Source organism: Pseudomonas sp. S2_H10 (assembly GCF_054668285.1).
In genome coordinates, this window is sequence record NZ_CP162754.1 from 6149482 (window position 1) to 6207152 (window position 57671).

The 57671-nt window shown below is 60.6% G+C and carries 52 protein-coding genes (2 of these 52 only partly in view); 12 read left to right on the forward strand and 40 right to left on the reverse strand.

Annotation, left to right across the window (positions count from 1 at the left end; all coding sequences use genetic code 11):
- A protein-coding gene (locus tag AB4O16_RS27890; protein WP_460156374.1) for a hypothetical protein crosses the window boundary here: on the reverse strand, window positions 1-242 show its 5' portion. The gene continues 1324 nt to the left of window position 1, outside the view; the window shows 242 of its 1566 coding nt (coding positions 1-242); it begins with the start codon at window positions 240-242; the stop codon falls past the left edge of the window.
- Window positions 243-457: 215 nt separating this feature from the next.
- Here AB4O16_RS27890 and AB4O16_RS27895 point away from each other — a divergent pair, with 215 nt between their 5' ends.
- Complete coding sequence (locus AB4O16_RS27895; RefSeq protein ID WP_460156375.1) at window positions 458-1549, forward strand: polyamine ABC transporter substrate-binding protein; 1092 nt, start codon at window positions 458-460, stop codon at window positions 1547-1549.
- 113 nt (window positions 1550-1662) lie between these two features.
- Here AB4O16_RS27895 and AB4O16_RS27900 read toward each other — a convergent pair whose 3' ends face one another.
- Entirely contained in the window at window positions 1663-2451 is a 789-nt protein-coding gene (locus AB4O16_RS27900; RefSeq protein WP_160387965.1) for an AraC family transcriptional regulator, read from the reverse strand.
- 85 nt (window positions 2452-2536) lie between these two features.
- Here AB4O16_RS27900 and AB4O16_RS27905 point away from each other — a divergent pair, with 85 nt between their 5' ends.
- Window positions 2537-3535 (forward strand): bile acid:sodium symporter family protein, encoded by a 999-nt coding sequence (locus tag AB4O16_RS27905; RefSeq protein ID WP_460156376.1) that lies wholly within the window; start codon window positions 2537-2539, stop codon window positions 3533-3535.
- Window positions 3536-3669: 134 nt separating this feature from the next.
- Here the strand turns inward: AB4O16_RS27905 and AB4O16_RS27910 are convergent, their stop codons facing one another.
- From AB4O16_RS27910 to ribBA, 6 genes are all read right to left on the reverse strand, one after another.
- Window positions 3670-5373 carry an amidase gene (locus AB4O16_RS27910; RefSeq protein WP_460156377.1) on the reverse strand — a complete coding sequence of 568 codons (1704 nt, stop codon included), beginning with the start codon at window positions 5371-5373 and terminating at the stop codon, window positions 3670-3672.
- 449 nt (window positions 5374-5822) lie between these two features.
- On the reverse strand, window positions 5823-6977 hold the full coding sequence (locus AB4O16_RS27915) for an ABC transporter ATP-binding protein (RefSeq protein WP_160387968.1): 1155 nt from the start codon (window positions 6975-6977) through the stop codon (window positions 5823-5825).
- Between the two features lie 16 nt (window positions 6978-6993).
- Complete coding sequence (locus tag AB4O16_RS27920; RefSeq protein ID WP_007976227.1) at window positions 6994-7803, reverse strand: ABC transporter permease; 810 nt, start codon at window positions 7801-7803, stop codon at window positions 6994-6996.
- Between the two features lie 6 nt (window positions 7804-7809).
- On the reverse strand, window positions 7810-8754 hold the full coding sequence (locus AB4O16_RS27925) for an ABC transporter permease (protein ID WP_460156378.1): 945 nt from the start codon (window positions 8752-8754) through the stop codon (window positions 7810-7812).
- Entirely contained in the window at window positions 8751-9776 is a 1026-nt protein-coding gene (locus AB4O16_RS27930) for an ABC transporter substrate-binding protein (RefSeq protein ID WP_160387970.1), read from the reverse strand. The genes AB4O16_RS27925 and AB4O16_RS27930 overlap by 4 nt, the downstream gene beginning before the upstream one ends.
- A gap of 320 nt (window positions 9777-10096) precedes the next feature.
- On the reverse strand, window positions 10097-11206 hold the full coding sequence (gene ribBA, locus AB4O16_RS27935; RefSeq protein WP_460156379.1) for a bifunctional 3,4-dihydroxy-2-butanone-4-phosphate synthase/GTP cyclohydrolase II: 1110 nt from the start codon (window positions 11204-11206) through the stop codon (window positions 10097-10099).
- A gap of 70 nt (window positions 11207-11276) precedes the next feature.
- On the opposite strand from ribBA, the gene AB4O16_RS27940 reads away from it, so the two are divergent.
- A complete protein-coding gene (locus AB4O16_RS27940) occupies window positions 11277-11573 on the forward strand; it encodes a DUF1330 domain-containing protein (protein WP_460156380.1) in 297 nt (98 codons plus the stop codon).
- A gap of 881 nt (window positions 11574-12454) precedes the next feature.
- On the opposite strand, the gene AB4O16_RS27945 is transcribed toward AB4O16_RS27940, so the two are convergent.
- The 24 genes from AB4O16_RS27945 to AB4O16_RS28060 all read right to left on the reverse strand — a co-directional run bounded on the left by AB4O16_RS27945 (window position 12455) and on the right by AB4O16_RS28060 (window position 41626).
- A complete protein-coding gene (locus tag AB4O16_RS27945) occupies window positions 12455-13018 on the reverse strand; it encodes an NUDIX hydrolase (RefSeq protein WP_160387972.1) in 564 nt (187 codons plus the stop codon).
- Window position 13019: 1 nt separating this feature from the next.
- The gene (locus AB4O16_RS27950; protein ID WP_046042558.1) at window positions 13020-13772 is read right to left on the reverse strand and encodes a GntR family transcriptional regulator; all 753 of its coding nucleotides are present in this window, start codon (window positions 13770-13772) and stop codon (window positions 13020-13022) included.
- Between the two features lie 58 nt (window positions 13773-13830).
- Entirely contained in the window at window positions 13831-14220 is a 390-nt protein-coding gene (locus AB4O16_RS27955) for a carboxymuconolactone decarboxylase family protein (protein ID WP_460156381.1), read from the reverse strand.
- Between the two features lie 117 nt (window positions 14221-14337).
- A complete protein-coding gene (locus AB4O16_RS27960; protein ID WP_460156382.1) occupies window positions 14338-15789 on the reverse strand; it encodes an NAD-dependent succinate-semialdehyde dehydrogenase in 1452 nt (483 codons plus the stop codon).
- A 188-nt stretch (window positions 15790-15977) separates the two neighbouring features.
- Window positions 15978-16463: a flavin reductase family protein gene (locus tag AB4O16_RS27965; RefSeq protein WP_110662724.1), complete on the reverse strand. Its 486-nt coding sequence runs from the start codon at window positions 16461-16463 to the stop codon at window positions 15978-15980.
- Window positions 16464-16475: 12 nt separating this feature from the next.
- Window positions 16476-17957, reverse strand: coding sequence for an aldehyde dehydrogenase (locus tag AB4O16_RS27970; RefSeq protein ID WP_460156383.1), 1482 nt, complete (start codon window positions 17955-17957; stop codon window positions 16476-16478).
- Entirely contained in the window at window positions 17954-18787 is an 834-nt protein-coding gene (locus AB4O16_RS27975; protein ID WP_160389462.1) for an alpha/beta fold hydrolase, read from the reverse strand. Before AB4O16_RS27975 ends, AB4O16_RS27970 begins: the two co-directional genes overlap by 4 nt.
- Window positions 18788-18831: 44 nt before the next feature.
- Window positions 18832-19422 (reverse strand): amino acid synthesis family protein, encoded by a 591-nt coding sequence (locus AB4O16_RS27980; RefSeq protein WP_007978708.1) that lies wholly within the window; start codon window positions 19420-19422, stop codon window positions 18832-18834.
- Between the two features lie 445 nt (window positions 19423-19867).
- Window positions 19868-20176 carry a DUF6124 family protein gene (locus AB4O16_RS27985; RefSeq protein WP_178120766.1) on the reverse strand — a complete coding sequence of 103 codons (309 nt, stop codon included), beginning with the start codon at window positions 20174-20176 and terminating at the stop codon, window positions 19868-19870.
- Window positions 20177-20750: 574 nt separating this feature from the next.
- Window positions 20751-21848 carry a type VI secretion system protein TssA gene (tssA, locus tag AB4O16_RS27990; RefSeq protein WP_460156384.1) on the reverse strand — a complete coding sequence of 366 codons (1098 nt, stop codon included), beginning with the start codon at window positions 21846-21848 and terminating at the stop codon, window positions 20751-20753.
- A gap of 93 nt (window positions 21849-21941) precedes the next feature.
- Complete coding sequence (locus AB4O16_RS27995) at window positions 21942-22460, reverse strand: Hcp family type VI secretion system effector (RefSeq protein ID WP_160389460.1); 519 nt, start codon at window positions 22458-22460, stop codon at window positions 21942-21944.
- Between the two features lie 163 nt (window positions 22461-22623).
- The gene (gene tssM, locus AB4O16_RS28000) at window positions 22624-25098 is read right to left on the reverse strand and encodes a type VI secretion system membrane subunit TssM (protein ID WP_460156385.1); all 2475 of its coding nucleotides are present in this window, start codon (window positions 25096-25098) and stop codon (window positions 22624-22626) included.
- A complete protein-coding gene (tagF, locus tag AB4O16_RS28005; protein WP_460156386.1) occupies window positions 25095-26021 on the reverse strand; it encodes a type VI secretion system-associated protein TagF in 927 nt (308 codons plus the stop codon). Before tagF ends, tssM begins: the two co-directional genes overlap by 4 nt.
- A 31-nt stretch (window positions 26022-26052) precedes the next feature.
- Window positions 26053-29925 carry a type VI secretion protein IcmF/TssM N-terminal domain-containing protein gene (locus AB4O16_RS28010; protein ID WP_460156387.1) on the reverse strand — a complete coding sequence of 1291 codons (3873 nt, stop codon included), beginning with the start codon at window positions 29923-29925 and terminating at the stop codon, window positions 26053-26055.
- A gap of 30 nt (window positions 29926-29955) precedes the next feature.
- Complete coding sequence (icmH, locus tag AB4O16_RS28015; RefSeq protein WP_460156388.1) at window positions 29956-30669, reverse strand: type IVB secretion system protein IcmH/DotU; 714 nt, start codon at window positions 30667-30669, stop codon at window positions 29956-29958.
- Window positions 30666-32009, reverse strand: coding sequence for a type VI secretion system baseplate subunit TssK (tssK, locus tag AB4O16_RS28020; protein WP_460156389.1), 1344 nt, complete (start codon window positions 32007-32009; stop codon window positions 30666-30668). The genes icmH and tssK overlap by 4 nt, the downstream gene beginning before the upstream one ends.
- Window positions 32006-32761, reverse strand: a complete 756-nt coding sequence (tssJ, locus tag AB4O16_RS28025) for a type VI secretion system lipoprotein TssJ (protein WP_460156390.1) — start codon at window positions 32759-32761, stop codon at window positions 32006-32008. The genes tssK and tssJ overlap by 4 nt, the downstream gene beginning before the upstream one ends.
- 23 nt (window positions 32762-32784) lie before the next feature.
- Entirely contained in the window at window positions 32785-35388 is a 2604-nt protein-coding gene (tssH, locus tag AB4O16_RS28030; RefSeq protein ID WP_460156391.1) for a type VI secretion system ATPase TssH, read from the reverse strand.
- The gene (tssG, locus tag AB4O16_RS28035; RefSeq protein WP_460156392.1) at window positions 35385-36455 is read right to left on the reverse strand and encodes a type VI secretion system baseplate subunit TssG; all 1071 of its coding nucleotides are present in this window, start codon (window positions 36453-36455) and stop codon (window positions 35385-35387) included. The genes tssH and tssG overlap by 4 nt, the downstream gene beginning before the upstream one ends.
- Window positions 36419-38251: a type VI secretion system baseplate subunit TssF gene (gene tssF, locus AB4O16_RS28040; RefSeq protein WP_460156393.1), complete on the reverse strand. Its 1833-nt coding sequence runs from the start codon at window positions 38249-38251 to the stop codon at window positions 36419-36421. Before tssF ends, tssG begins: the two co-directional genes overlap by 37 nt.
- The gene (tssE, locus tag AB4O16_RS28045; RefSeq protein ID WP_460156394.1) at window positions 38251-38733 is read right to left on the reverse strand and encodes a type VI secretion system baseplate subunit TssE; all 483 of its coding nucleotides are present in this window, start codon (window positions 38731-38733) and stop codon (window positions 38251-38253) included. Before tssE ends, tssF begins: the two co-directional genes overlap by 1 nt.
- Before the next feature lie 25 nt (window positions 38734-38758).
- Window positions 38759-40261: a type VI secretion system contractile sheath large subunit gene (tssC, locus tag AB4O16_RS28050; RefSeq protein ID WP_150715159.1), complete on the reverse strand. Its 1503-nt coding sequence runs from the start codon at window positions 40259-40261 to the stop codon at window positions 38759-38761.
- 10 nt (window positions 40262-40271) lie between these two features.
- The gene (tssB, locus tag AB4O16_RS28055) at window positions 40272-40805 is read right to left on the reverse strand and encodes a type VI secretion system contractile sheath small subunit (RefSeq protein WP_007978739.1); all 534 of its coding nucleotides are present in this window, start codon (window positions 40803-40805) and stop codon (window positions 40272-40274) included.
- Between the two features lie 68 nt (window positions 40806-40873).
- On the reverse strand, window positions 40874-41626 hold the full coding sequence (locus AB4O16_RS28060) for a hypothetical protein (RefSeq protein ID WP_460156395.1): 753 nt from the start codon (window positions 41624-41626) through the stop codon (window positions 40874-40876).
- Between the two features lie 700 nt (window positions 41627-42326).
- Here AB4O16_RS28060 and AB4O16_RS28065 point away from each other — a divergent pair.
- Complete coding sequence (locus AB4O16_RS28065) at window positions 42327-44492, forward strand: M48 family metalloprotease (RefSeq protein WP_460156396.1); 2166 nt, start codon at window positions 42327-42329, stop codon at window positions 44490-44492.
- A 35-nt stretch (window positions 44493-44527) separates the two neighbouring features.
- Here the strand turns inward: AB4O16_RS28065 and AB4O16_RS28070 are convergent, their stop codons facing one another.
- Entirely contained in the window at window positions 44528-44674 is a 147-nt protein-coding gene (locus AB4O16_RS28070; protein ID WP_460156397.1) for a DUF6966 domain-containing protein, read from the reverse strand.
- Window positions 44675-44783: 109 nt separating this feature from the next.
- On the opposite strand from AB4O16_RS28070, the gene AB4O16_RS28075 reads away from it, so the two are divergent.
- From AB4O16_RS28075 to AB4O16_RS28090, 4 genes are read left to right on the forward strand one after another with little or no spacing between them, the layout of a single operon-like run.
- Window positions 44784-45233, forward strand: a complete 450-nt coding sequence (locus AB4O16_RS28075) for a hypothetical protein (RefSeq protein WP_256678343.1) — start codon at window positions 44784-44786, stop codon at window positions 45231-45233.
- A 28-nt stretch (window positions 45234-45261) separates the two neighbouring features.
- Window positions 45262-45804 carry a CbrC family protein gene (locus tag AB4O16_RS28080; protein WP_160389447.1) on the forward strand — a complete coding sequence of 181 codons (543 nt, stop codon included), beginning with the start codon at window positions 45262-45264 and terminating at the stop codon, window positions 45802-45804.
- Window positions 45805-45850: 46 nt separating this feature from the next.
- Entirely contained in the window at window positions 45851-46591 is a 741-nt protein-coding gene (locus AB4O16_RS28085; protein WP_160389446.1) for a hypothetical protein, read from the forward strand.
- 5 nt (window positions 46592-46596) lie between these two features.
- Complete coding sequence (locus AB4O16_RS28090) at window positions 46597-47070, forward strand: hypothetical protein (protein WP_160389445.1); 474 nt, start codon at window positions 46597-46599, stop codon at window positions 47068-47070.
- A 264-nt stretch (window positions 47071-47334) separates the two neighbouring features.
- Here AB4O16_RS28090 and AB4O16_RS28095 read toward each other — a convergent pair whose 3' ends face one another.
- The 7 genes from AB4O16_RS28095 to AB4O16_RS28125 all read right to left on the reverse strand — a co-directional run bounded on the left by AB4O16_RS28095 (window position 47335) and on the right by AB4O16_RS28125 (window position 52838).
- Window positions 47335-47613 (reverse strand): DUF6966 domain-containing protein, encoded by a 279-nt coding sequence (locus AB4O16_RS28095; protein WP_160389444.1) that lies wholly within the window; start codon window positions 47611-47613, stop codon window positions 47335-47337.
- Between the two features lie 19 nt (window positions 47614-47632).
- Window positions 47633-47980, reverse strand: a complete 348-nt coding sequence (locus AB4O16_RS28100; protein ID WP_160389443.1) for a hypothetical protein — start codon at window positions 47978-47980, stop codon at window positions 47633-47635.
- 39 nt (window positions 47981-48019) lie between these two features.
- Window positions 48020-48928 (reverse strand): immunity protein Tsi6 family protein, encoded by a 909-nt coding sequence (locus AB4O16_RS28105; protein ID WP_460156398.1) that lies wholly within the window; start codon window positions 48926-48928, stop codon window positions 48020-48022.
- 66 nt (window positions 48929-48994) lie between these two features.
- The gene (locus AB4O16_RS28110; protein ID WP_460156399.1) at window positions 48995-49258 is read right to left on the reverse strand and encodes a hypothetical protein; all 264 of its coding nucleotides are present in this window, start codon (window positions 49256-49258) and stop codon (window positions 48995-48997) included.
- Window positions 49259-49300: 42 nt separating this feature from the next.
- Complete coding sequence (tri1, locus tag AB4O16_RS28115; RefSeq protein WP_160389441.1) at window positions 49301-50428, reverse strand: ADP-ribosylarginine hydrolase Tri1; 1128 nt, start codon at window positions 50426-50428, stop codon at window positions 49301-49303.
- A 779-nt stretch (window positions 50429-51207) separates the two neighbouring features.
- The gene (locus AB4O16_RS28120; RefSeq protein ID WP_371926006.1) at window positions 51208-51483 is read right to left on the reverse strand and encodes a DUF6966 domain-containing protein; all 276 of its coding nucleotides are present in this window, start codon (window positions 51481-51483) and stop codon (window positions 51208-51210) included.
- Complete coding sequence (locus AB4O16_RS28125; protein ID WP_460156400.1) at window positions 51480-52838, reverse strand: DUF6861 domain-containing protein; 1359 nt, start codon at window positions 52836-52838, stop codon at window positions 51480-51482. The genes AB4O16_RS28120 and AB4O16_RS28125 overlap by 4 nt, the downstream gene beginning before the upstream one ends.
- Before the next feature lie 718 nt (window positions 52839-53556).
- On the opposite strand from AB4O16_RS28125, the gene AB4O16_RS28130 reads away from it, so the two are divergent.
- The 4 genes in view from AB4O16_RS28130 to AB4O16_RS28145 are tightly spaced (at most 36 nt apart) and all read left to right on the forward strand, a layout consistent with a single transcriptional unit that may run on beyond the window.
- Window positions 53557-55410 (forward strand): type VI secretion system Vgr family protein, encoded by a 1854-nt coding sequence (locus tag AB4O16_RS28130; protein WP_460156401.1) that lies wholly within the window; start codon window positions 53557-53559, stop codon window positions 55408-55410.
- A 12-nt stretch (window positions 55411-55422) separates the two neighbouring features.
- Window positions 55423-56004 carry a DcrB-related protein gene (locus tag AB4O16_RS28135; protein ID WP_160389438.1) on the forward strand — a complete coding sequence of 194 codons (582 nt, stop codon included), beginning with the start codon at window positions 55423-55425 and terminating at the stop codon, window positions 56002-56004.
- Between the two features lie 36 nt (window positions 56005-56040).
- Window positions 56041-56508, forward strand: coding sequence for a DcrB-related protein (locus AB4O16_RS28140; protein WP_160389437.1), 468 nt, complete (start codon window positions 56041-56043; stop codon window positions 56506-56508).
- A 5-nt stretch (window positions 56509-56513) separates the two neighbouring features.
- Window positions 56514-57671, forward strand: partial view of an RHS repeat-associated core domain-containing protein gene (locus AB4O16_RS28145; protein ID WP_460156402.1) — the start only. 3060 nt of this gene lie beyond the right edge of the window; only the first 1158 of its 4218 coding nucleotides appear in the window; the start codon lies at window positions 56514-56516; its stop codon lies off the right edge, out of view.

Sequence of the window (57671 nt, forward strand, 5' to 3'; positions counted from 1 at the left end):
CCCAGCGGACCAGGGCCCGGGTGCGTGTCGGAACTGTAGCCGTCGGAATGCATGTAGCTGCTGCCGTTGCTGGCCATGAAGGGGTTGGCGGGCACGGCGCCGCTCAACGGTTGCGCCACGGCGCTAGCGCCGATCAGGGGCGCGGCAGTGCCGGTGCTGGCCAGCGGTTGCGGGTCATAGGGTTCGGAACAGGCACTGAGCAGGCCGAGCAGGGGCAGGGCAAGCAGAAGTGGAGCACGCATCGAAGCCTCGCAATCTTGTTATTGGTGTGAAGCGCAATAAGCAGCAAACGGGCTGCGCAGGCATCGGCAGTTTGGACTAACCGTCGAATCATTGCCGATCAAAGCGGACAGTTATATTGGCCGTTTCAATCCCCTTTTGGCCTGCCTCACGCTGTGAACCGGCCACGCCGTCAGCAAGAATCAGAGCACTCACGGCACACTTGGGGAAATGATCCATGCACACGATCAAACTGGGCGTCACCGCCTGCGGGCTGTCGCTGCTGGCCAGCGCGGTGCACGCCGAACAGCAGGAATTGCGGGTGTACAACTGGGCGGACTACATCCTGCCGTCCGTCCCCAAGGATTTTGCCGGGGACACCGGGATCAAGGTGACCTGGGACACCTTCGACACCAATGAGTCCCTGGAAGCCAAGCTGCTCACCGGCAACTCGGGCTACGACCTGGTGGTGCCCTCGAACCAGTTCATCGAAACCCAGATCAAGGCGGGGGTGTTCCAGAAACTCGACAAGTCCAAGTTGCCGAACTGGTCGCACCAGGATCCGGCCTTGCTCAAGCTGCTGGACAAGAACGACCCGGGCAACCAGTACGGCGTGCCCTACATGTACGGCACCGTGCTGATCGGCTTCAACCCGGCCAAGGTCAAGGCGGCGCTGGGCGAGAATGCGCCAGTGGACAGCTGGGACCTGGTGTTCAAGCCCGAGAACATGGAGAAGCTCAAGGCCTGTGGCGTGGCCATGCTCGACTCACCGTCGGAGATCCTGCCGCTGGCCCTGCATTACCTGGGGCTCGACCCGAACAGCCAGAACCCCGATGACTACGAAAAAGCCAAGGCGCTGATGCTCAAGGTTCGTCCTTACGTCACCTACTTCAACTCCGCCAAGTACATGACCGACATCGCCAACGGCGATATCTGCGTGGCCATCGGTTACTCCGGCAGCTTCTATCAATTCGGCAATCGCGCCAAAGAGGCGGGCAACGGCGTGGTCGTCGACTGGCGCCTGCCGAAAGAAGGCGCGCCGATCTGGTTCGACACCTTCGCCATCCCGAAAAGCGCGAAGAACGTCACCGAGGCCCACGAATTCCTAAACAACCTGCTGGACCCGAAAGTCATCGCGCCGATCAGCGACTTCCTTGGCTATCCGAATGCCAACAAGGACTCGCTGACGCTGATCAACAAGGACATCACCGGCAACCCGAACCTGACCCCGACCAGCGAAGCGCTGGCGACGCTGTATGTGGTGCAGCCATTGCCGCAAAAGCTCGAGCGGGTGCGCACGCGGGTGTGGACCAGCATCAAGTCCCTGTAGGAGCGAGCTTGCTCGCGATGGACTCAAGAGCGCCGCGTTTAGCCAGTAAATACGCGTTATCGTTAACGACCATCGCGAGCAAGCTCGCTCCTACAGGGTATCCTGTGTCGAAATTAGCGGAAAAACTCCCCCGGCGTTTCGCCGAACTGCTGGCGGAAGGCGGCGATAAACGCCGACGTCGAGTCATAACCACAGGCCAACGCAACGTCGGTCACGCGCTCGCCCTGTTCCAGTGGCGTCAGGGCGCCGAGCAGGCGCAAACGCTGGCGCCAGGCGCGAAACGTCAGGCCGGTGTCGCGCAGGAACAGGCGACTGAGGGTTTTCTCGGTCACGCCGAATTGGTCGCTCCAGTGGCTGAGGGTGGTCTGTTGCTCCGGGTGCGACTCCAGGCTTTGCGCGATCTGCCGCAACCGGCTGTCCTGGGGCAGGGGCAGCATCAAATCAATCTGCGGCGCCTCGGCCAACTGGTCCAGAATCACCTGGGCCAACCGACCGTGCGGCCCGTCCTGATCGTATTCCACCGGAACCTGGCTGAAGGCGCGGATCAACTCGCGCAGCAAATCACTGACCCCCAACACATGGCAGCCCGGCGGCGCCCAGGTCGAGACGCTGCAATCGATGTACAGGCTGCGCATCTCCGTGCGCGGCGAACTGAACACCCGGTGCGGCATGCCCGCCGGAATCCACACCGCACGCTCAGGCGGGGCGACGAAACGCCCGACGCCGGTCTGGATTTCGAGCACGCCCTGGATCGCATAGGAAAGCTGCACCCACGGGTGGCTGTGGCGCCGGGTCAGGGCGCGATTGGGCAGCGATTCGGTACGGCCGTAGAGCGGTCGCGGCAGGCTGGACAGCCCGGGAATACTGCGTCGAACACTCTTGTCATGTCCTTTTGGCGGCATCTGCTGGCTCTTCGGCGTTAGTCGGTAATTTCCAGTCACGTTAGAGTCGCCTGCACGTACTGGCAACCCCCGGATGATCAAACCCATGACTCGCCCCCGCTTGTTACCCGACAACTTCACCCTGACCCTGATCGGCGTGGTCACGCTCGCCAGCCTGCTGCCCGCCAGCGGCCAGGTCGCGGTCGGTTTCGGCTGGCTGACCAACATCGCCATCGCGCTGCTGTTTTTCCTGCATGGCGCCAAGTTGTCCCGCGAATCGATCATCGCCGGCGCCGGGCACTGGCGCCTGCATCTGCTGGTGTTCAGCCTGACCTTCGTGCTGTTCCCGCTGCTCGGCCTGGCGCTCAAGCCCTTGCTGTCGCCGCTGATCGGCAACGACCTGTACATGGGCATGCTTTACCTGTGCGCGCTGCCCGCCACGGTGCAGTCGGCGATTGCCTTCACTTCGCTGGCGCGGGGCAACATCCCGGCGGCGATCTGCAGTGCGGCGGCGTCCAGCCTGTTCGGGATTTTCCTCACGCCGTTGCTGGTGACCCTGCTGCTCAACGTGCACGGCGAAGGCAGCTCGACCCTCGACGCGATCCTCAAGATCAGCGTGCAGTTGCTGCTGCCGTTCATTGCCGGGCAGATCGCGCGGCGCTGGATCGGCAACTGGGTAGGACGCAACAAGAGTTGGTTGAAGTTCGTCGATCAGGGTTCGATTTTGCTGGTGGTCTACGGGGCGTTCAGCGAGGCGGTGAACGAGGGGCTCTGGCAGCAGATTCCATTGCTGGATCTGGTCGGGCTGGTGCTGGTCTGCTGCATCGTTCTGGCGCTGGTGCTGGTGGCCGCGACCGTACTGGGCAAGGCCTTCGGCTTCAATCAGGAGGACCGCATCACCATACTTTTCTGCGGTTCGAAGAAAAGCCTGGCGACCGGCGTGCCAATGGCGCAGGTGTTGTTCGCCGGCAGCACCATTGGTGTGCTGATCCTGCCATTGATGTTGTTCCACCAGATTCAGCTGATGGTCTGTGCGGTGCTGGCGCAGCGTTACGCCAAGCGGCCGGAATCGATCCCGGAACTGATGGCCCAGGTCGATCCTTGATGATTCGGGCCTGGAGTCTGCTGTAGGAGCCAGCTTGCTGGCGATGGACTCAAACGCGCCGCGTTTAACCAGCAAAGGCGCGTTATCGTTAACGACCATCACGAGCGAGCTCGCTCCTACAGTACGCCCAATCTTTACCGCAGCGGCGGGGTACGCGGCGGGATCATGCGTTTGCTGCCGGTCGATTCGAACGCCGATGCCAGGTGCAGCAGCTTCGAGTCGTCATAGGCGCGACCGGCGAAGGTCAGGCCGACCGGCATGCCGATGTCCGGCATCACGCCCATCGGCACGGTGACCGTTGGCACGCCGAGGTGGCGGATGGCGAGGTTGCCGTTGGCGACCCATACACCGTTGCTCCAGGCAATGTCCGCCGATTGCGGATCGACATCGGCATTGGCCGGGCCGACATCGGCAACCGTCGGGAACAGCACCGCATCGAGGCCCAGGCTATCCATCCAGTCTTCCAGGTCGATCTTGCGGGTCTTTTCCAGCCCGCGCAGGCCGTCCGGCACCGTGCTGATCTGGTCCCACGACGTGATGCCGCGCTCGGCCATGCGCACGTATTCGTCCATGCCGGCGGCCAGGTCGCCCTCGCGGTTGGGCAGGGTGCCCGGGTCGTGCGGGAAGATCTGCGGGCCGTCGACATCGACCAGACGATTCAATTTCGGATCGCCGTTGGCCTGCAGGAAATCATCGAACGCCCAGGCGGTCAGGTCCCACAGTTCATGGTGCAGAAACTCCTTGGAGACGATGCCGCGATTGAACACGGTCGGCGCGCCAGGGCGATCGCCTTCGCAGTTGGAGACCAGCGGGAAATCCACGTCGAGCACTTCGGCGCCCGCGGCTTCGAGGGCCCTGCGCGCCTGTTCCCAGAGGCCGATCACCGAAGGGCGGGTGTTGATGCGCTGGCCGGTCGGCCCGCCGATGCCCGGTGCTTCGGACGTTCCGGCTTCAGGGTCGGCGTTGATGTACATGCGCGGAATGCCGAATTTCTTGCCCTTGAGTGCTTCGCTGTTCGCGGCCAGCGCGGCATAGGATTGCGGGCGTATCTCGGACGATTTCGGAATCGGCACCCAGGGCTGCAGGCGCCACAGGTCGCCACGGGTGTCCGGGTCATCGGCCACGACCACGTCGAGCACTTCGAGCAGGTCGGCCATGGTCCGGGCAAACGGCACGACCACGTCCATGGTCGGGGTCAACGGCCAGTTGCCGCGTACCGAGATCACCCCGCGTGAAGGGGTGTAGGCGCACAAGCCGTTGTTCGAGGCCGGCCCGCGTCCGCTCGACCAGGTTTCTTCCGCCAGGCCAAAGGCCGAGAAACTGGCCGCGGTCGCCGTACCGGCACCGTTCGACGAGCCGGAAGCGAAAGGCGCGGTCAGGTATTCGGCGTTGTACGGGCTTTCGGCGCGGCCGTAGACGCCACGCTGCATTCCGCCGTTGGCCATCGGCGGCATGTTGGTCTTGCCCAGGCAGATCGCCCCGCCGGCGCGCAGGCGTTCGACGGTGAATGCATCGCGATAGGCGACCAGGTCCTTGAAGGCCGGGCTGCCGGAAGCGGCGGTCAGGCCCTTGACCAGATAACTGTCCTTGGCGGTGTAAGGGATGCCGTCCAGCGGCCCCAGCACCTGGCCCTTGGCGCGACGGGCGTCGGACGCCCGGGCCTCGGCGAGCGCCTCGGGGTTGCGCACCACGACCGCGTTCAGGGCGGTAGGGGTTTGCGGGCCGTCATAGGCGTCGATCCGCGCGAGATAAGCCTGGACCAGCTCGACCGAAGTGGTCTGGCCGGATTCGAGCGCGGCGCGCAGCTCGGCGATGGAAACTTCGGTGACTTCGATCATGCTGCCACCGCCGATTGCAGGTGGAGGGTCCCAAACACTTCACTTTTCTCGAAATGGACTTTCATATCGTTATTCTCGTTGCACTGTGTGGCACGACAGGGTCGGGTGTTAAAAATACTGAGCACTATTTAGCATTAAACCGGGATTTTAGGAATCCGTTGTCCAATTTATCTTACAGATGACAGAAAAAAGGTTCTCCACTCATTCCCGGAAAACTGTAGGAGCCGGCTTGCCGGCGATGGACTCACGCGCGCCGCGTTTATCCGGTTTATACGCGTTATCGTTAACGATCATCGCTGGCAAGCCAGCTCCTACAGGGGCCGCGTCCGAATCGAAAATGATGTGAATGCCTAACCCGTGAAAAAACCAGAAAAAAGGCCACCACAACCCGACGTTGTGGTGGCCCGAGGGTGACTCATTATAGTGGCCCGCACGCGCAGGCCAATGGATCAGTGAGCGCCGGCAGCCTTGTTCAGGTCGCTTTCGGCCCATTCGGTGTAGACGCAGGCATCGGCGGTGGCCCAGCGCACTCGCACCGGGTCACCGGCCTTGAGCGGCATGCCGGCGGCGGACAGTGCCTTGACCGTCATCGAGGTGCCTCCCGCGGTCACCACGCTGCAGGTCTGGCTTTCGCCGAGAAACAACACTTCCACGACCTTGGCCGAGACTTCGTTCCAGCCGGCGGCCAGCGGTTCGGCAAGGGCTTGCTCGTTGCTCAGGGCCAGGGCTTTCTCCGGACGCACCATCAGCAGCACATCCTGATCGGTTTGCAGGCCGGCAGTCAGGCGGATCGACAGCGCCTGACCTTCAAAGGTCGCCACCGCATTCCCCTGGGCCTTGAGCTTGAGGAAGTTCGAGTTGCCGAGGAACGAGGCGACAAAGGCGTTCGGCGGGTTCTGGTACAGGTCATAACCACTGCCCAGGCCGACTATCTTGCCGTGGCTGAAAATCGCGATGCGCTGGGACAGGCGCATGGCCTCTTCCTGATCGTGGGTCACGTAGACGATGGTGATGCCCAGGCGCCGATGCAGCTGGCGCAGTTCATCCTGCAAGTCTTCGCGCAGTTTTTTGTCCAGCGCGCCCAGCGGTTCGTCCATCAGCAGGATGCGTGGTTCATAGACCAGCGCCCGGGCAATGGCGACGCGTTGCTGCTGGCCGCCCGAGAGTTGCGAAGGGCGGCGGTGGGCAAACTGCTCGAGCTGCACCAGCTTGAGCATCGCATCGACCCGGCGCTCGCGTTCGGCGGCGGGCAGTTTGCGGATGGCCAGCGGGAAGGCGATGTTGTCGCGCACCGACAGGTGCGGGAACAGCGAGTAGCGCTGGAACACCATGCCGATGTCGCGTTTGTGCGGCGGCACGTTGACCAGCGACTGGCCGTTGACCAGGATCTCGCCGCTGCTCGGCGTTTCGAAGCCGGCGAGCATCGACAGCGTGGTGCTTTTGCCCGAGCCGCTGGAGCCGAGGAAGGTGAGGAATTCACCGTCCTTGATGTCCAGCGAGATGTTGTCCACGGCGGCAAAGTCGCCGTAGTGCTTGTTCAGGTTGCGCAAGCTGACCAGGGGTTTGTCATTTTGCTGCGCGGCATCTTTGATCACTGCACTCATGTCGTACTCCTGGCGCTCAAGCGCTGATTTCGTTGCGCCGGCGCAAGGCAGCGGCGATGACCATGACCAACACCGAGAGGCCGATCAGCAGCGTCGAAGCGACGGCGATCACGGGCGTCAGGTCCTGGCGCAGAGTGGTCCACATTTTCACGGGAAGGGTTTGCAGGGTCGGGCTGGCCATCATCACGCTCAGCACCACTTCATCCCACGAGACGAGGAAGGCGAAGAGGGCGCCGGCCACCATGCCCGGACGAATCGCCGGGAAGGTCACCTTGAACACCGCTTGCAGGCGCGAGGCGCCGCAGATCACCGCCGCATCCTCGATCGACTGATCGAACAGCTTCAGCGAGTTGATGATCGAGATGATGGTGAATGGCAAGGCGACTATGACGTGGCTGACCACGAAGGCGAACATGGTCCCGGTGTAGCCGAGTTTGAGGAACAGCGCGTACACCGCCACGGCGATGATCACCAGCGGCACGATCATCGGCAGGGTGAACAGGCCGTAGAGCATTTCCCGGCCGGGGAAGCGGCCACGCACCAGGGCGAACGCGGTCGGCAGGCCCAGCGCGACGGCGAAGAACGTGGTCAGCACCGCGACTTTCAGGCTGGCCATCGCCGCGTTCATCCAGTCGGCATTGGAGAAGAACTGGCCGTACCATTTCAGCGTCCAGCCCGGCGGCGGGAACACCAGCCATTGCGAGGAGCCGAACGACAGCAGCACGATGAACACGATCGGCAGCAGCAGGAACAGACCGATCAACCCGGTGGTGGCGTACAGGCCGAAGCGCATGCGCCGGCTCATGGCATTGGGGGTCAGGAGCATGACGGCTTACCTCGCGTTGCTGGCGCCAACCGGGGATTCCGGCTGGAGCTTCAGGTAGAAGTAGAACAGCACCAGCGTGATCACGATCAGCAACGCGGCGCCGGCACTGGCCAGGCCCCAGTTGAGGAACGACTGCACCTGCTGAATGATGAACTCGGGCAGCATCATGTTCTGCGCCCCGCCCAGCAGGGCCGGGGTCACGTAGTAACCGAGGGACATCACGAACACCATCAAACCGCCGGAGAACAGCCCCGGCCGGCACAGCGGCAGGAACACCCGGAAGAAGTTGGTCCAGGGGCTGGCGCCGCAGATGGAACCGGCCTGCAGGATCATCGGGTCGATGGCCTGCATGGTCGCCTGCAACGGCAGCACGATGAACGGGATCATGATGTAGCTCATGCCGATCACCACGCCGGTGAGGTTGTGCACCATCTCCAGCGGTTGATCGATGATGCCCATGGCCATCAGCGCCTTGTTGATCACGCCCGAGGCCTGCAACAGCACCAACCAGGAGTAAGTGCGGGCGAGCAGGCTGGTCCACATCGACAGCAGTACGATGTTGAGAATCCAGCGACCCCAGCCACGGGGCACCAGGGTAATCGCCCAGGCCAGCGGGAAGCCCAGCAACAGGCTGAACAACGTCACCAGGCCGGCCACCGAGAAGGTATTGAGCAAGACCCGGGCATAAGCCGAGTTGGCGAACAGTTGCTCGTAGTTGCCCAGGCCCGGCACCGGTTCCAGCACGCCACGCAACAGCAGGCCAATCAGCGGCGCAAGAAAGAACAGGCCGAGAAACAGCAGCGCCGGGACCAGGTTACTGGCGCCGCGCCAACGCTGTTTCAGCGACGGCGCGGGCTGCTTCGCAACAGGCTGGGCGGATGCCGCACCGGCAGCGCCAGTGGCGCTCCCGGTGGCCGTGGAAGGACGAGACGCGGTTGCCGTCATTTTCATTTGACCAGCCATTCGTTCCACCGTGTCGCAATGGCCGGACCGTTCTTGGCCCAGTATGCGAAATCAAGAGTGATCTGATCCTTTGCATAGGCGGTCGGCAGGTTCGGGGCCAGCACCGAGTCCAGGCGCTGCACGCTGTCGACGTTGACCGGGGCGTAGGCGGTCAGGTTGGAGAAGTCCGCCTGGCCCTTGGCACTGCTGGCGTTGGCCAGGAACTTCATGGCCGCGTCCTTGTTTTTCGAACCCTTTGGAATGACCAGGATGTCGGCCATGACCAGGTTCTGCTTCCAGCTTACGCCGACCGGGGCGCCGTCTTCCTGCAGGGCGTGAATCCGACCGTTCCAGAACTGGCCCATGCTCGCTTCACCGGAGGCCAGCAGCTGCTGCGACTGCGCGCCGCCGCCCCACCAGACGATGTCCTTCTTGATGGTGTCGAGTTTCTTGAACGCACGGTCCAGGTCCAGCGGGTAGAGCTTGTCGGCAGCCACGCCATCGGCCAGCAGCGCCAGTTCGAGCACGCCAGGGCTTGGCCATTTGTAGAGGGCGCGTTTGCCGGGGAAGGTCTTGGTGTCGAACAGTGCGGACCAGTCCTGAGGCTTGTTGGCGCCGAGCTTGCTTTCGTTGTAGCCGAGGACGAAGGAGAAGAAGAACGAGCCGACGCCGTGATCGCTGACAAAACGCGGGTCGATCTTGTCGCGGTCAATGACGTTGAAATCGAGGGGTTCGAGCAGGCCTTCGGCGGCGGCGCGCAGGGCGAAGTCGGCTTCGACGTCGACCACGTCCCATTGCACGTTGCCGCTCTCGACCATGGCCTTGAGCTTGCCGTAGTCGGTCGGGCCATCCTGCACAACAGTGATGCCGCTGGCCTTGCTGAACGGGTCGGCCCAGGCCTGCTTCTGCGCATCCTGGGTGCTGCCGCCCCAACTCACGAAGTTGACGCTTTCAGCCGCCAGCAATGCCTGGCTGGTCACACTCAGCAGTCCCGCAAAAAGAACCGCGGTCGCACGTTTGTTCAACACCATTTTCACGCCCTCATTGTTGTGTTTATGAGCGGGGCTTTCGAGTGCCCGCCTATCGGGAGCATCAGGACCATCGAGTCAGTGCTGACTGTCCGGTCTATGGAATATCATATTATGGTATTCCAAACTTTGTGCAAGCATTTTGCCGTACCGGCTATCAGCCAAATTGCTTTTTATAAAGGTGATTTATCCCTAACCACATTCCTGTGGGAGCGGGCTTGCCCGCGATTGCGGTACATCTGTGACATTGATCCTGGATGTGCCGCCGTCTTCGCGGGCAAGCCCGCTCCCACAGGTTTTTTCCATGCAGGGATGGCTGCGTATTACTCGGTGAATGGAATACTTTCCACCACCTCCAGGTCGTAACCGGTCAGGCCTGCATATTTCAGCGGCGGGCCGAGGTGGCGCAGCTTGCCCACACCCAGGTTCTGCAGGATCTGCGCGCCAGTACCCACCTCCGAATAAATCCGCGACTGCGAGCGGCTGAACTGCCGTGGCGGCTGGGTCAGTTGCGGCACGCGTTCGAGCAACGCCTGGGAGGATTCGTGGTTGGCCAGCACCACCACCACGCCGTGGCCTTCGGCGGCGACACGTTGCAAGGCGGCCCACAAGGTCCAGTTGCTCGGCCCGCTGTATTCGGCGCCGACCAGGTCGCGCAACGGGTCGATCACATGCACGCGCACCAGCGTCGGCTCTTCGCGGCGCAGATCGCCCATGACCATGGCCATGTGGACACCGCCTTCGATGCGATCCTCAAAGGTGATCAGACGGAAGGTGCCGTGCACGGTCGGCAGGTCACGTTCACCGATGCGCACGATGGTGTGTTCGGTGCTCAGGCGATAGTGAATCAGGTCGGCGATGGTGCCGATCCTGATCCCGTGCTTGCGCGCGAACACTTCCAGGTCCGGGCGGCGGGCCATGGTGCCGTCGTCGTTCATCACTTCGACGATCACCGAGGCGGGTGTATGGCCGGCCAGGCGGGCCAGGTCGCAGCCGGCTTCAGTGTGTCCGGCGCGGGTCAGCACGCCGCCTTCGCGGGCGCGCAACGGGAAGATGTGGCCCGGTTGCACGATGTCGGCAGGGCCGGCGTTGGCGGCGACGGCGGCGGCCACGGTGCAGGCACGGTCTGCTGCGGAGATACCGGTGGTGACACCGACGGCGGCCTCGATGGACACGGTGAAGGCGGTGCTGAACACGCTGCCGTTGCTCGGCACCATCTGTTCCAGGCCCAGGCGCTTGCAGTGTTCGTCGGTCAGGGTGAGGCAGATCAGGCCGCGGGCTTCGCGGGCCATGAAGCTGATCGCCTCGGGTGTGCAGCAGTCGGCGGCCAGCAACAGGTCGCCTTCGTTTTCCCGGTCTTCATCGTCGACCAGCAGGACCATTTTGCCGAGGCGGTAATCTTCGATGATTTCTTCGATGCTGTTGAAGGCCATGCTGGAGTCTCGGTGTTTGTTGGAGGGGTAATTTGGTATACCATAATACAAAATTAACCGGGAGGTCACTATGAAGGCGTACTGGATTGCTCATGTGGATGTCACTGATGCTGATCAATACAGCCAATACACTCGGCGGGCGCCGCAGGCGTTTGCGTTGTATGGCGGTCGGGTTCTGGCTCGGGGTGGGCGTAGCGAGGCGATGGAAGGTCGGTCGACGCCGCAGCGCAGTGTGGTGATCGAGTTTGATTCGTATGAGTTGGCGGTGGCTTGTTATCGGTCGGCGTTGTATCAGGAGGCTAGGGGGTTTCGTTTGGGGGTGGCTTTGGCTGAGGTGATCATTGTTGAGGGTGTGGTGGGGCTCTGAAATGCGGCTGTGTACATATCCGTTTTTTAGGTAACGGCGGCTTATGGTTTCGCCCTTACGGCGAGTCACTTTTTTTACAAGCGCCTAAAAAAAGTAACCAAAAAAACGCTCGCCCCTTGCGTACGGCCCCTCGCTTAGGCTCGGGGTTCCTTCGCTCCGGCATTCATCCGGGGGCATCGCCCTCCGGTTGGCTTCGCTGGCACCTACATGCGATGAGTTCGACTGCGTCGAACGGCGCTACGCGCCAATCCCCGGATGAACACCTCCACTCAGCCTCCCGAGGGGGCGGGTGGATCAAGATCAAGAGCTGCAGGCGAGCTAACGCTCGGCCTGGTGAGTGGTGAAGAGCATGGGTGTACGCCGCTTTTGCTTTTTGCTTTTCTGTAGGAGCTGGCTTGCCAGCGATGACGGCCTGCCAGCCAACCAATCCCTCGAAGATAAACGCAAATCAAACTGTAGGAGCTGGCTTGCTAGCGATGGCGGCCTGCAAGCCAACCAATCTCTCTCAGATGTACTCAATCTCTGTAGGAGCCCGGCTTGCCGGCGATGGCGGTGTGTCAGGTGCAGCAGGGTTGGCTGGGGTGGCGCCATCGCCGGCAAGCCAGCTCCTACACGGAGGTGTGTACAGCCTCACGATCAGGCCGGCCGCTTTGGCTTTTGATTTGGTTTTTGATCTTCTTGCCCTCGAGAGGCCGAACTAAAGGGGCAAGAGCCCTTGGTTACTTGGGGCCGGGCGGCGTTCCGTTTTTCCAGGTGACCCGCCGTAAGGGTGGAACCCTAGGTGGCCGTTACCGCAGCAACGGATATGTACACCCGCAAGCCAGCGTCGAATGACAGACCTTCGCGAGCAGGCTCGCTCCTACAGGGGAATGGGGGATTTTTCAGCGGATGAAATGAATCTTCCCGCTGTCGTCATTGCCCATGTAGATCCCATAAACCCCAGCCTGCCGCTCCTCGATATAACGCTCAAGAATCTGCCGAATCGCCGGGTAATAAATGCTCTCCCAGGGAATCTCCTCAGGCGCGAAGAATTTGTAGTCGAGGGTCTCCGGGCCGTACTGCCCGGTGATCTCCAGCGCAATGGCGCGAAAGATGATGTACACCTCGCTGATCTTCGGCACGCTGAAAATCGAATAGGGCGAGACGATCTCCGCGCGCACGCCGCTTTCTTCCCAGACCTCGCGCAAGGCCGCCTGTTCGGTGGTCTCGCCGCTTTCCATGAAGCCCGCCGGCAGAGTCCAGGTGCCGGGGCGCGGCGGGATGGCGCGTTGGCACAGCAGGTACTTGCCGTCCTGCTCGATGATGCAGCCGGCGATGATCTTCGGATTGACGTAGTGGATGTAGCCGCAGCCGCGGCACATCAGGCGCTCGTGCGTATCGCCCGGCGGCAGCTGCTGACCGAGATCAGCGCTGCCGCACTTGGGGCAAAAGCTCGGGCTGAACATGTCAGCGACCTATGCGCGGTTCTTTCAGCGCGATGGGCTGGGTGATCGCCGGGATGTCGCCGGTTTCTTCCTGCTTGCGCTTGAGGTAGTCCAGGGCCACGGCTGCGGCTGCACGCACGTGGTCGACGCAGGCCTGGTGGGCGGCCAGCGGATCACCGCCCTTGATCGCCTCGACCATGCGTTCCATTTCCTGGTTGCTGGCGCCGCGACGGTTTTCCTGGGACACCGAAGTCGCGCGCAGGTAGCTGATGCGTGCCTGCAACTGGCGCAACTGAGTGGCCGCGACATGGTTGCCCGAACCTTCGAGCAGCACGTCGTAGAAACCCTGCACCGAGTCGATGACCTGTTGCAGCTCGCCGTCTTTCAAGGCCTTGCGGTTTTCTTCGAGGGCTTTTTCCAGGGCCTTGATGTCCTTGGCCTTGGCGCGCAGGGTGAACAGCTGAACGATCAGCCCTTCGAGCACGCAGCGCAGCTCGTAGATGTCCACGGCATCGGCCAGGGTGATGATCGCGACACGCGGGCCCTTGGCGTCGGCGAATTCCACCAGGCCTTCGGATTCCAGGTGACGCAAGGCTTCGCGCACGGAAGTACGGCTGACGCCCAGGCGATCGCACAGATCGCGTTCGACCAGACGGTCTCCCGGCAGGAGCTGGAAGTTCATGATGGCGCTTCGCAGTTTATCCAGCACGATTTCGCGCAGGGTAACGGGGTTGCGATTGACCTTGAAGCTGTCGTCGAGTGGCAGGCGTTTCATGGGGTCCGCTCTTTAGGTTGGCTGTCCATGCCAGACGGGCATTTAAACAGCCGAGGGGTTAACTGGAGGCCTCGGCATCGGCTTCGGCGAAGGCTTCTCGGGCGAGCCGGAAACTGTCCACGGCAGCGGGAACACCGCAATATATGCCGACCTGAAGCAGAATTTCGCGTATTTGCTCACGACTCAGGCCGTTACGCAAGGCGCCGCGCACATGCAGCTTGAGTTCATGGGGCCGGTTGAGCGCCGAGATCATCGCCAGGTTGATCATGCTGCGCTCCTTGAGCGACAGACCCTCCCGACCCCAGACATGACCCCAGCAATACTCGGTGACCATCTCTTGCAGCGGCCGGGTGAAGTCGTCGGCGTTTTCGATGGAGCGGTTGACGTAGGCCTCGCCCAGCACCTGGGTGCGGATCTTCAGGCCTTTTTGGTATTTTTCGTTGTTCATTTTTATGCTCTCCCGTGGGGGATCTGGATCTCGACGTCGATCTGTAGGAGCCGGCTTGCTGGCGATGGCGTACTTGAAGACGCCATCGCCAGCAAGCCGGCTCCTACAGGTATTCATTCACAGCCCGCCCATCAAGGTGTACTTGAGTTCCAGGTAATCCTCGATGCCGTACTTCGACCCTTCACGGCCCAGCCCCGAGGACTTGATGCCGCCAAACGGAGCGACTTCGGTGGAAATCAGCCCTTCGTTGATCCCGACCATGCCGTACTCCAGCGCCTCGCTCATGCGCCAGGCGCGGCCCAGGTCGCGGGTGTAGCAGTAGGCGGCGAGGCCGAATTCGGTGTCGTTGGCCATTTCGATGGCCTGGGCTTCGCTGTCGAAGCGGAACACGGCGGCCAACGGACCAAAGGTTTCATCCCGGGCGACTTTCATCTGCGTGGTGACGCCTGTGAGCACGGTCGGCTGGAAGAAGCCGTTGCCCAGTGCATGGCGTTCGCCGCCGCACAGCAGCCGGGCGCCGTGGGCGAGGGCGTCTTGCAAGTGGTCTTCGACCTTGGCCACGGCGCGCTCGTTGATCAGCGGTCCTTGGGTGACGCCATCATCGAAACCGCTGCCGACCTTGAGCTGCGAAACCCGCTCGGCCAAACGCGTAACAAAGGCGTCGTGGATGCCGTCCTGCACCAGGAAGCGGTTGACGCAGACGCAGGTCTGCCCGGCATTGCGGAATTTGGCGATCAGCGCGCCGTCAACGGCACGCTCCAGATCGGCGTCATCGAAGACAATGAACGGCGCGTTGCCGCCCAGTTCCAGCGAGACTTTTTTCAGGGTCGGCGCGCACTGGGCCATCAGCAGCTTGCCGATGGCGGTGGAGCCGGTGAACGACAGTTTGCGCACCTGCGGGCTGGCGGTCAGCTCGGCGCCTATGGTGATGGCGTCGCCGGTAATCACGTTGAAGATGCCCGGCGGAATGCCGGCCTGTTCCGCCAGCGCGGCCATGGCCAGTGCCGAGAACGGCGTTTCCGGCGCCGGTTTGACGATGCACGGGCATCCGGCAGCCAGTGCCGGGCCGGCCTTGCGGGTGATCATCGCCGCCGGGAAGTTCCACGGGGTGATGGCCGCGACCACGCCAATCGGCTCCTTGCTGACGACGATGCGCGCATCGCCCTTGTGGCTGGGAATGGTGTCGCCGTAGATGCGCTTGGCCTCTTCGGCGAACCACTCGATGAAGCTTGCGGCATAGAGGATTTCACCCTTGGCCTCAGCCAGTGGCTTGCCTTGTTCGAGGGTGAGGATCTCGGCCAGGGCGTCGGCGTTTTCCAGCATCAGTGCATGCCAGCGCTTGAGCAGGTTGCTGCGTTCCTTGGCGGTCAGTGCGCGCCAGGCCGGCCAGGCCTTGTTGGCGGCGTCGATGGCCAGGCGCGCGTGCTCGGCACCGAGGTTCGGCACCCGGCCGATCAACTCGCCGGTGGCCGGGTTGAAGATGTCCTGACAGGCGCCATCCGGCGCGTCCAGCCATTGGCCATTGATGTAGGCCTGTTGGCGGAACAGTAACGAAGCTGCTGGGCTCATGCCGGCTCCTGGAAAGAATGAAAATTCATCTGTCTGTGCAGTACCTGTGGGAGCGAGCTTGCTCGCGATAGCGGTGTATCAGTCGACATACATGTTGAATGTCAGTCCGTCATCGCGAGCAAGCTCGCTCCCACAAGGGATTGGCTCCCACAAGGGATTGGCTCCCACAGGGGGATTGTGTAGATCCATCAGGCCAGGGTGGGCAGCGGCCCCAGCTTGCCTTTGTGATAGATCATCGGCGTCACCGGTTGCGCGGGCAGGATCAGGTTCTTCACCGCGCCGACGATGATCGCGTGATCGCCGCCGTCGTATTCGCGCCACAGTTCGCACTCGATGATCGCCGTGGCCTTGGCGAGGATCGGGTTACCCAGATCGCTCAAATGCCACTCGATGCCTTTGGCCTTGTCCTTGCCTTTGCCGGCGAAGGCATAGGCTTCGGCGGTCTGCTCGGCGGACAGCAAATGAATCGCGAACTGCTTGCTGTCGCGCAGCACCGGGTAGGTGTCGGAGCCGTAGTTGGGGCAGAACAGCACCAGTGCTGGATCAATCGACAATGCACTGAAGGCACTGGCGGTGATGCCGACGATGCCGCCGTCCGGGTCGAGGGTGGTGACCACCGTGACCCCGGAGGGGAACGAGCTCATCACGTCTTTGTAAATGCCGGGTTCGATCATTTTCCAGGACTCCTAGCGCATCACGAAGGGATCAGGCATCGGTGCCTGGGACAGGTTGATCCACACCGTTTTCAGCTCGGTGTAGGCCAGCACCGAATCGATGCCGCTTTCGCGTCCATAGCCGCTGTTCTTGAAGCCGCCGATCGGCGCCATGGCCGAGACCGCGCGGTAGGTGTTGACCCAGATGATCCCCGAACGCACGTCCCGGGCCAGGCGATGGGCGCGGCCGAGGTCGCGGGTCCAGATGCCGGCGGCGAGGCCGAACTGCGAGTCGTTGGCGATCGCCAGCGCTTCGGCTTCGTCCTTGAAACGGATGACCGAGGCCACCGGACCGAACACTTCTTCCTGCATGATCTTCATCGAGTTGCGGTCGCACTCGAACAGCGTCGGCTCGTAGAACCAGCCGTCGCCCAGATTCTCCGGACGCTTGCCCCCCAGGCGCAGGCGCGCACCTTCGGCAATCGCGTCGGCGACCAGGCCTTCGACCACGGCCAGTTGCTGCGCGGTGGCCATCGGGCCCATTTCGCTGCTGTCTTCCTGCGGGTTGCCGATGCGGATGCGCTTGGCGCGTTCCACCAGGCGGCCGACGAACTCGTCGTAGATCTCGTCCTGCACCAGCAGGCGCGAACCGGACACGCAGCTCTGCCCGGAGGCGGCATAGATCCCGGCGATGGCGCCGTTGATCGCACTGTCGAGGTCGGCGTCGGCGAAAATGATGTTCGGCGATTTGCCGCCCAGTTCCAGCGACAGCTTGGCGAAGTTCTCCGCACTGCTGCGCACCACATGCCGCGCCGTGGCCGCACCGCCGGTGAAGGCGATCTTGCGGATCAGCGGATGGCGGGTGAGGGCGGCGCCGGTGCTCGGGCCGTAGCCGGTGACGACGTTGACCACCCCCGGCGGAATCCCGGCTTCCAGCGCCAGGCGCGCCAGTTCGAGAATGGTCGCCGAAGCGTGCTCGGACGGCTTGATCACGATGGTGTTGCCCGCCGCGAGGGCCGGGGCCAGTTTGATCGCCGTCAGGTACAGCGGGCTGTTCCACGGAATGATCGCGGCGACCACGCCCATGGCCTCGTGCACGGTGTAGGCAAACAGGTCCGGCTTGTCCAGCGGCAGGGTGCCGCCTTCGAGCTTGTCGGCCAGGCCTGCGGTGTAGTGGAAGAACTCCGGCAGATAGCCGACCTGGCCACGGGTTTCGCGGATCAGCTTGCCGTTGTCGCGGCTTTCCAGCTGCGCCAGTTGTTCCTTGTTCTCGGCGATCAGGTCGCCCAGGCGTCGCAGCAATTTGCCGCGCGCGGTGGCGGTCAAGCCGCGCCAGGCCGGGCTGTCGAAAGCGGTTTGCGCAGCCTGTACGGCGCGCTCGACATCGGCTTCGTCGGCATCGGGCAGTTCCGCCCAAGGCTCGGCCAACGCCGGGTTGAGGCTTTCGAAGGTCTTGCCGGACAGGGCATCGACCCATTCACCGCCGATGCACATCTGGAAGCGTGCGAGTGTCATGCAACGATCCCCTTGATCTGGTTTTGTTGGGAGTGCGCGGCCTGCAGAAACTCCAGCAACAGCTGGTTGACCAGGCGTGGCGATTCTACGGGCATCATATGCCGTTGCTCGGCAAGGACGGCAACGGTCGCACCGGGAATGCGTTCGGCCAGTTGCCTGGCCATTTCCGGGGTCGAACCGGGGTCCAGCTCGCCGGTGGCGATCAGCGTCGGCACCCGGATGCTGGCCAGGTCGTCGGCGCGGTACATGTCCTGGGTGGCGAACAGTTCGTAAGTGGTCAGGTAACCCTGCGGGTCATTACCGGCCAGGGTCTGGCGAATCGCGGCGATCTGCGCCGGGTTCGCGGCCTGGTATTCACGGCTGAACCAGCGCGACAGCGCCGCTTCGGCGTTGGCATCCGGCCCGTGTTCGGCTGCCTGGCTGGTGCGGGCGATGACCCCGGCGCGCTGTTCGGCGCTGCGGTTGAACACGCTGTTGAGTACCACCAGGCCTTCCAGGCGTTGCGGGTAGTGCAGGGCAAACGCCCGCGCCACCAGCCCGCCCATGGAAAAGCCGATCACCGTTGCCTTGGGCAATTGCAGGTGGTCGAGCAGCTCCAGCAACTGGTCGGCATAACCGAGCAGCGGCGTGCCGCTCTCAGGGCGCGGACTGGCGCCATGGCCGAGCATGTCGTAGGCGATGACGCGGTAGTTCGTGGCCAGGCCAACGATCTGGCCGCCCCACATTTCTTTGTTCAGGCCCACGCCGTGGATCAAGACCACGGGCTGGCCTTGGCCGGTCGCCAGGTAACTGGTGCCAGCCGGGGTGAGTTCAGCGGTGAGCCGAATCATGGAGCGCTCCTGCAATGCCTTCTTGTTGTCGTTCTGCTGGGCGGTTACTGGGCTTTTTCGGCGGCCAGTTCTTCCAGGTCGATGTAGCGGTTGCCGATGCGCGGGTGCAGGCGGCCGCCGTCGGCGCAACCCAGGACCACGACGATTTCGTCGGCACGCGGTGCGTCTTCGATCTGCATTTCCAGGGTGATGTAGTGCGAGCGCAGGCCTTCGTCGTCCTTGTGCATCATCGGGATCTGGATCGAAGTGCCCGGGCCGCCGCGCTTGTTGGTGAAGCTCAGGTAGCTCTTGGCCTTGACCGCTTCACGGTAATGGTTGCCGAAGCGCAGGGTGTGGATCACCGCCGAAGCGTGCTCGATCTCGCCATCGGCGCCGACCACCGCAGCCTTGCCATAAGCCTCGATCTTCTCGGCACCGCCAATGATGCCCACCAGGCGCTCGACCATCAGCGCGCCGAGGTCGGAGCAGTTGGCGCGGATCTGTGGTTTCAGGTCTTCGACGAAACCGTTGCCCAGCCAGGGGTTTTTCATCACCACGGCCAGACCGACCATGGTCACGGGCTTATCGGTGGCTTTGCCGCCTTCAATAAAGGTTTCTTCGACATAGCTGACGATCTTGCGGATTTCGAAACTCATGAGCTGCTCCGTAGAGGTTTTGGGTGTCTGTGCGTCTGATGGTATACCATAATACCGATGACGCAAGTCCCCGAACGGAGTTTCTGGCTGGATGGCAGGTAAAAGTTCGCGCCGCGGGCAGCAGCGGACAAACGGCGGGAACAGGTTTACGCCGGGTGGGGGGATATGCTGTTGAGGAGGGGGCGAACGCTATATCTGTGGCGAGGGAGCTTGCTCCCGTTGGACTGCGCAGCAGTCCTTTTTTTGGTTCTTCACGGAATCCCGGGGAACTGTAGGAGCCGGCTTGCTGGCGATGGTCGTTAACGATAACGCGTGAAAACTGGATAAACGCACTGCACTTGAGTCCATCGCCACGATGCGGCGACCCGACAAGCCAGCTCCTACAGGTGTTGCGTTATCTGCCTTTCCCGGGATTGCGTGAAGAACCCAAAAATGCCCTCGCCCGCTACTGCGGATCTACCTGATCCAGCACTCGGTTCACCGACAACTCTGCCAAGGCAATCATCTGTTGAATCCCCAGCGCCAAATTGCATTTTGGGCCAGAAAGGATAAACGCCAGTTCACTGGCCATGACACTGGCTGAAGCAAGGGTTTCACAGGCGTGAACCAGAAGGGTTTCATTGTTGACGTTGGGGGCGATGGTGAAGATTGGGCTTGGACGTCGCGTGGCCGCTGCAGGCTTGCGGGATGAGTGTTCGGAATCGGAGTCGATCTGACCGTCCGTTTCAGGGGGATTCGGAGTTGGTTTTATCATTGTGAAGCTCCTATGAAGTGAGCCTCTCCCCATCCGCTACCACGCAAAATAGGGAGACGGCTGTACACAGGGTGGTAGACCGGTCATAGGAACCCGGCAGGCCGAAGCCTCCCATGCACAGCCGCCACAAAGCAGCCAGCACAAAAAAACGCCCTGAGGCGTTCTGGGTCTATGAAGAAACCGGGCTACCACACCCGTTCGCTGAATTGGCAGCGACGGGACGAAGGTTAGCGAGATGGGTTTTGAAGTGCAACTCGATTACTCAAAGAGTTGCTTCACGAGCACTTGCTGGTCGCCCGGGGAGGACTATGTAGTGCTCTTCTGTGCGAGCCTGCTCGCGATGGTCGTCAACGATAACGTGTGTGAACTGGATAAACGCGCTGCACTTGAGTCCATCGCCGGCAAGCCGGCTCCTACAGTTTCCCGGTAATCCGTGATGAACCTTTTTTTGGGGGGGGGCCGCTTCGCGCCCCAGCGGGACGGTGCGGCGATCCGACAAGCTCCCTCGCCACAGGTTATCTATTGATCTTTCAAGGTGGGCTAGAAGGAAGGGGATGGCGTTACCTGATGGCCATCAGGACTTCGCGTCCTTCGTCCCCAGCACATCACGAATGTTGTCCACCACATTGCTGTCCTTGATCACATCATTCAGCCAACCCTCGAGCGGCATGTTGCCCCATTTGATCGCGCGTTCGATCAGGTAGGGCACGGGGCTCTGGGGTTCGGTCTGCTTGAAGAATTGCGCGATGCCCGCCAGCAGGGTGAACGCCTCGTCGCGGGTTTGCGGGGTGGTGCGCAGTGGTGTGACGGGAGTGTCTTGCCGGGTCTGGGTCATTGCCGCACCTGCAGGTTGTGCGCCGGCGCTTTCGGCGACGGTCGGGGTGGGGGCGACAGGGGCCGGGTGCAGTTCGATGCCGCGGTCCTTGAGCAGTTTCTCGGCCAGTTGGCCGGCGCGGGACAACACGTCATGGAGCCCGGCGAAGCTTGGCGCGTCATGACCGAACAGCCTGTCGGCGGTGCTTTGCAGTTGTTGGCACGCATTGAGACTGGCGGCTATTTCGCCGGCCTTGAGGCGCAGGTGATCGGAGTCGGTCAGCACCACCGAACGCTGGAACACCTCGGCGTTGATCTTGCCTTCGTCGAGGGCGGCGCGCATGGCCTGGGGGTTCTGCAAACCAAGGTTTTCGACGTGCCGGGATTCGTCGTAACGCAGCAGGCCGTACTGCTGGCCCTGGGTGATGGGCAGTCCGCCCACGACATCCGCCAGGGTCGTTTTCATCCACGCCAGACGGGCAGCGCGTTCATCGACCCCATCCTCGAGGGAAGGGAAGAGGCCGGCCCAGAAATTGTCCAGCAGGCGTTCGGCCAGGGTCAGGCCGAAGGTGATGCCGGTGAAATGGTACTTGTGCGCCAGGGCTTCGCTGAGCCAGGCGACGAGCATCAGGTCCTTGCTCTGTCGAGCCAGGCCCTGGGCTGCCAGGGTGAGGGTCAGATCCCAGTCGGAGGACTTCAGATCGGTTTGCCAGTCACCCTGGGTCAAATAATCGGGGTCTGCTCGCCGGGCTTCTTTCACCTGATCGAACAAGGTGGAAAAGCTCAGGTCTTCGCCGCTCCCCTCATTGATGGGCGCGGTCAGTTCGGCCAGCGAAAGGTCGTTGAGAAATTCAGACATGGGAAACTCTGATCAGACTAAAGAACACCGCGCCCGCCGGGCAGGCACGGTGCCGAAAACGAGCCGCGTGCGCGGCCCGTCATTACCACGGTGTTATGCGAAAACCTTGTTCGCGGTGCGATCCCAACCACCGGTGACGTTACCGCCGCCCTGGCCATCGGCACGGCTCTGCTGGGTGTAGGTGGTCTTGATGCGAGCGAAGTTGAAGCTGATTTCTTCGATCGGCAGATCGCCTACGGCCTTGTCTTCACCGCTCTGGTTGCCGCCAGCGAGCGCTTTCACGGACGACACCACGACTTCTTCCAGGTTGATGGTCAGGTAGGTCACCTTGTCGCCACCGGCGCGGTTCACGTTCAACTGGATCTTGGAGATGTGCTTGCCATTGCAGCAGTGTTCGAACAGCTTGGCCGAAGCCTTGTCCACGGCTTTGCGGATCTTGAAGTCGCTCAACGCAACACGCTCCGACGAAGCGCCGCCCGAAGAGCTGGCCGTCGCGGAAGTCGCTTGGGTTGCGCCGTACTCGTAGCCCAGCACTTCGATCCAATCCTTGTGTTTGTCGTCCAGAACTTCACCTGGAATGCCGTCGATCTGGATGTATGCGTCAAATGCCATTTCTATATTCTCCTTACCTTCATTTAAAGGGATGTCACCTGCGAGCAGGTCACAGCCCTTCGTTTTAACCTCTTTGAATCGATCAACAGAGGTGTCTTATGCCAGCCCGGGCCTCTCGTCGAGATGACCCGGATGCCGGTATTTCTTCACAGGGCGCGCAGGCTCAGTTGAGTGCGCGCACTTCGATTTCTACCCGCCGGTTAGGTTCCAGGCAGTGGATCAACTGGGCCCTGGGTTGCTGCATGTCGCACTTGACCAAGGGCTTGTTGCTGCCTTCGCCGACGGCTTCCACCAGCTCGCCGGGTACGCCTTTGCCCACCAGGTAGGTCTTGATGGTTTGCGCCCGCTGTTTGGAAACCTGCAGGTTGCCCTGCGGGTCGCCGAGTTGGTCGGCGTGCCCGGCGATGATGATCTTGCCGATGTTGGGGGTGCTGAGCAGCTTGCCGGCGATCGCACTGAGCTGGCTTTGACCTTCAGTCTTGAGGCTCTGGAAGTCCGCACGGGCGAAAGCGAACAAGGTGTCCGACTCCAGCGTGATGGTTTCGATCGAGCGCAACGATTGGGTCAGCAGGCTGTTGATGTAGTTGCGCGAGCTGGAGATCAGGAACGCGTTGTCGAGGATCCGTGGCACGTCTGGCTGGTGGATCTGATCGCTGTAGAAATTGATCTGGCGGCTGGCGAACTCAAAGTCCGAGGCGGCGACACTGGCGTTGCCGACCTGGCGGGCAATCGCCGGGTACCAGTAATCCGGGATTTTCGCTTTCAGGAACGCAGGGTCGGCCTTTTCCCGCTGGGCACGCGAGAGCATGACGTAGGTGTCCAGCGTCGCCTTGCCGAAAGCGGCGATGGACTGCGCCCGGTTGTCGTTCGGCAGGGCCTTGGGTTCGACGCTGTCCACGCCGGTCACTGGCATCAGTTCCTTGGCATTGCGCTGATAGACCTTGAGGGTGGTCAGCAAATACAACGAGCGGGTCAGGTTGTCGGCGGTGGGCTTGAGCATCACGCTTTCCAGGCGCTCGAAATAGCGGCTGCGCACCAGTGGCTCCACCTTGTGGCCCTGATAGAGCCCCAGGCGCATGCGCAACGGCACACCCTGGTCGTGGTGATGCGCATAGTAATCGGCAGTCCAGAAGCGCAGGCGGTCCAGGGTTTGCCAAGCGGTGTACTGGCCGGTGGCGGCGCGGTCATCGGCGGCCGCTTGGGTCAACTCTGTCGACAGACTCTGCAAGGTGTTTTTGTTGTTCGCATACGACCAGCCCAACAGGCTGCACAGCACCACGGCGACCAGTCCGGCACCGCCGATCCAGGCCGCCCGACGGCGACGCTCGCGGTGGTTGGTGGTGTACAGCGCCACCAGGTGCTGGTCGGGAATGATGACCTTGCGGAACAGACTGTTGATGAACAACGGGCGCGGTTGCGCGTTGCCGTTGGCGATCTCCCGATCGCCTTCCAGGGAGAAGCGCTCTGTCACCTGGCGCGCGTGGCCACCCAGTTCCGGCTGGTCGGCATCGAGGGCGCTGGTGAAATAGAAGCCGCGCAGCAGTTCGGCACTTTGATAGGGATTGGCGCGCAACAGGGCATCGACGAACAGTTGCAGCCGTGGCTTGAGCGCCGCCAGTTCCAGCGGGAACCGATACACCGCCGAATCCTGCCGGGTGATCTGGATGTCTTGCGAGACCAGCTGCTGGCTCGCCACCTGTTGCCAGTAGCTGACCAGCTCGTCCATCGCAACGCCAAAGCGCTGCGCCCAGTTGGCCTGTTCATAGCCTTTGTGGGAGAAGGTCTTGCCCATCACTTCGCCACGGGCGGTTTCGTCCAGTTGACGATAGAAGGGTGCGAAACCCGGCACCAGGTCGCACTTGGTGAACACCAGGTACACCGGCAGGCGCACTTCCAGCAGGGCATGGGTTTCCTGGATGCGTTCGCGCAGGCGCTTGGCGATGCGCTCCTGATCGTCGAGCGAGGTTTGCAGGATGTCGTGGATGCTGACGGTGACGATCAGGCCGTTGAGTGGCCGGCGCTGGCGATGCTGGCGCAGCAGTTGCAGGAATGCGCGCCATTTGCCGGCCTCTTCCTGGTTGTTCATGTAGCGCCCGGCGGTATCCAGCAGGACCGCTTCAGAGCTGAAGAACCAGTCACAGTTGCGCGTGCCACCCAGACCTGCGACCCGCACACCCTCGCGCTCGGCATAGGGGAAATTGAGGCCCGACTGGTAGAGCATGGTGCTCTTGCCCGCCGCCGGCTGCCCGACCACCAGGTACCAGGGCAGGGCGTACAGCGCATCCTTGGGGTTGCTGCCCCGGGGCTTGTTGCTGTGCAGGCGTTCGATGCTCTGCAACAGGCGCTCGCGCAACAGGCTGACTTCCTCGCGGTCTGCCGGGCTCGCGTTCAACACGGCCTGGTCGGCATCGTCGCGCAGCAGCCCTTCGAGGTTGTGATGCCGGGACACGCCCCGATAAAGCAGCAGCACGTAGCCGGCGGACAGCACCAGGAACACCCCGATGCCGGTCAGCAGGCTGTTGAGCGAACTGAAGTCGAACGCGCGTCCGATGCCCCACACCACGAAGATCGTGAGGAAAAAGCACACCCCGAGAATGTAGGGCTGATAGCGCAAGAAGTAATACTTGATCTTGTTCATACGGACTTCGAATCCAGGGCATCGACAAAACGGTCGATAACGTCACCCAGCGGGCGGTCGATTTCGGGAAAGGCGTGGTTGCGGTGGTGCTCGTCGAAGGCATCGAAGGACGCCAGCACGTCATAGCTCTGCGAGCGCTCATGGATGCCGGTCAGCAGGCGATAGGCAGCGCTGGTATTGCGTGAGGCAAAGCAGATCAGCCGGGGACGCATGAAGTCGTCCGCCAGCAGGCTGATCTGCGGCACGGCGCGCTCCGGGGTCATGTGTGTCAGCCAGGTGACCCACAAGTCTGCGGTCGGGTTTTTCAAGCCTCTTTCCGCCGGCAAGGGCAGGGCGATGCCGATCGGCGTTGCGTGATCCAGATGCCTCTTGAGTGCCTGAAGGCGCGTCAGTACGGCATTGGTGACGAACTCCGGGTAGGTGCCCTGGAGCGCGCAAGCGATATCGCGCAGGTTGAAGTTCACCAGGAACTTGTCATGCACGCGCCGGAACAACTCGAAGTCCTGTCCTTGCAGCGGGCGCAGGGCCTTGATGCGTTCGAACAGCACCGAAGTGCTTTCACCCTGGACGGCCATGTGCAGCAACGGCCGGATCTGCCCGCTGAACAGTTCGCCGAGGGTGAACGGATTGACCAGAGGCTCGGCTTCGCTGGCCTTGAGGGTCTGGAAAATGAAGAACGGATAGCGCCGGCCACTCGAGTCCCTCGAGCTGATCAGCCCGCCCAGCAACCAGTTGCCGCTGCGTGCGCGGTAGCTGAAAAAACACAGCGGCAACCCGTCGAACAGCTCGCGCCAGTCTTCGCGATGCTGCAGAGCGGCGAGCGCCCCCTGCAGCCAGCTGTCGAACTCGCAGACGTCGTCGCCCGCACCTTGCAGGCTGACGAAGTCCGGGCTCGCGGGCACCTTGCCGAAGCAGCCGATCATTGGCCGGTTTCCCGGTTCAAGTTGCAACGGCTCACAACGCTTGACCTTCTTTGGCGTTGAGCGCGCTCAATGCCTTGACGTTGGCCAGGTCGGTCAACTTGACGCCGCCGTAGTTGCGCACGGCGAGGCTGACCGGGCCGCTGCCGGTGTTCCAGCTGAAGCGTTGCTGGATGCCGTCCAGATCGCTGACCCGTGCGCTGTCGTTCATGCGCAGCAGGCCCCAGCGGCCCGGGTAGTCGAACACCGTGATGCGCTCGCCGGTCAGGGTCACCACATCCAGGCGGGCGCCCGGCGTGGTGGTCGTGCCGGGCCACGAGAAGCGGCTCCAGCTGGTCTTGCCGTTACGGTAGTGCTGCTCCTGGCCATCGAGGGTGAAGATGATGTCGGTGAGGTTGGCGGAGGGCTCGAGCATGATCTCGAAGCCGTTGTCGCGGTCCGACAGGCTGGCGATCACCTGGCCCAACGAGCTGGCCTTGTCGATGCTGTTGACCATGTTCGGGTTGACCAGCGGCGTTGCCTTGCTATTGCTGCTCATCCCCAGGCCTTCGCCACCGGACAGGTTGCCGATTTCGTTGCGCTTGAAGTTCGGCAGCAAGCCGGATTTCGGGTCGACGAAACGCTGCAGATCCTTGACCGAGGCTTCATTGCGGCTGCCCGGTGCAATCGGGTAACGGTGCGCCATGACCTGCTCCCAGGGCTTGGCGATCTGCTGCGCCCAGGCCTTGGCAATCTGCTGGCCGGCCGGGTCGCGCAGGGTTTCCCAGGCAAACTGGATCGGCAGGCTGAACAGGCCCTGCAACGAAGTGGACAGGCCGCCCTGGCTGGTGTCGACCGTGGTCTCGACATAGTTGCGCACGCTGGTCACTTCGCTTGGCAGACCTTCGAGGGTTTCGCTGATCAACTGCTTGCTGCTTTTACCCACGTCCTGGGAGCGCTGGATGTTGTTCATCCGCACCTTGAGCTTGCGCAAGGCCGCGAGGTAGCGGTCCATGATCGTGCTGTCGGCGCCTTCGGCGTTCTGCACCGCAAACACTCGCGATACCGGTTCGAAGCGCTTGGCCAGGCTGCCGTCGTCGACTGCCGGCAAAGGCGAAATCAGCGCGCCTGGCGAGGTGTTCTTGCCGTCGAAGATCCCGGTCACGCTGCTCCAGAATCCGTCATCGGGCTTGATGCCCGTCGGCAGGGTTTCGCGCGGGGCCGGGACGTCCCATTGGGTGTTGTCGTTGACCGTCGCCAGGAGGATTTTCACCGGCGAGTTCTGCACGTCGCTGAGCAGCGACAACTGCTGGGTCGCATTGGCCATGTCGGTGAAATGACGAACGCCGACGCTGTCGATGAAGGTGTACCAGGCCTGGGTGTAGTCGCGCTTGTAGCGCGTCATGAACTCACGGATGAAGTTGGCTTTCTGCACGATGCTGTCGCCGCCTTCACCATCGAGCACCCAGTCCGATTCGTTTTGCAGGTTGCCCGACACCAGCTTGATCAGCTCGGGCTTGACGAACTGTTCCCAGCCCTGGCGGGTGAAAATCGCCGGGACCGCCTCGCTGCCGTACAGCAATTGGCGGCCGGGCATCGGCACCAGGTCGCTCAAGCCGACGGCCGGGAACTGACGGCTGGATTCCAGTTGCAGACGCAGGTATTCACGGTCCACCAGCGAGCTGGAAATCATGAACGACTTGAGGCTGTTGCGGGTTTCGCTGATGAGTTGCTCGTTGCGCGACAAGGTCGGTGCCTGGCCATTCTTGAGCAACTGCACGTACACCGGCGAGTTGTCCTCGATGACCGTGCTGCTGACAGGATTGTCGGCACTGGCGGAATTGGCCCAGGCCACCGGCAGTGCAGCGCCGACGAACTCCGGGTCCGGATGGGTGCCCGGTTGCGTGAGCATCAGGTAGAGCTTGAGGGCGTTGTAGGACTCGATGATGGACGCGACCTGGCGCTCATCCAGTCGCCCGAGCATTTCTTCGGACAACGACAGCCCGCCGGTGGTCGCCGACAGGTCCGCGGCATCGCTCGCCGTGGCCGGGTTGCGCAGTGCGGCCAATGCGTCGCTGCGGGCCTTGGTGGCTGTTCCCTTGGCTGCACCGGTCAGGCGACTGGCGACATCACCGCTACTGCGCGGCAAGCTGTTCAAGCGGGTTGGCAGTTTCAGGCCCTGTGCACGGGCCTTGGCTGATTCGGCCCTGGGCGGCGCAGGCGCAAAGTTGTTCTGCGCATCCATGGTCTTGGCGAACTCATTGAAGGCACGCATCTGCAATTGCAGTTGCAGGGTGACGGGCTCCAGCGCCTGGGTGCGCAGTTGCTGCAAGTAGGCGGTCTGCGCGACGCGGTAGATGTCGTCACCACGATAGAGGCCGGCACCGAGCTGCAGCGGTACGCCTTTGGCACGGTGCTTCTCGATGGCCGAGAGTTGCTCGCGCAGCAGCTCCAGGCCCTGGCCCGAGGCGAGCAGCCCGGCACGGTCCGGGGATTGCTGCAGCTCGCTCAGTTGCTCGCGCAATGTGGCCAGCCACTGACGGTTGTTCTGGAACGACAGGGCTTGCCAGCCAATGAACGCAACACCGGCCAGCACCGCCAGGCCCAGCAGGGCAGGGCTGGCGGATTTGTTCTTGCCGAACCGCGACTGATAAAGGGTCAGGTCACGGTCCGGGAAGATCACCCGGCGGAACGTATCGGTGATGAAGTAGCTGCGGTCGCTGATTTTCCTGCCGCTGCTTGGTTCCGGTTGCTCATGCTCCGGTTGCAATGCGAACGACTCGGCCAGATCGTCTTCATATACCTGGCTCAGTTGCTGGTCGGTCTGCAAAGCGCTGGTGAAATACAGCCCGCGCAGCAACAGTGGCGCACCGCTGCGACCGGTCTCGGCGAAGTGCTGGAGGAACTGCTCCAGCACGCCCGACAGCTCGGCGAAATAGTTCGGGAAATTCAGCAGCGCGCTGTTGGCATCGGCGCCCAGCGCAATCATCTGCGCGTCGACGTGACGACGGATATGGCTGTGCAGGTTGGCCAGCTTGGCATCCAGCACCGGGCGCAGGCCCTGGTTGCGGATCTCGGACAAACCGAAGGTCATGCCCAGCGGTTGCTGGCGCTCGTTCAGGTCCAGGCCTTCGAACGCCTGGCTGAAGCCCGGCAGTTGATCGGTCTTGCTCAACATCAGGTAGATCGGTGGGTTGGCGTCCAGGCAATCGTTGTATTCCTCGATGCGCGACACCAGTTGCGCGGCCAGTTCGTTGCGCTCTGCCGCGCTGCACGCCAGCAGTTCGGGCAGGCTCACCACCAACACCAGTCCGTTGACCGCAGCCTTGCTGCGCTGCTTTTTCAGCATGCGCAGGAAGGCGGCGAACTCGCTGGCCGACGGGTCGTCACGCAGGTAGCGGCCGGCCGTATCGATCATCACGGCCTCGGGGCTGAAATACCAATCGCAATGCTGGGTACCGCTTTGTGTGTCGTTGGCGCTGCTGGCAATGCTGGCGGACAGGCCGGAGCGGGTCAGCAACGAGGTCTTGCCCGCTGCCGACATGCCGATCACCAGATACCACGGCAAATCGTAAAGTGCCGACGAACCGCCGCCACCGGCCGAGCGGTCGGCGCGCAGCATGGCGATGGCGTGCTTGAGGCGTTCGCGCAGCACTTGCTGATCGCGGAATTCACCGGCGGATTTGAGTGAACGATCGACTTCGATCTGCACCAGGTTTTCGAGGTTGTGCTCGGCGCGGATACGTTTGTACTGACGCAGCACAATGATCAGCAGGTAGAAGGCGCTGACGATCGCCATCGCCTCCGGCGCATAACCGCGCAGCCAACTCACGTGCGGCGCAACGAACCAGCAGACGGCCAGGCTCGCCAGCCACAGCGCGGGGACGAGGAACCAAAAACTCTTCAACGAACGCAATAATGTCTTCATGTCTTCCTGACTCGATTACCTGACCTGTTTTCAGGCACTGAACAGCTGGCTGATTTGTTCGGACAACGCGGCTACGTCTTTGCCCAGCAGCCAGTCCAGCGTCAGGTAGACACCCGCGCAGACCAGCGCAATCAGCGCCAGGTAGAGCCACAGGGGAACTTCATGGCGCAGCATCTGCGAAACCTGGTCGGGCAACGCCCAGTCAGGCGAGAGGGCCTTGGGCGTCTTGCGAAAACGCGCGATGTCCTGGCCCAGGGTATTGGCCAGGTAACGCAGCTGATCCTTTTGCCCGAGGCTGAACTTGCCTTCGAAACCCAGGGCCAGGCACAGGTGGTAAACCTCGAGCACATCGAGGTTCTGTTTGACGTCGCCGCGCAGTGCATCGATTTTCTCGAAGAAGCCTTCGCCGGCCAGGTGCACGCCGAAATAGCGGAACTGCAACGGCTGCAATTCAAAGTGCCGACGCAATTCGTTGTCCCCGGAGCGCAACACGCTTTCATCGAGGAAGGCACACAGGGCGTACTGGGTGTCTTTCACCTGCTCGACGCTGTAGTTGGCGCCGCGGGCATCGCGCTCCAGTGCCTTGAAGAAGGTGTCGACGCTCGCCTCGAAGGCGCTGACCGATGTCACCTGGCGGCCCTTGCGCACGATCAGCGCCATGCTGATGAAATCCTGCACCAGGTCTTTGAGCGTCGGTTTTTCACGGGCGGCGGCAACGGCGCCTTGCATTACGGCTTCGGTCATTTGAGTACCGCCATCAGTTCAAGCTTGAGGTTGGTGAACGCGCTGGGCGCATAGAAGGAGATGGCCTGGGCACTCATCATTCGCTCATAGACCCGGCCATGGGGTTCGATGGAGAAGTAGTGATTGTCCAGTCGCACCGGAATCGCATTGGGCATGCGCGTCGAATGATTGAGGGTCACGCCTGGCATGGCGCTGTTGACCACCACCTCGATGTCTTCCGGCGAGCCGACCTTGAACGCCCGTGGCACCAGTTCCAGCAGGCTTGCGCCCGGCATGTCGGCGTGCACGGAGATGTAGAAGTCGGCCTCGGCCAGCCGTGGGTCGTGCAGTTGCCCTTGCCAGTACGAAGGCTTGGTCTGGGTCAGGTTGATCACCACGCACTGGTTCGGCACCACGTTGTCGAGCAGCACGCGAATCATTTCGTCGAGCTTGACCAGCGAGACCGCCGGGTCGTGGTGGTCGTACTCGGGGATGTCGTTGAGCTGGGTGTCCAGCGAGAACGTCAGCAAGCCGCCGGCGAGTTCGGCCAGGAACAGATACAAACGCTCCGGGTGCAAACGCGGGTGCGCAAGCAAGTGCGCCAGGGCCGGGTAGGCACGGTTCACCGTGTTCAACAGCCAGAACAGGGTCACGTCGCTGGAGCCGAACTCGGCGATCTGGTCGGCGCGTTCACGACGACGGCCCGAGAGGGCCTTGCTCTTGGATTGCAAGGCACCGAGCAGACGCTTGCCCAGGCCGATCAGGGTGTCGTGGGTGCCCAGGTGCAGCGTCGGGTGCACGAAATGCCCGTCGAGGTTGAAACCGCCGATGTTGTTGCGCGACAGCCGGGCAATCGGGCACCAGGTGTAGCCATCGAGGTTGTCGCCGTCGATCAGCATCACCACGTTCAGGCGCAGGCTGGTGATTTCGTTTTCCAGATCGCCCTCGTTGAGGTCCGGCAAGGTATCGAACTGCTTGCGAAAGCGCCGCCCGGTCTTCTGCTCCTGACCGTCCTCGACGTAGTTCAGGCCGAAAGGCTCAGGCAGCTTCAGCGCGGCGTAGACCTTCAGGTCGTTACCCTTGAGCAAATCCTTCAAGTCACGGGCTGCGGGCAACGGATCGTGCTGCGGCGCGTCGAACAGGCTGCCGTCGGGAAACACCAGTTTCAGCCGCTTGAGTTGCAGGGAGCCGGTGGCGAGGGCTTCCTCGTCCACTTCCAGCAACTGCACGCCCCAGTGAAAAGGCGTGTTGCGCAGGGTCGCCTGCGCCAGTTGATGCTGATGGAACTCATCCTGATACTGGAAATGTTGTGGCAAAAGGAACATGCCTTCGGACCACATCACCCGGCTTTGCTTACTCATTGAGCGCTTTCCAATATTGAATTCAATTTCGAGTCCACGGCTTTTTGCGCGGAGCCGGCAGCCTTGTCCTGGGCTTTTTCAATCACCGCGTCCTGAACCCGTTGGGTCAGCGTTGGCTGGGCCGGTTGGTCGGGCAGGGCGGAGGCCTTGGCGAGCTGCTCTTCGGTCTTGGGTTTGTTCAGCACGTCGACGCCGCTGACGGCGCTGACCGTGTTGTTGTCCACCAGCACGCGCAGACCATCGGAAGAAAACCAGATGCCGTCCTTGCGCAGCGAGTTGGCATCAAACGCGACCTTCCAGCGGCTGTTCTCGTCGTTGCGGAAAAAAGCCGCGACGCCGACATAACCTGCGGCCTTGTTCAGCGGCCACTTGTCGACCTGGCCCATACCCGGCAACAAGGTGATTTCGCGGTTCTCGATCAGGGTGTTGCCGAGGGCTTTTTGCGGGTCGTCCCACAGCGAGTCGGCATCCACCGAGGCAAAGCGCTCCAGCGATGTCAGCTGGTAAACGCGCAGCACCACCGAAAGCGGCGTGCCGGACGCGTCGGGATTGAGCTGATTGCCGCCGTCGGAGGTCAGGATGACTTTTTCGTTGTCGTCGAACAGCATGTCGCCGGCCCACGTATCGTCGACCCGTTTGCCGACCCGGTCGGTGACGCCACAGGCGCTCAGTACCGCGATCATCGCCACCGCCGTCAGGCCTTTGGCCAACGCCATCTTTTCGGGACGCTTCCCTGAATATCTCTTGTCCATGACCACTACCTGTAAATGCCCGATCAGTTCAGGCGATAGGCGAAATCGCCGTCGCTGCCCAACTCGATGTTCAAACTCTGAATCGGTTTGTCCTGCGCCATGCGCTCCAGGACCCGCTGGGCCAGTTCCGGCATCAGCGTCCTGGACAAAATGTTGTCGATGTTGCGCGCGCCGCTGTCGACTTCCGTGCAGCGCGAGGCGATGGCCTTGACCAGCGCCTCGTCATAGCTCAGGACGGCTTGATGATTGCGCTCGAAGCGCTGGCGAATGCGCGCCAGCTTGAGCGCGACGATGCGCTCGAGGATCGCGTCCTTGACCGGGTAGTAGGGAACGATGCTCAGGCGGCCGAGGAAGGCCGGCTTGAACACCTGGTTCAACTCGTCACGCAGCCCTTCGACGATGTCTTGCGGTGTCGGTTGCTGCTCGGTGTTCAGGCACCACTGCATGATGCGGTCGGTGCCGGTGTTGGACGTGAGGATGATCACGGTATTGCGGAAGTTGATCTCGCGACCTTCGCCGTCGTCCAGCACGCCTTTGTCGAACACCTGGAAAAACAGTTCGAGCACGTCCGGGTGGGCTTTTTCCACTTCATCGAGCAGCACCACGCTGTACGGCTTGCGTCGCACCGCCTCGGTCAGCACGCCGCCCTCGCCATAACCGACGTAACCCGGTGGCGAACCCTTGAGGCTGGAGACGGTATGGGCTTCCTGGTACTCGGACATGTTGATGGTGATGACGTTACGCTCGCCGCCGTACAGGGTGTCGGCCAGCGCCAGTGCGGTTTCGGTCTTGCCGACGCCGCTCGGGCCGAGCAACAGGAACACGCCGATCGGCTTGTTCGGGTCTTCCATGCGGGCGCGGGAAATCTTGATGCGCTTGCCGATTTCGCGCAGTGCGTGGTCCTGGCCGAGCACCCGCTCGCCCAGCAATGCCGGCAGACGCTGCACGGTTTCGATTTCGTCGCGCAGCATCTTGCCGAGCGGAATGCCGGTCCAGCCGGAAATCACTTCGCCGATGGTGCCGCCATCCACCAGGGCATGCACCAGCGGTTGTTCACCCTGGACGCTGGCCAGTTCGGCGCGCACCGCGGCAATTTCGCCTGCATCGGGTGATTGATTGTCCGGGTGGCTGAGGGCGCCGAGTTTTTCCACCAGTTGCAGCTCGCGTTGCCACTGTTGTTCGAGGGCATCGCGGGTCTGCTGTTCGCTGAGCAGTTCGGTATTGAGGGTGGTCAGGCGTCGGGCATGGTCGCTGCCTTTGGCGGCTTCCTGTTGCAGTACCGAGATTTCCGCCTGCAGGTTGTCGATCTGGCGCTTGCTGTCTTCCAGCGGCCCCGGCTGCGCCGATTGCCCGAGGGCGACCCGGGCGCACGCGGTGTCCAGCACGCTCACCGCCTTGTCCGGCAACTGGCGGCCGGTGATGTAGCGATTGGACAAGCGCACGGCCTGCACCAGCGCTTCGTCCATCACCGTGACCTTGTGATGCTCCTGCATCTTGGCCAGCAGGCCGCGCAGCATGTGGATTGCCTTGTCTTCGTCCGGTTCTTCAACCTTCACCACCTGGAAGCGGCGGGCGAGGGCGGCATCTTTCTCGAAGTACTTCTTGTACTCGGCCCAGGTGGTCGCGGCGATGGTGCGCAGTTCGCCGCGAGCCAGGGCTGGCTTGAGCAGGTTGGCGGCATCGTTCTGCCCGGCCTGGCCACCGGAGCCGATCAGGGTGTGCGCTTCGTCGATGAACAGGATGATCGGGTGCAGGCTGCGCTTGGTTTCTTCAATGACTGATTTGAGGCGGTTTTCGAACTCGCCTTTCACCCCGGCACCGGCCTGCAACAAGCCCAAGTCGAGGGTGTGGATGGCGACGCCCTTGAGCACCGACGGCACGTCACCTTGAACGATGCGCAAGGCCAGGCCTTCGACCACGGCGGTTTTGCCGACGCCGGCTTCACCGGTCAGGATCGGGTTGTTCTGGCGGCGGCGGGTGAGGATGTCGACCATCTGCCGCACCTCGAACTCGCGGCCGAGCACCGGATCGATCCGGCCTTCGCGAGCGCTTTGCGTGAGGTTGATGGTGTATTGGTCGAGGGCCGGGGTCTTGCCGTTGCTTTTGATCGGGCTGGTGCTGGCGACGCCTGAAGTGCCAAGCGGTTTGGCCTGGGCCGATTCGGCGCTGCCTTCAACCAGAGCGTTGAGGTTCAGGCGCAAATCGTCGGCGTTGATCTTCTCCAGCTCCGCCGCACCGGCGATCACCACCCGGCGCAGTTCGTCGTCATCGAGCAAGGCCTGCAACAGATGGCCGGTGCGGATCTGCGCCTGGCCGAACTCGATGGACGCCAGCACCCAGGCCTGCTCGATCATGCGGGTCAGGTGCGGGGACAGCGCCGGGGTGCGTGTATTGCCTTTCTTGAAGGTCCCCAGTGCCGTCACCAACTGGGCCTGCAAGCGTTCAGGCACCACGTCGTAATGACGCAGGATGGCCGGCAGGTCGTTGTCGTGGCTGTCGAGTAACTGCAACAGCAGATGCTCGATCTCGACATCGTAGTGGTGTTCCGACAGGCACAGCGCCGCGGCGCTTTCGGTGGCGGTACGGCTGGTGTCGTTCAGCTTGGCGAACAGGGACTTCAGGTTCACAGGGAGACCCCATCAAAAGGAATGTGGAAGAGGGCGCAGCGAGAAGGTTCAACGTCGACGCCTGGTCGCTTGAGCCAGCCGAGCCGGCCTAGGGAAACGTTGCCCTGACGACCGAGGCGGGCGACGGGGACGGCTTGGGGTTTGAGCTTGGGTGCCAACTGGAAATCGAGTTCCGCGCCGACATAAAAACGCACCAGCTCAACCAGCTTCTGGTAGTCGACGCTGCCTGGCTGCAAGCGTTGATAGTCGGCCAGCTCCAGCGGTGCCGTTTCGATGCGCACGCACGACTGGTAGTCCCAGACCCGGTTGCCGGCTACGGCGCTTTGCCCGAGCACGGCATTCTTGCGGCCCAGTTGCGTACATTGGCTGGCATCGAGCTTCAGCCAGCGACCGGCAAACGGCTTGACCTTGAACGGCAGGGAAAAATAGAAGCTGAGCAGCACTTCCAGGTTCAACGCATTGCGTGGCTTCTGGGCGAACAGGCCGGAGAAGTAGCTGAACAATTCACGGCGCAGGGGCGAGCCTTGTTTGTCGAATTTCTGCTTCTGCGCCTCGGGGCCGAACCCCACCAGGTTGAGCAGGTAGCGGTCGAAGTCCGAGCTGCCGTTGCGTTCGTACTCGATGTAGAACTTGTACTTTTGCCAGGCCTCGTAGAACAGCGTGGTCATGCGATGCGAAAAGATGTCGAGGAACGCATGGGCCGCGTCATCCCGGTACTGGATGTGCCGCTCGATCAACAGCTCGGTGTACGGGCGCGGCAGCACACCCGACGGCCCGACCAGGCCCATGAAGGTGACTTGCACTTCAGACAGCGGCAGGCCGGCCACGGACACCTTGCCTTCGCGCTCGAACTGCAGGTCGCTGACTTCACTGGCCGGGAAGTTCAGCGACAGCTGCGAGCGAAAACGCAAAGGGTCTTCGTGCGGTCGGGTTTCCAGGTCCATGCGCCCGGTTCTGCTGTAATGCAGGCGAAGCAGGCGCACCAATTGGAAAAACTCGAATCGGTGCGGCTCAGCCCGTGCCTGGTCGATCAGACCAGGGGTTGATCGCCGGTTCGCGGTGGCCATTGGACGACTCTCTTTTCGCGCTGCAAGCTGCGAAGGGTTAATTGGGTAAAGCTGTTCATCGAGCAGTACTGACCAAAGAAGTGATCGAGCACCATGCCGAACAGAAACACACCGCTGCCGGTGTATTGGCTTTCATCGAAATTGAGGGTGATGCCGACGCCGCGCACGAAGTTCGGCCGCGGGTGGCCGATGCGTGCGACGACCGGCTCGCTGCTGACCGACACGATGCCGTTGATCTGTTTGCGGATCGCCGACACGTTGCGGTAGTTGTAGAGCGACAACAGCTCCAGCAGCACCTCGCGGCCACGGGACACCAGCGACATGTGGTTGAGCGACAGGTGCGAGATCAGCCGCCAGATCACGCCATTGCCCAGCGGCACCCGCGCGGTGGCGGTGGGCTTGCGCAGGCAGCGGATGTCCTTGATCACCGAGTTGCCGGGGATGTTGAAATCGCCGCGTTCGCCGCCGAAAGGCAGCATCAGGGGCAGGTCGCGGTTGCTGCAGGTCAGGCGGATGCTCAATGTATCGTTGTTGGCCTCCATCAACCCCAGCTCACGATCCACCACCCGGATGAACACGTTCGAGCCGTCGCGCTGGCCGCTGTGCACCGCACGGCGCCGGGCAATCCAGAAGCTTTGCCCCGGGCCCTGATCGCCACGGGGTTCGAAAAACGGATGGCAGGTGCCGACCTGATCGATACCGCCGACCTTGCGCACACGCCGCACGCGATCGATGGACACCACTTCGGCCGAGCTTTGCAGGCGCACATCCGGCGTCACCGCGTACTCGTGCTGGGCGTGGGTCAGCTTGATCGGCTCGGCCTGCTGGCGGAACAGGTTGATGATCGGCGTGCAATTGAGCTTGAAGTTATTGCGCCCGATGTTCTGCGTCAGGCGCGCCAGGCGATCGCTCAGGTCGTAGTCGGAGAAGTAGAAATTGATTTCGACTTTCTCGACGTCCTTGCCCGCCAGAATCCGCGCAAAGCCCGACAGGTCGAAGAACATGAACTTGTCGGGGAAGGTGAAGTACTCGTGCAGCAAGCGGTAGCCGAGGAACGAGCGCTCCGAGTAATCCACCAGGCCTTCGTCGAGCGCGTAACCGACGGCTTTCAACGCGTTGGCCGGCAAGGCGACCTCGCGGCTACGACCCTGGTCTTCGAAGGTCAGCGTGGCCTTGGCGAGGTTGTTGAACAGCAGTTCGTACAGCTGCAGCATCAAGGTGCTTTCGCCGTCGAGGAAGAACCGCAGGCGGTCGAGTTCCAGCTTGCCGAACAGCACGTCGGAGGTCGCCACCAGGCCGATGCGCAAGCGCGCGACCAGGTCGGCGCTGTGGCCGTTGAACGCTGAGCGCTCCATCTCGATGAACGACGCCTGTTGCACCGCCACCGGCCACAGTTCGACCGGGTAGCAGGTGCGGAATTTACACACCACGCCATCGATCGGGTTGGCGCTGAGTTCGGTATGCCGGGGTACGCGGAAGGCTTCGGTGACTTTTTCCTGCTTGCCCAGGTTGAACTCGACGATCGACATCGACGGGGTAGGGCGCAGGTAGTGCGGGTACAGCACCTCGAGAAACGACTCGACGATTTCCGGCAGCTCGTCGTCGAGTTTTTTGTGCACCCGCGCCGACAGGAACGAGAACGCTTCGATCAAGCGCTCGGTATGCGGGTCTTCGCAGTTATCGCCCTCGATGAGCAACCGCGAAGCGATTTTCGGGTACTGGCTCGCGAACTCCTGGCCCAAAAAGCGCAGGTGCGACAGTTCCTTTTCGTAGTAGGGCAGCAGATCGTCGAGCATCAGTTGAGGTTCTGCACTTTGTATTCCTGGGTGTTGACCTGCAGCACCGCGTCGAAGGACACCTGACGGGTGACGTCTTGCAGGCGCAGGACCGCGTCCACGCGAAAGGTCAGCATGCGTTGGCCGGTCTGTTGGGCGAGCAGTTGCACCTTGACGCTGCGAAAGCGCCGGTCGCCGACCGAGATCGCTTTCTCCAGTTGCCGCTGGATCAGCAGGCGATCCTTGGGATCAAGCACGCTGCGACTGGTGAAGTCCGGCATGCCGTAGTCGAGGATGCTGCCGCTGAGGTTGACGAAACCCTCCAGCTCGTTGGCGACCAGGGACTGGCGGGTGTTGACCAGGATCTCCAGGTCGCGAACGATGCTGGCCTTGTAATCGGCCAGCGAACACAAGCGTTGCGATGACGCTTCGCTGGACTGATGCGGACGATCGTCCAGCAATCGGTCCAGCAGTGATGGCAACAGCTTGTGTTGACTGGTCATGGTGCCTCCCTGGCAACGTGGTCGATCAGCCGCGGGTCGATTGCGGCAATTCGGCGACCAGGCGCAACGAAGCGGTCAGCTCGTCCAGTTGGTAGTGCGGGCGCAGGTAAGTCACGGCCTTGTACACCCCAGGCTTGCCCGGCACCTCGAACACCTCGGCGCGGGCTTCGCGCAGCGGGAACTTGGCCTTGGCTTCCTGGCTGGCGGTGTCGTCCAGCAACACATAGCTCGACAGCCATTTGTTGAGGAACATTTCGACGTCCTTGCGCGAGGCGAAGCTGCCGATCTTGTCGCGCATGATCGCCTTCATGTAGTGGGCGATGCGCGAGGTGGCGAAGATGTACTGCAACTGCGCGGAAAGCCGGGCGTTGGCGTTGGCGATGTCGGTGTTGTACTGCTTCTGCTTCTGCGTCGACTGGGTGCCGAAGAACGCGGCGTAGTCGGTGCCCTTGCAGTGCACCAGCGGAATGAAACCGAGGTCCGACAGCTCTTTTTCACGGCGGTCGGTGATGGCGATCTCGGTCGGGCACTTGAGGGCGATTTCACCGTCATCGGTCTTGAACGTGTGGGTCGGCAGGCCTTCTACCAAGCCGCCACCCTCGACTCCACGGATCGCCACGCACCAGCCGTAGCGGGAAAACGCATCGGTGACCCGGGTGCCCAGCGCGTAGGCGGCGTTCATCCACAGGTACTTGTTGTGGTCACGGCCATCGACGCTTTCGACGAAGTTGAACTCCTCCACCGGCGTGGTATCCGGGCCATAAGGCAGGCGACCGAGCACGTGGGGCAGGGTCAGGCCGACATAACGCGAGTCTTCGCTGGCGCGGAACGACTTCCACTTGGCGTATTCGACGGTGTCGAAAATCTTCGCCAGATCCCGCGGGCCGGACATGTCGGTGAACGAATCCCAGCCGAACAGCTCGGGCGAGGCCGCCGAGATGAACGGTGCGTGGGCCGCCGCGGCAACGTGGGAAATCTCTTCGAGCAGGTACATGTCTTCCGGGCTGCGGTTGAACTCGTAGTCACCCAGCAGCATGCCGAATGGTGCACCACCGAAGGTGCCGTATTCTTCTTCGTAGATCTTCTTGAACAGCGCGCTCTGGTCGAATTCGGAAGCGGCCTTGAGATCGCGCACCAGGTCCTTCTTCGAGGCGTTGAGCAAGTGGATCTTCAGCGTGGTGCTGGTCTCGGTCTGGTCGACCTGATACTTCAGGCCGCGCCACGAGGACTCCAGCTGCTGGAACTCACTGGCGTGCATGATCTCGTTCATCTGCTCGGAGAGCATCGCGTCGATCTCGGCGATGCGCGCATCGAGCACGGCGATCAGGTCCTTGCTCGGCGTCATTTCGCCTTCCAGGATCTGGTTGACCAATTCACCGATCAGGTCGCGGGTGCGGGTGCGCTCGGTCTCGGAGCGGGCCACGCGGCTTTCGGAAATGATGCTGTCGAGCAACGAGGATTGCGCGGTGAAGCTGTCCACTTCCACCAGCGTGCTGTCCTGTTGAGTCACGGTTTGCTTGTCGTTCATCGTCAGGCTCCTACGCTTTGCCGTCGGTGGCTGGAACGGCGGCTTCGCGACCGAATTCCTTGCCCAGGGTTTTCAACTTCTCGGTGTTCTGCAGCACGTCCATGAGCAGCTCTTCGAGCTTGTCGTTGCCGCCCATCTTGTTGCGCAGGTCCGCCAGCTTGTTGCGCACTTCCAGCAGCTTGCGCAGCGGCTCGACCTGCTTGACCACGTTCTGCGGTTCGAAGTCTTCGAGGGCGTTGAAGTTGAGCTCGACGCCCAGCTGCGTGCCGTTCTTGGCCAGGGTGTTGTCGACGCGGTAGGTCAGGCGCGGCTTGATGCCCTTGAGCACACCGTTGAAGTTGTCGCGGTCGATGAAAATGAACTTGCGGTCCTTGAGCTTCGGCAGCGGCTCCAGCGGGTTGCCGGAGAAATCGCCCAGCACACCGACGACAAAGGGCAGCTCTTTCTTTTCCTGAGCGTCACCGATATCCACGTCGTAGGTGATATGGACCCGAGGCGCGCGAACGCGGTCGAGTTTGTGCTGGGTACTTTCCTTCTTCGCCATCGTGATCTCCTGTGCGATCAATTCGCTGCAAGTCGTTTGCGTGTCGGTCCAATGCCTGGCCGGGCGCGTTACATTCCTTCGATCGTCAGCAGCAGGCGCTGACGGATTTCATCGTTCATTTCCATGATGTTGGCGTGGCCCACCAGCTCTTCGAAGCTGGTGTTGCCGGCGATCTGGGTGCTGCTGCGGATCACCGCTTCGTCGGGCAATTGCGAGCGAACCGGCGAGCTGATGACGCAGAAGGGCAGGTCGCCGAAGTCTTTCAGGCGTTCGAAACTGAGGGGGAAACGCAGGCCTTCGAGCAAGCGGCCGAGGCCCGGTGACTTGCTCAGGCAGTAGAACAGCACCAGGTAGTGCACGACGAAACGGTGCAACTCGGCGCTGCTGCGATCGGGGTCTTTGATCACGCTGCGAAAACGCGCCAGATCGAACGAACTGAAGCCCACCACCCAGCGCACGGGGCTGGTGATGCGAATGGATTGGCCGCTTTGTGACAGCACCTTGTCGTACTCGAGCGCAAACAATTGCGGAGTGGTGCTGAGCAGGTTGAGGGGCACTTCGAGTTCATTGACCAACTGGAACGGAGCGCCCGAGCCGATGCGGTCGTAGAGCTCCTTGAATTCCTTGAAGTGGTGCTGGGTCTCGCGGCCGCTGCTGCGTTGCGCGCCCTGCAGGTATTCCCCGAAAAACGCCTGTGGACGAATCAGCAAAGCCAGGGTCGCCAGATAATCCGAGGCCTGCGCCTTGAGCGCATCGGAAATGGCCCGGGTCTGGCTTCGCAGCTTGATCAATGCTTCAACATCAAAAAACGTCTGGGTCATCGGTACATCGTCCTTGAACACTTCGCGATGACTACCCGGATATACACGGGAGTGCGTGCGCAGCGACTAATTTCTCGATTGAACACCTGTTCACGAGTTGTGATTGCTGATGTTTGACATCAAAAAATCACACTGCCAGGAATGATTGGGAGTGCGATGCTGGCATATGGATATCGAGTTGCCAGTAACGTCGTGTATGGCAACAGGATGTGTAGGAAAGTTCCTACGCGGCGCGGATTTTTTCTTTTTTTGATACATGTCGCAATGATGTCTGGTTGCCATCATTTGCCGGATTTGCATGGCGGAAGTGTCTGAAACCCAATTAATTCAATGGTTTCAGGCAGGTAATGGATCCAATTTTTAATTGAAAAAAATTGAAAAAAGGTGAACCGGTTCACCCAACGCCTGCTTGATGATCCGCTGAGGAAAGGTTGAAGGATAAGTGTCATATAACCGGCGGGGAAGTGATGGCAATTCAGGATGTCCGGGATATACAAGGCGTCCTTTCCATTGCTGAACGAGTGTTCGGGCAATATGGCGTTACATATCGCCGATATTTCTGTATAACGCGCCGGGTACGAGTGCGCCCCGTAACTTTCATGTCGGGCCGTGCAATAGCGTGGGGGCTTTCGGGCCTTCGTTAAATGGAATTTATGCTCGCCACGGATGTAAGGCGACGCGACTATTGAGGCCTTGTCTCATGAAAACGTTGAAACTCATTGCCGTACTTATTCTCCTGCCGCTTTGCCTTGGTTTGTTTGGCGTCTGGGAGTTGCAACGCAGTTCCGAGAACATCAAGGAGTTCGCGGATTTCAACGCCGAACTGGGCGAGATGCATGTCGAACTCGAAGCGATGGCTGCAAAGCCGGGATCCAGCTCGGCAATGGTCGATATCAATGGCAAGCGCATGAGTGTTGCCATGGCTCTATCGCGTATTACTGACGCCGAGCACGACCTGACCATCCTGCAACCGGTGAGTGCCGTGATGAGCAACCTGGCCAAGGGTGCCATCGCCCTCGGCCTGCTGGCCTCCCTGGTCGGCGTGCTGGGTCTGCTGGGTTTGCGTTGGGCCGGTGCCCGCGCGAGTCATTCCCGCGAACGATTGCTGCACACCTTCAGCCGGGTGAGCCGCCTGTTGCCGTACCTGCTGGTAGGGCACATCGTCGCCATGGGCGCGGCGGTGGCGGCCATCCTCGGTTTCGAAGGCCTGGGGCTGTGGCACATGGGGAAAATGGCCGCCGGTGAATTCAAACTGATGCTCGTCGTGCTGATGCTGATGCTCGGTTTCCTGTATTCGATCTGGCAGATGGGCAAGCAGCTGCCGGTCATGCTGCGCATGTTCCAGTCGACGCCGATGAACGTTCTGGGCCAGGTGGTCACACCGCAACAGGCGCCGGCGCTGTGGGCCTATGTTTGCCAGCTGGCGGAGCAACTCGGCGCGCTGGCGCCCGAGCACATCGTGCTGGGCATGACCGAAGGCTTTTACGTCACCTCTAGCGACGTCAACCTGCTCCCGTCAGACACCACGCTCAAGGGCCGCACACTGCACGTGCCGATGCTGTACCTGGGCCTGCTCGATTCGGCGGAGACCGGCGCGGTCATCGGTCACGAGCTGGCGCACTTCGCCGGCGCCGATACCGAGTACAGCCTGCGCTTCGTGCCGATCTACGAGGGCATCGGCCGCAGCCTCGGGGTGATTGCCGAAACCATGCTGCAAAGCGATGTGCTGCAACGCACGACCCTGTGGCCGGCGTTCATGCTCGGTGAGTATTTCATGGAGCGTTTCGATCACGCGGTGAACCATTGGAGCCGCGTGCGGGAGCTGGCGGCGGACGCGGCGGGCGCGAAGCTGACGGGGAATATCGCCATCGCTTCGGCCTTGGTGCGCATCTCTGCCATCGACCCGTTGTTGCAGCAGAGTGTATTTACCCGTGTGTCACAAGCGACCAACCCGGGTGCCGGGTACGTCCCGACCCACGACTTGCCAACCAGCGTCGTGCAGGAACTGGCCGCGCAGCCGCTGACCCTGCCCGAGGAGGAAATGGCAGCCAGCCTGCCTCATCCGTCGGATACTCATCCCTCCAATCTTGTACGGCTGCAATCCCTGCAAGTCACGGTCGAAGAGGCCGTCAACCGTGGCACCCGCCCGATCAACGCGGCACAAGCCTGCGCCGCGATGGATCACTATTTCGCCGATCCCCAGGCATTGCGTGCGCGCATTACCGAGGACTTCCTTGGCCACTACGTGGAGCAGGACGCGGCGGTTGTGCAGGAGTTGCGTAGCCATGCCGGCAATGCCACGGAGGAAGTCCGGCTGCATGAAGGTGCACGATTGCGCGGGTGGATTACCTTGGGTTGCTTCTCGTTCTTTTTGCTGCTGGGCATGGGGCTGCTGGTCTTGCCGTACCTGCTGCCGCAGGCATTGGGGGGCGCCAAATCGATGATGCAGCTGGGTGGCGGCGTGCTGATCATCTTGATGGCATGCCTGCTGCCGTTCTCGTTGCGCTTGCTCAAGCGGGCGAACAAGACTGCGTTGTTGCTGACGCCCGAGCACTTCGTTTTTGCCAACCTCAAGGCGCCACTGCCGATCCGGCACGTCGCTGATTTTGGTCTGCAAATGGGCCAGGGGCTGCACTTGAATCTACTGCTGGAAGACGATGCTCCGATGCCTGAGTTGGCCTCGCGCTCGTTCTTTTCGCCTGATGCGAAGCTCGACAAGAAAAAGCGCTGGGTCCAGTTACAGTTGATTCAGTTCTGTCGGGACGACAAAAAGCTCAAGAATGAGCAATTGGCGGAACTGATCGGCACCTACCTCAATGCAGGCACTGCGCGGCACTTGCTGCAACAGCGATTCGAGCAGGCCTGAAGGCTTTCAGCATCGGCAAGCGTGGGGCGCCGGGTTCAATGGCGCCCTGCGCAAAGCTGATGAAGATCTGATAGCAGCCCTTGCAGTTCGTTGTTTTCGTCCAGCAAGGGTGTTGCGTTTTCATACAGGACAACGTCGTTGATCGAGCCCACGCCGCCGTACAGCGACATCAATAGAGACAATGCGTACGTCGTATCCCGGGGTAGCGCACGCCCGCTTTTCTGTTCAGGGCCAGGGAAGTGGTCAACGATGTTGAGGGCACGGATGTGGAGGGTTTCATGAGGTTCTTTTTTGAATGAGCAACTCGGTCCAGATCAACGACCATTTTCAGCGAGATACTCAGGTAGCGTGCAAGAAGGCCATCGAGCAATTTCGCCAAGCGCACCCCACCGCCGATCTCTGTGGGTTTGCGCTGTACTCGGACGCCGATGCGCGGACGCTGGTGCCGTCGTTCAACACGGAACCTTCGGTGGCGAACACTTCAACGCCCTGTCGAGCCTGTTGTGGGACTTGGCTGATTCGATTCCCGATGAAGATTTTGCACGTCACCGTGCACTCGTCTTCGAACACCGTGTTGCAGCCTTGAAGCCGCTAACGACGTGCGCGTTTGAGAACGCCATTTATGTATTCGCAGTCTCTGACTCTCAAAGCGTGCCGGAAGAAATCGCCTGGATTACACAACTCAATACCCCCGAGCAAGCCCTCGAATTCAAGACATGGTTAGAGCCGGTCGAGCAATGAAAGGCATGCACTCAACAAGGATGCGTACATGACACTGCCCCACTTTATTTACCATCCCGATCCCGTCGGTAGCGGTTCGGTGCAACCCTCTTCCGCCACTTGCGTGAGCTGCAATCAGGCGCGAGGCTACATTTATGTGGGCCCGGTATACGCCATTGATGAATACGAAAACTGCATCTGCCCTTGGTGCATTGCCGACGGGAGTGCGCACCAGCGTCTGGGCGCGACGTTTGTCGATGACGAGAGTATCGGCCTGGACGGCGAAGAAACGCTGAGCGAGGCGCAGATCGCCGAAGTCAGCCAGCGCACACCTGGTTTTAATGGCTGGCAGCAAGAGTGCTGGATCACTCACTGCGACGACGCAGCCGAGTTTGTCGGTAAGGCCGGCCATGCAGAGTTGCTTGAACTGGGCCCCGCAGCCATCGCCGCCGTTCAGGACTCAACAGGATTGGAGGACGGTCCGCAGTGGCGAGCGTTCTTCAATGCCCTGGATAAGGATCAGGGGCCTACCGCCTACCTGTTCAAATGTCGCCACTGCGCCACGCTGGGCGCTTACCAAGACAGCCGTTGATACCCAAAGTGCTCAATCCGTGGCGACCCACAAGGAAGAATCTCTGATGACCGACGATCACACTCCCGACTTCACCAAAGTCCCCACCGGCATGCTGCCGTTCCCGCCTGTTGAAGACGTGTTTGTCGCCGATCAACTGGAACTGGCCAACCATCTGCACCCTTTGTTCAGCTTAGATATCAGCACCGTAAACCCCGAGTGGTCGGGGGTGCTGCACATGCTCAGCCCGTTGGAACCGTACGAGGGCCTTGTCGGCGAGCTGACCGAGTGGGACGGGTGCCATGGCTGCCTGCTGAAAACCAACTGGATCGGCTTCAAGGTCGAGCAAGGGCGCTACCGCTTGTGCGGCGATCCACGCTACTTCTTTCTGCACGAGGGGAACGCACAGCTGGCTGATCCTCACCCGGAGGCGAGAGCGGATCTGGAGCGGCACTACGCCGATCAGCACAGCGCTTTTGCCGCCACCGTTGAAAGGTTTAAAACCAGCGGCGTGCTGGCGCGTGAGGATGGCGAACCGTTGTATGCAGTGGAATTTGTCGCGCAACTGGGCGGCGAAGTCGATGGCTGCGCCAACTGGGTGGAGGCGGTCGAATTTCCAATGCACATCGTTGAACTGGACCCCGACCGCGGCGATTCGAATGTCTACCCCCTGAGCCCTGCGAATAACCGGTTTTTCCACGTGGCAAGCGTTCCGGGCTGGCATTACCGGACGGCCGGCGCAGACATGATCGTCATGTTCTACGAGCCGATTGAAGGCTTGGTGCTATTCACCTTCGATTACAGTTGAATCCCATGAACAAGACCGAACTGCAAACTCTTGTAGTCAGAGTCAAAAAGTATCTCTTGATTATCTTTTTGCTCTGCCTTGTAGGCGCTCTCATCTATGCGTACCTGCACAAACCGGCGTTTCCTTCCGAGGTAGTCCTGAAGCAGGACTTCATTCCGGGGCAGTCGATCTACATCGTTCAAGATGCCAGGGATCCAGATGAGCCCAAAAGCCTGAGGTTCTACGTCAACAATGGCGGCGGCAGGAATAATGAGACGATGAAGGTGCGCCTCGGCAAGACCCCGCCGTTCCTGGTCTCGGACACTGACTTGAAAGACGTGGTAATCCAGCGTGTCTCCAACGGCCTGCACATCAAACTCAAAGGCGCAGTCTCGAATTACCGGAGCAACCTTTACCTTGAAGACGGCGACACTTACACCACCTACCGTGTAAGCCTTGAGCAAGTCGAAACCCGACCGCCCTTGCCGAGCGGTCGGTAAGCTTGTTTCAGCAAGGCAATCACTGCACAGAAAACCGCAATCGCCAGCGCCGGCCACTGCATTGGCAAATCGATGATACTGGTTGCTGGCGGGGGCTGGTCGTATTGATGGCGTGCCTGCTGCCATTCTCGTTGCGCATGCTCAAGCGGGCGAACAAGACGGCGTTGCTGCGGACGCCCGAGCACTTGGTATCTGCGAACCTAAAGGCGCCATTGCCGATCCGGCACATCGCCGATTTTGGCCTGCAAGCGTGGGGTGCGAAGTTCAATGGCACCCTGCGCAGAGCTGATGGAGGTCTGATAGCAGCGTCTGAAGTTCGTTATTTTCGGCCAGCAAGGGCGTTGCGTCTTCATACAGAACAACGTCGTTGATCGAGCCCATGCCGCCGTACAGCGACATCAGTCGAGACAACGCGTACGCCGTATCCTGAGGCAGCGCAAGGCTGCACTCCTCAAGTCTGTCGGCCCATTGCGGGTGACCGAATCTCCTCAGTAGTTCTGCTGTTCGGGCGATGTTCGAGGAGATCTTGTGGATGTCTTTCATGGCGCCAGTCCTGAGCGAATCATTTATCAAAGTTCACAACGCTGACGGAACCATTGTGCCAATCGACCGAGTAACTGAGGCCATTCCAGTTACCAACGATCAACGCCCCGTTTTTGTCGCACTGAAGACTCATGTAGGGCTTGTCTGCTTGCGTGCCGTGGGGACTTTCCTGGATGAACCAAACCACCTTTCCATGCCTCGATAGTGCAAGGATGTTTTTGTTGAAAATGACATTTGAAGGGGACTCGATCAGGACCGCGAGCCTGTCGTCATGCTGCAAGGCGACTTTGACCGGGTGAGGCAGGTGAATGGATTGATCTGCTATCCAAAGGGTGCCGTTGTCAACGTGGTACCAGGTTTCGGTCATGACGTTACCTCTAGTGTTATCCCTGAAGTCGCAGCAATTTCATGTGCGAGGAAGACTTTCCGGTGGCAACCCGTTAGGCAGCTGAATCTTCAGGCCGCGTGCGATCTGAATGCCTATGTAGAAGGCATCCCCCAGTGCGCTGGCAAGTTCAGGATCGTCGGCTTCAAACTCTTTGCCGGCCCAAACACCGATGGTCAATTGGTGCAACCGGGCTTTATCTTTTTCAATGCCCAGCAACACGTTCTTGATGAATTGCAATTGGATCAGCGAGCTTGAATAAATCTGGAACTCTGGACAGCCGTTGTATCTCAGGGCGGTGATGGTTATCGCATTGTCGATGTAGTCGAGGGCTGTTATCGGCGTTTTCAGAAGACGGTCCTTCCCGGCTCCAGCGGTTTGATAGCTGCGCGACGCTACGTACTCATCAAACATTCGAACCTGCTCACCGGTCTGGGCAGAGTCTCGATCATAACCAACGCGTTTTCTATAGGTCAGGAATTGTTCTGATTCTGGTCCATGGGACAGCAGCGAAACAATCGCCGCACATTGGGTGAGCCAATAGATCTCGAACGAGGACTCAGTGCCTCGACAATAACCAAGATCTGTCGCTTTGCCGTACAAGTCACTCGCCAATTGGCTGGCGTAATCACGGTTTATCGTGGTCTCTGAAGTCCGGTCGGCCGGGTCATTCGCTATGACAAAAACCCGATAACGCTGCAACAGGAGGGCATCCACAAGCGTCAGGTCCGGGCAGGCGGGGGGCATCAGCGGGACAAACACTTCTGGTTCACGATTGATCGGTAGCCAGGACAGGTTCCTTTCCACTCGGGAAAGTGGCTTGTCCGCTTCGGTCTGGGGGGCTGCATCGACAACCTGCTCGGTGGATGCGGGTGGAAGAGCGGTCTTTTGCCCGAATAGGGTTTTCAAGCGATGCAGTAGTTTTGACATGGGATATCCGTTCAAGGATTTTGATTTTGAGGGCAGCGGTCCACGGGACGAAGTGACGAGCTTGCCTTAGATGGCTGTTCCTCTATTGGCCCCCGGCTGCACAATCAGCAGATCATCCAGCTCTCTGCGGCGACATCTCATGGCAAACGCCAGGGCTGTATCACGATCCGTTTGGAAAAGATCGAAGTTTGCCCGGTCAATTTGGTAATACTCCTCGTAGTCGACCATGCCGTTGCTGACTGGAATCGACAAGTAAAGGCGACCTGTAGTCTCCTCGACGCCTAAGGCAAACATGTGTTCACGGCTTGTGAATACGTCACTGAATTTCATCGTGTCCTTGATCTGGTGTCTGGGGTATTTATCCGTGTCGTTTCAGCGATTCCCATAAATCACTTCGTCCATCTCGTCATGGAGTGGGGCGCTTTCGAATAACTTTTGCGCCAGGTCTTGAATGTGTTCTGACCAGGCGACCGTTCTGACCCATTCTTCAGGCATGCCCGTCACCCCGTACAGCGCCCCCGCTATCTGGCCGGCGGTAGCTGCCACGCTGTCGGCGTCATCCGCCAGGTTGGCCGCCAACAGGATTGCATCCTTGAAGTTGTCGGTGTTCCAGACCGCCCACAGAGCGGCTTCCAGCGTATCTATGACATAGCCGGAGGAGCGGATCTGATCGCGGGTTTTTTGTTTGTATTCGCCAGCGTTGATGATCAAGGGGCGGGGATACAAGGCGCGAACCATTGACGACAGGGTTTCTTCCTTGTTCGCGCCATTGAGGGCCAGGTGCAATTGAGCGCCGAGCAGTTCGCAGCAATTTACCGCCTCTACAGCTCTGTGAGTACAGCGGCTTTGTGCCGAGCTTTCCCGCCAGGTACCGGACAAGGAGTGGCGACGGAAGATGGCGGTGGGTGCCAGCCTGATGATTGTTCCGTTGCCGGCTGTGGATGGGTGAGCGTTGCCGTACCAGTCGACGCCTTGCGCCATCAGGCCTTCCAGTGCGGTACGAGTGGCGTTGCCAATGTCAAAGCACTTTCCGTTATGGCTGTTTTCGCCATTTTTATACCAGCGACAAAGCCTCTGCGTGTAGTCGCGGAAATCGAATTCCTTGTTTTCCACGTAGGTGTCTGCGAGAGCCAGTGCCATGCTCGTATCGTCAGTCCACTCTCCCGGTTTCAGTTTGAAAGGGCCACCGCCAACCATGTCACTGACATGTTGACGATCACGGGGCAGAAACTCGAGTGTTGTGCCCACGGCGTCGCCAATCGCGAGCCCCAGTAGGCAACCCTTTGCGCGGTCCAGCGCCTGCTCTTCAGTGAGGGTGCAAGGCCTTGAGGTCAGCCACTCAGGCTTCCTGACCGGAAATCTGGGTGCGTCCGGCTGCAACATAGGGTCCATGCGCTGAAGCAGCTGAGGAGAGGGCGGTGGGAGCAGGTGGTCGTAACGCTCGGTGTATTGGGTGAGCGTTTCGTCTGAACTTCTGAGATCAATAAGGTTTTTTAACATCTTGGCACCAGGCAATGATGTGTCACGATGTACCTGAGTTCAGATTCGTTCAAATGCGTCCCACAACATCTGTCGAATTGTATCCAGTCTTGCGTTGGCTGCGATTCGCTGCTCCGCGGTACCTCGATCAATGTAGACGTCGGAGAAACCTGATTTACTACCTGACATAGTTCTATACATTGAAGTCGCTTGTGCCCATTCATTACTGTCCGGCAAAGGGTCATCGGACATTAGGCGGATTATCGCGTTTATTCCTGAGTCAAAATTTTGGCAGCTCTCACTATGAAAGATCTCTTTGAGTGTAATAAGCAGTTCTATCAGGTGTGAGTTTGTCATGTGCTTTTGTACACTCAAATCACTCAGGTGAGTAATGTTGTATAGACCGAGAACTGTGGGCATCCAACACCTATCAGTTGTGAACATGATCGTTTTTCGATATGCTCAAGTGGCGTTATGCGGCAATGTCCGGGTGTTTTTTAATCAGGTCTTCCAACTCTGAGGGTGTCATATTTTTAGATTGTCATTTTGGGGTTGTCTAATAAGCCAATAACAGTCTGTTAACTGCTTGTCTGATATTTGCTTTGAAGCTTGGAGCTTCCCGTTGCGATGCATTCAAAGCTTCTCACCATCCCCGATTTCATCTGGCCCCGCAGATAGCAGTGAGCAGCAAAAAAACTATTTGCGATTATCTGTGAGTCAGTTGCTGCGCCACCTGCTCGATACGTTACCGTACTTGATGTCGCGATCGACATTGATTCGTGACAGAAATCATAAGAAATCTAACTGCCCATGCACCGATCATGTAGCTTTGAAAGAAGCAGATCCAACTCGTTGTTCTCTTGGATCATGGGTTGTCCATTGTTGTATAGAATAATGTCGTTAATAGAGCCAAGACCACCGTACAGTGTAATTATTTTGGATATTGTATACGCTGTATCCCCAGGCAGCTCTAATCTGTATTGGTCAATACGTTCTGCCCATTCGTTTTTTCCGCCAATGCGTAGTAACTCGGAAATTCGTTCTAGGATGGCTGTTATTTCGGTTATATTTTTCATTTTAGAGGGCTCGATCCCATTATTTGAACGCCTTCGATTGTCCAAGGTTTAACGACGACGATTTGCTCTGTGCCACCAACATAGAAGCCGGATTGGGAGCCAACCTCACCTATGTAAACTTCCGTGCCGGCCGGAATTTTAACTTCGAAAGCAGTATCGATTGGGGATTTTCCACCCCCTGGCCATTCTGGCAGAACTGCTTTGTCGATGCGAGTTTGTAGTATCCCAGACGGGGTCTCTTGCCCGAAAAACTGTCCGAGAGGTTGTCCTTCTATCCCTGCTCTTTTTAATACAGTATCGTTTTCCAGAATCACTGAAGTATATCGGCCTCCGGAGAAGGTTTCAGCAAGCCTTGGGTCTAGTGGCCCCGGCTCGACAGCTGAGTATGTACCTGTGATTTTCCCTAGCTTGTGGCGGGGTATTTCTTCTAGCTTTTGTACAGTCTGTGGTTTGTGAGCTGGAGTATCCGGTGAGAGATTCTCGACCTTGTTCAGAGGCGCCGGTTCCCTCACCCGCAACTCCTCCCGAGCCAGCAACTTCTGCTCATTCCTTGCCAACCAACCCGCCAGCTCCCTGTTCGAAATCTCTGCCTGAAGCTTCGCGCTGCGGGTCGCGATGCTTTCCATGCTGTTCATCACACCCGCTTTCATCTGACCCCGTGTCAGGTAGGTGACGATGGCGGTGAGCAACAGCAGTACAAGTTGCTCCTGTCCGCGGGCCAGTTGTCGTGCCGCGCGTTCGACGCGCTCCTGTACCAGTGCAGCGGAGCCGCCGCTGGGGTCCAGGCCGGACGGTTTGACGCCTTCTTCGGCATGCCAGGCCGTGGCGATGCCTTCCTGCAAGGTCGAGAGGCAGGCGGGCAGGCCCTGGTAAAAGTATTCGGCGATGGCGGACAGGCCCAGGCCCATGAGAATCAGGTTGCCGACCTGCAGGCCGATACCGGCCCCGGCAGCAGCTCCCGGGGCAGCGCCGACGCCAAATGCGAAGGCCCCCGCTGCGCCGCCAGCCACGGTGCCGATCGCCACGCTGCCGCCGAGAATCATCGAGACTTCTTTGACCAGTTGCAGCAGCACCGGCAGGATCTGCTCGATTTCAATCGAGGCCCACTTGCGCTTGAGGTCCATCTGGATGATCGGGTAGGAGAGGGTCATCGCCTGATGCACCGCATCGATGCGATGACCGCCCATGTAGCCATAGGCCAGGCTCGCGCCATTGCTGACACGCCGGGTGAAGCCGTTCCAGTTGTCGTGAACGCTCTGCAGGCCGTCGTTGACGCCCTGGTTCAGTTCACTGAATTTCTGGTCGAGGTTGCGTTCGACATCGGCCCAGCTGGGCACGTTGGCTAAAAGATCCATTTACTCTTCACTGTCCTTGGGGAAAAGGCGCTTCCTTGTTGCTGCGGTCGAGCTGTCGAATATCCGACTTAACATCAATTTCGAAGTGATGGCTATCTGCCGCACTTCAGACTGTGCGGCGGGATGGAAAATTCAACATGGATCCCATTTTTTGTTATTCGCATTACATTCGGCAATGATGGCAATAAGGCATTAGTTGCCAATCAGTGGCACCTGACTTCCCGTTCATCCTTGATATATCGGCGTTTCTGGCCAGCCAGCGGGACGATAATTATTTTTCAGGGAATGTCCTGAACTGAGTTCGAGGTGCGTGGAAGTACCCGCATTCACTGAGAGTGGGTTGACACAGTGCATGACATGGGTGTCTCCTTCCCGCGTTCAGAACCTGCGATACCTGCAAAAGTGTGACAAATTTCTCAAATATTTTTTGAGTGATGGCACTTTCATACTGTCTTGAGGTCGCAGTTCCTGACGTAATATTTCGTGTGAGCAGTTTCGCTGGATGTTTAAGAGAGCTCGATGGAAATGAAGAGTGTTCTGTAGGTTGTCTCTTACAAAACATGCAGATTGACTCATGCCGCAGTCCGAAAACATAGGGTGGCGAAGTGTTCGCCCAAATCAATGTTGCGGCAAACAGCGTTTAACCCTCTTATCTGATTCGTTATGCGCAGTGGTTGAGAGAGGGCGGTAGCTTTCCACTGTTTTCAAGGAGATACACATGTTGATGGACCTTGCCGCAATGCTTTCCCCGCAAAATCGGCGCCTGTTCAAGTTCAAGAACCTCGCCAACCCCGAACAGCAATTGTTGCTTGAGTCCTTCAGGGGAACGGAAGGTCTGTCCCGTGCGTACAACTTCGAATTGCTGCTGGTGTGCCAGGACTCCGGCGTCGAGCTGAAATCGATGATGGGCCAGCACGTGGTTCTGGAAATCGAGCTGGCGGATGCCTCGCCTCGTTACCTGGCAGGCTACCTCACGCGGTTTGCCAGCATCGGCAGCGACGGCGGCATGGCCCGCTATACGGCGACGCTGAACCCTTGGTTCTCGATGCTGAAGAACCGCTTCGACACGCGCATTTTCCAGGGCTGTACGGTGGAAGATGTCGTCACCCAGGTGTTTGCGTTGTGCCCGGCGTTTTCCCGGCACGAGTTTCGCCTGAGCAAGCCGCTCAAGCATTACACCTACATCACCCAGTACCGTGAAACGGACTTCAACTTTGTCCAGCGCCTGCTGGAAGAAGAGGGGATGTTCTACTACTTCGAGCACACTGCCGAAGGCCACACCATGATCATCTGCGACGACTCCAGCACGCTGCTGCCGTTGCCTGAACAACCGCAGATCCGCTACCACACGGCATCGGTCACCGAGACCGCCGACTCCATCACCCAATGGAGCGGCAATCGCCAGTTGCAATCCGGGAAAATCGCGGTCCAGACCTTCGATTATCGTCAGCCGTCCAATCGCTTGCCGGTCGCCATGAAGAGCCTGAACAAGCAGGGCGATGTCGACGAATTCGAAATCTACGACTTCCCCGGCCAGTACACTCACGGCACCTACGACGAAGGCGAAACACTGCTGCGGCTGCGGGTCGAAGCACTTGAACTCAAGGGCAAGAGTTTTCATGGCGCCAGTAACTGCCGTGCGATGAAACCCGGCTACACCTTCGAGCTGCTGCAGCATTACGATCACGATCAAGGCCCTGCCGAGGATCGTCAGTTCCTGCTGATGAGCGTCGAAAGCGAAGGCCACAACAACTACCTCAGCGGGCATCAGGCGAGCTACTACAACACCTTCGCCTGCGTGCGCAAAAAGATCGTCTTCCGACCTCAACTCACTACCCCGCGCCCGACCATCTCCGGCCCGCAAACCGCGATCATCGTCGGTCCGCCGGGGGAGGAAATCTTCACCGACGAACTCGGCCGGGTGAAGGTGCAGTTTCACTGGGACCGCAAGGGCGAGCACAACGACAAGAGCTCCTGCTGGGTCCGCGTCGCCCAGGCGGGTGCCAGCGGCGGCTTCGGCAGCATCCAGATTCCCCGAGTGGGCGATGAAGTCGTGGTGGTGTTCCTCGACGGCAACCCCGACCGCCCGCTGGTCATGGGCAGCCTCTACAACAGCCAGAACACCCCACCGTGGTCGCTGCCGGCGAACAAGACCCAGAGCGGGTTCCTGACCCGGTCGATGAAGGGTGACGGCGGTACGGCGAACTTCTTCCGCTTCGAAGACAAGTCCGGCGCCGAGCAGATCATCATGCATGCCGAGCGCAACATGGACACCGAGATCGAGGTCGACGAGACCCACAGTGTCGGCAGCAACCGCACGATCAAGGTCGGTGGCACGCACACCGAAACCATCAAGAAAGACACGGTGATGAATGTCCAGGAAGGCTCGCTGACGATCCAGGTCGACAACCAGTTCATTCAGGTCAGCGCCAAACAGCACATCATTCTTCAGGTGGGTGGCAGCAGCATCACCCTCACGCCGGACGGCATCGAGATCAAGGGCAAGGCGATCACCACGACGAGCACCGGGACGACTCAGATCACCGGTTCCGAGGTCAGGGTCAATGACTGAGGTAGTGGCGCCATGATCAGAACCAGCCTCTACGATCGGATTTCCGAAAAGCGTATCGCGCAGGAGGAAGCTGCTCGCGTCGAGCTACAGAACGCGCCGGTCATTGAGCCCGAGCCGGAGCCCGAACCCGAACCTGTGGTGGCGCTGCAAGACACGCCCAGCAGTTTCAACTTCGGTGGCTTCAATCTGGGATTCCCGACGGGGTTCAATTTCCGTGAGGTGCAGACCACCCTCGAGCACGAAGGCGAATCGGTCAGCCTCAGCATCAAGCGTCGTGATGTGCAACAGGGGCAGACCCTGGAGCAGCTTTTCGAAGCCTCGGTGCAGGCGTTTCGCCAGGACCATCCGGACGTGCGCATCATCCGCCAGCGCGATGTCCGCGTGGCCGGCAGTGCGGCGAAGTCGGTGGATCTGCATTTCAAGTCCGACCATGCCGATCGTCACGCGCGTCTGGTCGGTGCCTTGGTGCCTATTGCCGGGCGTGACGATGTGCAATGGCTGAGTATTGCTTGCGAGATTGATCCGGCCCGGCCCGCGCTCAGTCTCTGGCTGGTGGATTTTGACGGCATGCTTGATGGTCTTGCCGTGCGCTGAACGCCTTATTTTTTTGATTCCAGGAAGTTACCCGAAATGGATTATGAGTTGCAGGAAGGCAGCATCGCGTTGCCGCAAGGTTTTCAGGACCGCACGGTGAACATGTTTGTGTTGGGGGCGAGTATTCCGGCGCCGTTGAGCATCACTATTTCCCGGGACACATTACTGCCCGGCGAAGCGCTCAAGGCCTACGTCGAGCGTCAGATCAAGATGCTCGCGTCCAAGTTGCGCGGCTATACGCTGCTGGGCAAGAAGGCCGTTGCGCTGTCGACCACGGCGCCGATCGAGGGCGTGCAGATCGATGCGTATTACATGACCGATGGCCGACCTTTCTATCAGCGCCAGGCGGCGTTCCTGATCGAGCCTGGACGCGCAATCATTTTTTCCACCACAGCCCAGGCTGACTTCAGCCGCGAGCAGAATCAGAACTGGATTGACCTGCTGGCGAGCTTTCAGCCTCGCCAGCCCGGCGGCCCCCAGACCGACTCCAGCGCACAGGAGTAACGGCCATGTTCGAAGCCGCAAGGTTTGGCGATGAACTGTCGCACACCAGCGCCCTGGGCGGGTTTCTCATCGGCGCAGCGCTTGGCATAGCGCTGGTCGCCACGGTGGCGATCGCGACGTTTACCTGTGGATTCGGCGTGGCACTATTGGCGGGCTTGGCCGCAGGCGTCGGAGGTAGCCTGCTCACCGCGGCCGGGGAGAAGATAGGCAGCATGTTTTCTTCACCCGCGGGGACCCTCGTCACCGCGTCGCCCAACGTGTTCATCAACAGTCGCAAGGCTGCTCATGTCGCAAAAAGCACGGGGGCCTGCGACAAGCATCCCGGTCCGGTAAAGGTCGCCGAGGGCTCCACCAACGTCTTCATCAACGGCACGGCCGCCGCCCGCAAGGGCGACAAAATGACCTGCGGCGCAACTCTATCCAGCGGCTCGGACAACGTCTTCATCGGTGGCGGAACCTATCGTTACCTGCCGGTGGATGACGAGATTCCCGGTTGGCTGCGGACCACGGTCGACATCCTCATGGCAGTCGCCGGCGCAGCGGGCGGTATCGCCCAACTGATCAAGGCCGGGACCCAGGCCGGCATGAAAGCCGTCATGCCCTGCGCACTGAAGTTCACCGCCGGGTTCGTCGCCGGTGAGGTCGCCTCGCGTTACGTCGTGGGGCCGGCCATCGAGCGTGCGGTGGGAGGCTTGATCGGCAACCCGGTCGACGCCACCACGGGCCGCAAGGTCATTACCGACGAAACCGACTTCAGCCTGCCGGGCTTGATGCCAATCCACTGGTCGCGCTTCTATGGCAGTGACCTGAGCGTCGACAGCGTGCTCGGCAAGGGTTGGGTCTTGCCCTGGGAGCAAAGCCTGCGTCGCAGTGGCTCCTTCGTGTACCTCACCGACAATCAGGGGCGCAGCGTTCCGTTCGTGGACGTGCAGCCGGGGGAGCGCATCTACAACCCCCATGAACAGGTGCATCTGGTCTGCACCGAGGGCGGCCACTATCTGCTGCAAACCCTCGACAACACGTTTTTCTACTTCGGTGAAGTCGCGGACGACAACATCCCCGTACCGCTGCAACGCATCGAAAACGCCCTGGGCCACTTCCTGCATTTCACCCACACCGCCGAAGGCACGCTCACCGACATCAGCGCCACCGGTGGCGTGCGG

Coding starts and splice junctions, on each gene's coding strand:
- AB4O16_RS27895 (WP_460156375.1), top strand. CDS start 458: ATGCACACGATCAAACTGGGCGTCACCGCCTGCGGGCTGTCGCTGCTG.
- AB4O16_RS27900 (WP_160387965.1), bottom strand. CDS start 2,451: ATGCCGCCAAAAGGACATGACAAGAGTGTTCGACGCAGTATTCCCGGG.
- AB4O16_RS27905 (WP_460156376.1), top strand. CDS start 2,537: ATGACTCGCCCCCGCTTGTTACCCGACAACTTCACCCTGACCCTGATC.
- AB4O16_RS27910 (WP_460156377.1), bottom strand. CDS start 5,373: ATGATCGAAGTCACCGAAGTTTCCATCGCCGAGCTGCGCGCCGCGCTC.
- AB4O16_RS27915 (WP_160387968.1), bottom strand. CDS start 6,977: ATGAGTGCAGTGATCAAAGATGCCGCGCAGCAAAATGACAAACCCCTG.
- AB4O16_RS27920 (WP_007976227.1), bottom strand. CDS start 7,803: ATGCTCCTGACCCCCAATGCCATGAGCCGGCGCATGCGCTTCGGCCTG.
- AB4O16_RS27925 (WP_460156378.1), bottom strand. CDS start 8,754: ATGAAAATGACGGCAACCGCGTCTCGTCCTTCCACGGCCACCGGGAGC.
- AB4O16_RS27930 (WP_160387970.1), bottom strand. CDS start 9,776: ATGGTGTTGAACAAACGTGCGACCGCGGTTCTTTTTGCGGGACTGCTG.
- ribBA (WP_460156379.1), bottom strand. CDS start 11,206: ATGGCCTTCAACAGCATCGAAGAAATCATCGAAGATTACCGCCTCGGC.
- AB4O16_RS27940 (WP_460156380.1), top strand. CDS start 11,277: ATGAAGGCGTACTGGATTGCTCATGTGGATGTCACTGATGCTGATCAA.
- AB4O16_RS27945 (WP_160387972.1), bottom strand. CDS start 13,018: ATGTTCAGCCCGAGCTTTTGCCCCAAGTGCGGCAGCGCTGATCTCGGT.
- AB4O16_RS27950 (WP_046042558.1), bottom strand. CDS start 13,772: ATGAAACGCCTGCCACTCGACGACAGCTTCAAGGTCAATCGCAACCCC.
- AB4O16_RS27955 (WP_460156381.1), bottom strand. CDS start 14,220: ATGAACAACGAAAAATACCAAAAAGGCCTGAAGATCCGCACCCAGGTG.
- AB4O16_RS27960 (WP_460156382.1), bottom strand. CDS start 15,789: ATGAGCCCAGCAGCTTCGTTACTGTTCCGCCAACAGGCCTACATCAAT.
- AB4O16_RS27965 (WP_110662724.1), bottom strand. CDS start 16,463: ATGATCGAACCCGGCATTTACAAAGACGTGATGAGCTCGTTCCCCTCC.
- AB4O16_RS27970 (WP_460156383.1), bottom strand. CDS start 17,957: ATGACACTCGCACGCTTCCAGATGTGCATCGGCGGTGAATGGGTCGAT.
- AB4O16_RS27975 (WP_160389462.1), bottom strand. CDS start 18,787: ATGATTCGGCTCACCGCTGAACTCACCCCGGCTGGCACCAGTTACCTG.
- AB4O16_RS27980 (WP_007978708.1), bottom strand. CDS start 19,422: ATGAGTTTCGAAATCCGCAAGATCGTCAGCTATGTCGAAGAAACCTTT.
- AB4O16_RS27985 (WP_178120766.1), bottom strand. CDS start 20,176: ATGATAAAACCAACTCCGAATCCCCCTGAAACGGACGGTCAGATCGAC.
- tssA (WP_460156384.1), bottom strand. CDS start 21,848: ATGTCTGAATTTCTCAACGACCTTTCGCTGGCCGAACTGACCGCGCCC.
- AB4O16_RS27995 (WP_160389460.1), bottom strand. CDS start 22,460: ATGGCATTTGACGCATACATCCAGATCGACGGCATTCCAGGTGAAGTT.
- tssM (WP_460156385.1), bottom strand. CDS start 25,098: ATGAACAAGATCAAGTATTACTTCTTGCGCTATCAGCCCTACATTCTC.
- tagF (WP_460156386.1), bottom strand. CDS start 26,021: ATGATCGGCTGCTTCGGCAAGGTGCCCGCGAGCCCGGACTTCGTCAGC.
- AB4O16_RS28010 (WP_460156387.1), bottom strand. CDS start 29,925: ATGAAGACATTATTGCGTTCGTTGAAGAGTTTTTGGTTCCTCGTCCCC.
- icmH (WP_460156388.1), bottom strand. CDS start 30,669: ATGACCGAAGCCGTAATGCAAGGCGCCGTTGCCGCCGCCCGTGAAAAA.
- tssK (WP_460156389.1), bottom strand. CDS start 32,009: ATGAGTAAGCAAAGCCGGGTGATGTGGTCCGAAGGCATGTTCCTTTTG.
- tssJ (WP_460156390.1), bottom strand. CDS start 32,761: ATGGACAAGAGATATTCAGGGAAGCGTCCCGAAAAGATGGCGTTGGCC.
- tssG (WP_460156392.1), bottom strand. CDS start 36,455: ATGGCCACCGCGAACCGGCGATCAACCCCTGGTCTGATCGACCAGGCA.
- tssF (WP_460156393.1), bottom strand. CDS start 38,251: ATGCTCGACGATCTGCTGCCCTACTACGAAAAGGAACTGTCGCACCTG.
- tssE (WP_460156394.1), bottom strand. CDS start 38,733: ATGACCAGTCAACACAAGCTGTTGCCATCACTGCTGGACCGATTGCTG.
- tssC (WP_150715159.1), bottom strand. CDS start 40,261: ATGAACGACAAGCAAACCGTGACTCAACAGGACAGCACGCTGGTGGAA.
- tssB (WP_007978739.1), bottom strand. CDS start 40,805: ATGGCGAAGAAGGAAAGTACCCAGCACAAACTCGACCGCGTTCGCGCG.
- AB4O16_RS28060 (WP_460156395.1), bottom strand. CDS start 41,626: ATGACCCAGACGTTTTTTGATGTTGAAGCATTGATCAAGCTGCGAAGC.
- AB4O16_RS28065 (WP_460156396.1), top strand. CDS start 42,327: ATGAAAACGTTGAAACTCATTGCCGTACTTATTCTCCTGCCGCTTTGC.
- AB4O16_RS28080 (WP_160389447.1), top strand. CDS start 45,262: ATGACACTGCCCCACTTTATTTACCATCCCGATCCCGTCGGTAGCGGT.
- AB4O16_RS28085 (WP_160389446.1), top strand. CDS start 45,851: ATGACCGACGATCACACTCCCGACTTCACCAAAGTCCCCACCGGCATG.
- AB4O16_RS28090 (WP_160389445.1), top strand. CDS start 46,597: ATGAACAAGACCGAACTGCAAACTCTTGTAGTCAGAGTCAAAAAGTAT.
- AB4O16_RS28095 (WP_160389444.1), bottom strand. CDS start 47,613: ATGAAAGACATCCACAAGATCTCCTCGAACATCGCCCGAACAGCAGAA.
- AB4O16_RS28100 (WP_160389443.1), bottom strand. CDS start 47,980: ATGACCGAAACCTGGTACCACGTTGACAACGGCACCCTTTGGATAGCA.
- AB4O16_RS28105 (WP_460156398.1), bottom strand. CDS start 48,928: ATGTCAAAACTACTGCATCGCTTGAAAACCCTATTCGGGCAAAAGACC.
- AB4O16_RS28110 (WP_460156399.1), bottom strand. CDS start 49,258: ATGAAATTCAGTGACGTATTCACAAGCCGTGAACACATGTTTGCCTTA.
- tri1 (WP_160389441.1), bottom strand. CDS start 50,428: ATGTTAAAAAACCTTATTGATCTCAGAAGTTCAGACGAAACGCTCACC.
- AB4O16_RS28120 (WP_371926006.1), bottom strand. CDS start 51,483: ATGAAAAATATAACCGAAATAACAGCCATCCTAGAACGAATTTCCGAG.
- AB4O16_RS28125 (WP_460156400.1), bottom strand. CDS start 52,838: ATGGATCTTTTAGCCAACGTGCCCAGCTGGGCCGATGTCGAACGCAAC.
- AB4O16_RS28130 (WP_460156401.1), top strand. CDS start 53,557: ATGTTGATGGACCTTGCCGCAATGCTTTCCCCGCAAAATCGGCGCCTG.
- AB4O16_RS28135 (WP_160389438.1), top strand. CDS start 55,423: ATGATCAGAACCAGCCTCTACGATCGGATTTCCGAAAAGCGTATCGCG.
- AB4O16_RS28140 (WP_160389437.1), top strand. CDS start 56,041: ATGGATTATGAGTTGCAGGAAGGCAGCATCGCGTTGCCGCAAGGTTTT.